The sequence below is a fragment of the Tolypothrix tenuis PCC 7101 genome, assembly GCF_963874875.1.
In the GTDB taxonomy this organism is placed as follows: domain Bacteria; phylum Cyanobacteriota; class Cyanobacteriia; order Cyanobacteriales; family Nostocaceae; genus Aulosira; species Aulosira tenue.
In genome coordinates, this window is sequence record NZ_CAWNJS010000001.1 from 8,431,094 (window position 1) to 8,488,764 (window position 57,671).

46 protein-coding genes and 1 pseudogene (1 of these 47 cut by a window edge) are annotated in these 57,671 nt (G+C 42.5%); 17 read left to right on the forward strand and 30 right to left on the reverse strand.

Annotation, left to right across the window (positions count from 1 at the left end):
* Together AACU25_RS33195 and AACU25_RS33200 are read right to left on the reverse strand one after the other, a co-directional pair.
* The coding region (locus AACU25_RS33195; protein ID WP_479688186.1) for an ATP-binding protein at positions 1-1,849 on the reverse strand (1,849 nt) is incomplete at its 3' end.
* A gap of 279 nt (positions 1,850-2,128) precedes the next feature.
* The gene (locus tag AACU25_RS33200; protein ID WP_096583004.1) at positions 2,129-3,481 is read right to left on the reverse strand and encodes a P-loop NTPase fold protein; all 1,353 of its coding nucleotides are present in this window, start codon (positions 3,479-3,481) and stop codon (positions 2,129-2,131) included.
* Between the two features lie 311 nt (positions 3,482-3,792).
* Between AACU25_RS33200 and leuC the strand changes: the two genes are divergently transcribed.
* Together leuC and leuD are read left to right on the forward strand one after the other, a co-directional pair.
* Positions 3,793-5,196 (forward strand): 3-isopropylmalate dehydratase large subunit, encoded by a 1,404-nt coding sequence (gene leuC / locus AACU25_RS33205; RefSeq protein WP_096584397.1) that lies wholly within the window; start codon positions 3,793-3,795, stop codon positions 5,194-5,196.
* A 204-nt stretch (positions 5,197-5,400) separates the two neighbouring features.
* Positions 5,401-5,997 (forward strand): 3-isopropylmalate dehydratase small subunit, encoded by a 597-nt coding sequence (gene leuD, locus AACU25_RS33210; protein WP_096583006.1) that lies wholly within the window; start codon positions 5,401-5,403, stop codon positions 5,995-5,997.
* A gap of 113 nt (positions 5,998-6,110) precedes the next feature.
* Here the strand turns inward: leuD and radC are convergent, their stop codons facing one another.
* The 3 genes from radC to AACU25_RS33225 all read right to left on the reverse strand — a co-directional run bounded on the left by radC (position 6,111) and on the right by AACU25_RS33225 (position 8,729).
* Positions 6,111-6,839, reverse strand: a complete 729-nt coding sequence (radC, locus tag AACU25_RS33215; protein WP_096583008.1) for a RadC family protein — start codon at positions 6,837-6,839, stop codon at positions 6,111-6,113.
* 219 nt (positions 6,840-7,058) lie between these two features.
* Positions 7,059-7,823, reverse strand: a complete 765-nt coding sequence (locus AACU25_RS33220) for a tRNA(His) guanylyltransferase Thg1 family protein (protein WP_096583010.1) — start codon at positions 7,821-7,823, stop codon at positions 7,059-7,061.
* A gap of 315 nt (positions 7,824-8,138) precedes the next feature.
* On the reverse strand, positions 8,139-8,729 hold the full coding sequence (locus AACU25_RS33225) for a thioredoxin family protein (protein WP_096583012.1): 591 nt from the start codon (positions 8,727-8,729) through the stop codon (positions 8,139-8,141).
* Between the two features lie 264 nt (positions 8,730-8,993).
* Between AACU25_RS33225 and AACU25_RS33230 the strand changes: the two genes are divergently transcribed.
* Positions 8,994-9,398 carry an NIL domain-containing protein gene (locus tag AACU25_RS33230; RefSeq protein ID WP_096584400.1) on the forward strand — a complete coding sequence of 135 codons (405 nt, stop codon included), beginning with the start codon at positions 8,994-8,996 and terminating at the stop codon, positions 9,396-9,398.
* Between the two features lie 97 nt (positions 9,399-9,495).
* Here AACU25_RS33230 and AACU25_RS33235 read toward each other — a convergent pair whose 3' ends face one another.
* Positions 9,496-10,572: a DUF3616 domain-containing protein gene (locus tag AACU25_RS33235; RefSeq protein ID WP_096583014.1), complete on the reverse strand. Its 1,077-nt coding sequence runs from the start codon at positions 10,570-10,572 to the stop codon at positions 9,496-9,498.
* Between the two features lie 292 nt (positions 10,573-10,864).
* On the opposite strand from AACU25_RS33235, the gene AACU25_RS33240 reads away from it, so the two are divergent.
* The gene (locus AACU25_RS33240; RefSeq protein WP_096583016.1) at positions 10,865-11,881 is read left to right on the forward strand and encodes a CHAD domain-containing protein; all 1,017 of its coding nucleotides are present in this window, start codon (positions 10,865-10,867) and stop codon (positions 11,879-11,881) included.
* Here the strand turns inward: AACU25_RS33240 and AACU25_RS33245 are convergent.
* On the reverse strand, positions 11,859-12,512 hold the full coding sequence (locus AACU25_RS33245; protein WP_096583018.1) for a hypothetical protein: 654 nt from the start codon (positions 12,510-12,512) through the stop codon (positions 11,859-11,861). The genes AACU25_RS33240 and AACU25_RS33245 overlap by 23 nt on opposite strands.
* A 256-nt stretch (positions 12,513-12,768) precedes the next feature.
* Between AACU25_RS33245 and AACU25_RS33250 the strand changes: the two genes are divergently transcribed.
* A complete protein-coding gene (locus AACU25_RS33250) occupies positions 12,769-13,968 on the forward strand; it encodes a hypothetical protein (RefSeq protein WP_096583020.1) in 1,200 nt (399 codons plus the stop codon).
* On the opposite strand, the gene AACU25_RS33255 is transcribed toward AACU25_RS33250, so the two are convergent.
* The 3 genes from AACU25_RS33255 to AACU25_RS33265 all read right to left on the reverse strand — a co-directional run bounded on the left by AACU25_RS33255 (position 13,963) and on the right by AACU25_RS33265 (position 17,329).
* Complete coding sequence (locus AACU25_RS33255; protein ID WP_096583022.1) at positions 13,963-15,288, reverse strand: DNA cytosine methyltransferase; 1,326 nt, start codon at positions 15,286-15,288, stop codon at positions 13,963-13,965. The two genes, AACU25_RS33250 and AACU25_RS33255, sit on opposite strands and share 6 nt — an antisense overlap.
* A 239-nt stretch (positions 15,289-15,527) precedes the next feature.
* Positions 15,528-15,773: a hypothetical protein gene (locus tag AACU25_RS33260; RefSeq protein WP_096583024.1), complete on the reverse strand. Its 246-nt coding sequence runs from the start codon at positions 15,771-15,773 to the stop codon at positions 15,528-15,530.
* Positions 15,774-15,880: 107 nt separating this feature from the next.
* On the reverse strand, positions 15,881-17,329 hold the full coding sequence (locus tag AACU25_RS33265; RefSeq protein ID WP_096583026.1) for an MFS transporter: 1,449 nt from the start codon (positions 17,327-17,329) through the stop codon (positions 15,881-15,883).
* Positions 17,330-17,989: 660 nt separating this feature from the next.
* On the opposite strand from AACU25_RS33265, the gene AACU25_RS33270 reads away from it, so the two are divergent.
* Entirely contained in the window at positions 17,990-20,137 is a 2,148-nt protein-coding gene (locus AACU25_RS33270; protein ID WP_096583028.1) for a single-stranded-DNA-specific exonuclease RecJ, read from the forward strand.
* Between the two features lie 107 nt (positions 20,138-20,244).
* On the opposite strand, the gene psb30 is transcribed toward AACU25_RS33270, so the two are convergent.
* The gene (psb30, locus tag AACU25_RS33275; RefSeq protein WP_096583030.1) at positions 20,245-20,367 is read right to left on the reverse strand and encodes a photosystem II reaction center protein Ycf12/Psb30; all 123 of its coding nucleotides are present in this window, start codon (positions 20,365-20,367) and stop codon (positions 20,245-20,247) included.
* A 261-nt stretch (positions 20,368-20,628) separates the two neighbouring features.
* Between psb30 and AACU25_RS33280 the strand changes: the two genes are divergently transcribed.
* The 5 genes from AACU25_RS33280 (at position 20,629) to AACU25_RS33300 (ending at position 26,794) form a co-directional block, all read left to right on the forward strand.
* Positions 20,629-20,979 (forward strand): YkgJ family cysteine cluster protein, encoded by a 351-nt coding sequence (locus AACU25_RS33280; RefSeq protein WP_096583032.1) that lies wholly within the window; start codon positions 20,629-20,631, stop codon positions 20,977-20,979.
* 260 nt (positions 20,980-21,239) lie between these two features.
* Positions 21,240-24,287 (forward strand): TnsA endonuclease N-terminal domain-containing protein, encoded by a 3,048-nt coding sequence (locus tag AACU25_RS33285; protein ID WP_096583034.1) that lies wholly within the window; start codon positions 21,240-21,242, stop codon positions 24,285-24,287.
* Entirely contained in the window at positions 24,277-25,194 is a 918-nt protein-coding gene (locus tag AACU25_RS33290; RefSeq protein WP_339382096.1) for a TniQ family protein, read from the forward strand. The genes AACU25_RS33285 and AACU25_RS33290 overlap by 11 nt, the downstream gene beginning before the upstream one ends.
* 257 nt (positions 25,195-25,451) lie before the next feature.
* On the forward strand, positions 25,452-26,108 hold the full coding sequence (locus tag AACU25_RS33295) for a hypothetical protein (RefSeq protein WP_096583038.1): 657 nt from the start codon (positions 25,452-25,454) through the stop codon (positions 26,106-26,108).
* Between the two features lie 404 nt (positions 26,109-26,512).
* Positions 26,513-26,794, forward strand: coding sequence for a hypothetical protein (locus AACU25_RS33300; protein ID WP_096583040.1), 282 nt, complete (start codon positions 26,513-26,515; stop codon positions 26,792-26,794).
* Between the two features lie 157 nt (positions 26,795-26,951).
* Here the strand turns inward: AACU25_RS33300 and AACU25_RS33305 are convergent.
* From AACU25_RS33305 to AACU25_RS33340, 8 genes and pseudogenes are all read right to left on the reverse strand, one after another.
* Positions 26,952-27,164, reverse strand: a pseudogene (locus AACU25_RS33305) (IS701 family transposase); the annotation flags it as partial.
* A gap of 403 nt (positions 27,165-27,567) precedes the next feature.
* On the reverse strand, positions 27,568-28,404 hold the full coding sequence (locus AACU25_RS33310) for an alpha/beta fold hydrolase (protein WP_096583044.1): 837 nt from the start codon (positions 28,402-28,404) through the stop codon (positions 27,568-27,570).
* 53 nt (positions 28,405-28,457) lie between these two features.
* The gene (locus tag AACU25_RS33315) at positions 28,458-28,994 is read right to left on the reverse strand and encodes an alpha/beta fold hydrolase (protein WP_096583046.1); all 537 of its coding nucleotides are present in this window, start codon (positions 28,992-28,994) and stop codon (positions 28,458-28,460) included.
* Positions 28,995-29,040: 46 nt separating this feature from the next.
* Positions 29,041-30,612, reverse strand: coding sequence for a GMC family oxidoreductase (locus tag AACU25_RS33320; protein ID WP_199347535.1), 1,572 nt, complete (start codon positions 30,610-30,612; stop codon positions 29,041-29,043).
* A gap of 50 nt (positions 30,613-30,662) precedes the next feature.
* Positions 30,663-31,499 carry an SDR family oxidoreductase gene (locus AACU25_RS33325; protein WP_321206909.1) on the reverse strand — a complete coding sequence of 279 codons (837 nt, stop codon included), beginning with the start codon at positions 31,497-31,499 and terminating at the stop codon, positions 30,663-30,665.
* A 69-nt stretch (positions 31,500-31,568) separates the two neighbouring features.
* Positions 31,569-32,150: a DsbA family protein gene (locus tag AACU25_RS33330; protein ID WP_096583052.1), complete on the reverse strand. Its 582-nt coding sequence runs from the start codon at positions 32,148-32,150 to the stop codon at positions 31,569-31,571.
* A 312-nt stretch (positions 32,151-32,462) separates the two neighbouring features.
* Positions 32,463-33,092: a response regulator gene (locus AACU25_RS33335; protein ID WP_096583054.1), complete on the reverse strand. Its 630-nt coding sequence runs from the start codon at positions 33,090-33,092 to the stop codon at positions 32,463-32,465.
* Positions 33,089-39,136 (reverse strand): AAA family ATPase, encoded by a 6,048-nt coding sequence (locus AACU25_RS33340; protein ID WP_096583056.1) that lies wholly within the window; start codon positions 39,134-39,136, stop codon positions 33,089-33,091. The genes AACU25_RS33335 and AACU25_RS33340 overlap by 4 nt, the downstream gene beginning before the upstream one ends.
* A gap of 188 nt (positions 39,137-39,324) precedes the next feature.
* Between AACU25_RS33340 and AACU25_RS33345 the strand changes: the two genes are divergently transcribed.
* Positions 39,325-40,191: an SDR family oxidoreductase gene (locus tag AACU25_RS33345; RefSeq protein ID WP_199347536.1), complete on the forward strand. Its 867-nt coding sequence runs from the start codon at positions 39,325-39,327 to the stop codon at positions 40,189-40,191.
* On the opposite strand, the gene AACU25_RS33350 is transcribed toward AACU25_RS33345, so the two are convergent.
* From AACU25_RS33350 to AACU25_RS33375, 6 genes are all read right to left on the reverse strand, one after another.
* Complete coding sequence (locus AACU25_RS33350; RefSeq protein WP_339382097.1) at positions 40,188-40,361, reverse strand: hypothetical protein; 174 nt, start codon at positions 40,359-40,361, stop codon at positions 40,188-40,190. The two genes, AACU25_RS33345 and AACU25_RS33350, sit on opposite strands and share 4 nt — an antisense overlap.
* A gap of 58 nt (positions 40,362-40,419) precedes the next feature.
* Positions 40,420-41,724, reverse strand: a complete 1,305-nt coding sequence (locus tag AACU25_RS33355) for an NF041680 family putative transposase (RefSeq protein ID WP_096579305.1) — start codon at positions 41,722-41,724, stop codon at positions 40,420-40,422.
* Positions 41,725-41,943: 219 nt separating this feature from the next.
* Entirely contained in the window at positions 41,944-43,056 is a 1,113-nt protein-coding gene (locus tag AACU25_RS33360; RefSeq protein WP_321206921.1) for a ParB/RepB/Spo0J family partition protein, read from the reverse strand.
* 2 nt (positions 43,057-43,058) lie between these two features.
* Positions 43,059-43,865 carry a ParA family protein gene (locus tag AACU25_RS33365; protein WP_096583060.1) on the reverse strand — a complete coding sequence of 269 codons (807 nt, stop codon included), beginning with the start codon at positions 43,863-43,865 and terminating at the stop codon, positions 43,059-43,061.
* 367 nt (positions 43,866-44,232) lie between these two features.
* The gene (locus AACU25_RS33370; protein ID WP_339382120.1) at positions 44,233-44,634 is read right to left on the reverse strand and encodes a Zn-binding domain-containing protein; all 402 of its coding nucleotides are present in this window, start codon (positions 44,632-44,634) and stop codon (positions 44,233-44,235) included.
* Positions 44,635-45,080: 446 nt separating this feature from the next.
* Positions 45,081-45,872: an IS5 family transposase gene (locus AACU25_RS33375; protein WP_096583062.1), complete on the reverse strand. Its 792-nt coding sequence runs from the start codon at positions 45,870-45,872 to the stop codon at positions 45,081-45,083.
* 112 nt (positions 45,873-45,984) lie between these two features.
* Here AACU25_RS33375 and AACU25_RS33380 point away from each other — a divergent pair, with 112 nt between their 5' ends.
* Positions 45,985-46,200, forward strand: a complete 216-nt coding sequence (locus tag AACU25_RS33380; RefSeq protein WP_321206920.1) for an IS1096 element passenger TnpR family protein — start codon at positions 45,985-45,987, stop codon at positions 46,198-46,200.
* Between the two features lie 266 nt (positions 46,201-46,466).
* On the opposite strand, the gene AACU25_RS33385 is transcribed toward AACU25_RS33380, so the two are convergent.
* Together AACU25_RS33385 and zwf are read right to left on the reverse strand one after the other, a co-directional pair.
* Positions 46,467-46,706 (reverse strand): hypothetical protein, encoded by a 240-nt coding sequence (locus tag AACU25_RS33385; protein WP_096583066.1) that lies wholly within the window; start codon positions 46,704-46,706, stop codon positions 46,467-46,469.
* A 330-nt stretch (positions 46,707-47,036) separates the two neighbouring features.
* Positions 47,037-48,416, reverse strand: a complete 1,380-nt coding sequence (gene zwf / locus AACU25_RS33390) for a glucose-6-phosphate dehydrogenase (protein WP_096583068.1) — start codon at positions 48,414-48,416, stop codon at positions 47,037-47,039.
* Positions 48,417-48,717: 301 nt separating this feature from the next.
* Here zwf and AACU25_RS33395 point away from each other — a divergent pair, with 301 nt between their 5' ends.
* Positions 48,718-49,512, forward strand: a complete 795-nt coding sequence (locus AACU25_RS33395) for an SDR family NAD(P)-dependent oxidoreductase (protein ID WP_096583070.1) — start codon at positions 48,718-48,720, stop codon at positions 49,510-49,512.
* A 368-nt stretch (positions 49,513-49,880) separates the two neighbouring features.
* On the opposite strand, the gene AACU25_RS33400 is transcribed toward AACU25_RS33395, so the two are convergent.
* Positions 49,881-51,185: an NF041680 family putative transposase gene (locus tag AACU25_RS33400; RefSeq protein WP_096579305.1), complete on the reverse strand. Its 1,305-nt coding sequence runs from the start codon at positions 51,183-51,185 to the stop codon at positions 49,881-49,883.
* A gap of 267 nt (positions 51,186-51,452) precedes the next feature.
* Positions 51,453-53,216, reverse strand: coding sequence for a Rieske (2Fe-2S) protein (locus AACU25_RS33405; protein WP_096583072.1), 1,764 nt, complete (start codon positions 53,214-53,216; stop codon positions 51,453-51,455).
* A gap of 755 nt (positions 53,217-53,971) precedes the next feature.
* Here AACU25_RS33405 and AACU25_RS33410 point away from each other — a divergent pair.
* Positions 53,972-54,481, forward strand: coding sequence for an ERICH6/C3orf20 family protein (locus AACU25_RS33410; protein ID WP_190446002.1), 510 nt, complete (start codon positions 53,972-53,974; stop codon positions 54,479-54,481).
* A gap of 162 nt (positions 54,482-54,643) precedes the next feature.
* On the opposite strand, the gene AACU25_RS33415 is transcribed toward AACU25_RS33410, so the two are convergent.
* Positions 54,644-55,510 carry an alpha/beta fold hydrolase gene (locus AACU25_RS33415; RefSeq protein WP_096583076.1) on the reverse strand — a complete coding sequence of 289 codons (867 nt, stop codon included), beginning with the start codon at positions 55,508-55,510 and terminating at the stop codon, positions 54,644-54,646.
* A 29-nt stretch (positions 55,511-55,539) separates the two neighbouring features.
* On the opposite strand from AACU25_RS33415, the gene AACU25_RS33420 reads away from it, so the two are divergent.
* Both AACU25_RS33420 and AACU25_RS33425 read left to right on the forward strand, forming a co-directional pair.
* Positions 55,540-56,637, forward strand: coding sequence for an alpha/beta hydrolase (locus AACU25_RS33420; protein WP_096583078.1), 1,098 nt, complete (start codon positions 55,540-55,542; stop codon positions 56,635-56,637).
* Between the two features lie 547 nt (positions 56,638-57,184).
* Positions 57,185-57,671, forward strand: the start of a protein-coding gene (locus AACU25_RS33425; RefSeq protein ID WP_096583080.1) for a reverse transcriptase domain-containing protein. Its footprint extends 1,079 nt past the window's final position; only the first 487 of its 1,566 coding nucleotides appear in the window; the start codon lies at positions 57,185-57,187; the stop codon falls past the right edge of the window.

Genomic DNA, 57,671 nt, shown 5'->3' on the forward strand with positions numbered 1-57,671 from the left:
TGCCCCCTGCTCCCTGCCCCCTGCCCCCTGCCCCCTGCTCTCTACTCCCTTCCCCCTGCCCCTCACCCAGCAACTCCCGCGCCAACTCTTCCAGCCAATTGGTATACACGCGGATGGCGACAACTAAATTATCTTGCACACCAATGGCTTTCTGTTTCAAAGCTGGGATGAGTCCCGCATTAACTAAGGAACTTTTACCAACACCCGATTGCCCATGAATGACGATTAATTTATAATCTGGGCGACCAATGCGTTCTATTACCCGTTCTACATCCAATTGGCGACCAGATGCGGCGATTTCTGGGGCGATATTATCTTGATTATTGGCGGGTACTGCTGTTAAAACTTGGGTATCTAATTGTTTTGTGGCTTGTAATCTACCTGCACCAACAAACGCCCGCAAACCAAATTGCTGCTCGATAGAACGCGCTTCTTGCTTGGCATTAAATGCATCGAGATATTGCTTTTGTTGAAAATATAGCTGTTGTAAGTTCTCCAGAATCCTCAGATAAAGCTGGGGGTCGTTGTCTGTAATTCCTAATTTTCTAGCTGCTGCTAAATTATTAATTGCTGTTGGGGTTTCATCTAAATTATGTTGTGCTTGCGCCAGTATTAATAATAATTCTTGCCGATGAGTAGTGATATTAATCCGCGATACTTCTTGTGAATCAGGCTGATTTTCTGTGGCTAAATATGTTAAAGCTTTTTGTGCTAATTCTTTTGCCAGTTGCCAGTCATTCTCTGCTAATGCAATTTCAGCTAAAAAGCCATTATCTTGAGATATTTTAATACTATTATTATCCGCTTCATGAATAATTAAAGCCTGTGCTGCTAAGGTTTTGAGTTGTTGCCAATCTTGTAAACAACGGAGAACAATCCCAAATTTATCTAGAGAGTTGGCGATTAAATCATGGCGTTGAGCAGCCTCAAATGCGGCAATACTTTGTTGAAGATAATTTTTAATTGTCTCCCGATTTACAACCTGCGCCCCAGCAGGTACAGCTACACTATCAAATGCTATATCTCCTGCCTCATGATTTGTAGCTGTTGCGGAAAAGCTTTGTTCTGCTTGCTCCTGTTTTGTAGATGGCGGCAGATTTCTTGCAGTTTCTCTATATTTCTCGTAATAACAAATAGTAATTTGTGTAAGTATCTTGCCTTGACGCTCAAAGTTATTATTAGTCTGCCAATAATCTAAGCTTTGGTTGTAATAACTAATCGCACTATCTAAATTTTTATTAATATATGCAACTAAACCCAATAAAAAAGCACAATTGGCTTTTAATTCAGGTGCTAAATCTTGTCCTTGATGTTGTAGCGTTTGGTAAGCAGATTGAATTTCCGTGATAATTTCTAAATTGATATCTAAAATATCATCGAATAATTGTGCTGCTGTATTTTCGATAAACTTAGTTATTTCATCAATGGTGATATCAAAGTTTTTCGTGGTTGCCCAACTCTCTAAATCGGGGGCTAGTTGCATTAATTGCTTATAAATTTCATCGTTAATCCACAACAATATGGGGAAGGAGAAACTTTTGCGAAACTCTTCCCGCACCTGATTAGCTGCAATCAACATTTGGGGTAAATCGTGCAATTTATCTAACCCCACAATCATCAAAGCTTGGACATTACCCCCAAATTCCTCACGAATGGCGGTGTACAGTGTCCTTTGCGATGGTTTAAGAGTTAAAACGCTAATCTTGACAGCAGAGATTTCCTGTAACCTAGCAATTAAGCGATCGCGCTGTTGAAGATAATTACACCTTGCCAAAATTAATTTAAACTGCCCTACAGAAGCTTGGATGGCCCAAGCTAGTTGTTCTAGAGAGCGATTATTGTTTGTCATGGGGCATTGGGCATGGGGCATGGGGCATTGGTCATGGGGCATTGGTGTCAACTTAAGCTAAAAGCTATATAGGGCGGGCGTTGTACAAATACCTCGCGCCCTCATCCCCTAACCCCTTCTCCCCCTGGAGAAGGGGAATTAAATTTCTTGCTCCCTTCTCCCTGTGGGAGAGGGGCTGGGGGAGAGGGCAAAACCTTGCAACCAAGCGGGTTTCACGTGAAGTTGACACCAATGGATATTGCCCACCAAAAACATGATACAGTGGGCAATGCTTACGGGTTAGGAGGTTAATTCCCTGGCTTCAATCAAGATGGGGTTAACATCAAACCAAGACTCGCCGCGATCGCGATATTCAAAGACAAAGCGGCTGCGAATCAGTTTTTGATATCCTTGGTCGTCGCTGACTTTCTTTCTTTGCTTGACGTGACGTAATAATTGCCATTCTTCATCAGAAATTGGCATGGTCATTTCGTTACGCCGCGAACGAATTACCTGTTCTAAGGTGTCGCGGGATAGGGGAATGGTCATTTCTTCCATAATCCAGGTGTTCAGCAACCGCAATAAGTCGCGCACATGACCACCACTCATGTAACATAAGCGGTCTAAGGTGCTAGCACTGTCAAATATCTCTGTAATATGATTGAGGCGTTCTGCTGCTGGTACGTCAGGAAAGGCTCTAGCTAACACCATCTGCTGCAAGAGTGTCATTCCCTGTTCGTGAACTTTACCATCAGGCCACTGTACGGGAACCATTGGCAAAACTTTCGGGTCTTCGGGGAAGCGCTGGGTTAAAGTGCCATAATCATTGGAAAATTTCAGCGATAGGGGCATTGTATAAACTAAATGACAATTTAGCTTGGTCAAAAATTCCCCTTGATCCACAAATAAATATTCTTGTTGCGGACGACCCCAAGATTTGACGCGGTTATCGATGCGGTCGAGGTTATCGACAATTACCACTAAACCTTTTTTACCTTGCTGCTTGAGTTTAGCGATCGCAGGTTCTAAGAGTTCGCGGTTAATGGCTTCGAGTAATTGGGTTTTCTGTGGCCCTAAATATTGATTGAGTTTTTCCCGCAGGTTGGGGTCGTTCCTAGTTTTGGTGGTAATTTCGCCAATGCCAAAAGCTAAGGAAACTTTTTCTTTTTCCGCCGAGTAACCGACATCGCCAAGATTGGGAACTTTGAGCTTAACTCCCGTCACTTCGGAGTTTAAGACCTTCCAAGCACCTTGCAGCAATTCATTGAGTTTGCTGGTTTCCGCCAAGGTAATTTTATCCAGACTTTGACTCACACGGCGCGCGATCGCTAATAGTACATCAGCAATATCGACATCGGTCATTTCCAAGTCTTCGCTAGACTCAAAATACACCACATGAAAGCCTTGCTTTTCTAGTTCCGCCTGTAACCTTAATAACTCTGTTGATTTACCGCAACCAATATGTCCGGTAAATAAAGTACAGGTCGGTTCATTCGGTTTAAAAAATGTAATCTTCTGTTGCAGTCGGTTAATAATATCACCACCCCGCACTTCAGAAAAGTCTATATAATACTTGGCATCAACTGCATTATTGATAAACAAAGTGCGGCTGGGGTCGGTAGCTTGAAAGAAACTTAGTAAATCTATGGCCATAAAACTAGTACAAAAAGGCAAAAGTAAAAAGTAAAAAGTAAAAAGAAAGAATACTTATACCGCAAGGTTTTTACCTATTTCAAATGGTAGGTTTATTTTCGCCGTACTGTACTAGTATTCTATTTATCTTGTTATGTGCCAGATATCCTTGTTAGCAAGAATACAGTTATTTACAGTAATTTAAGCTGATATTTCGGAGATTTTTAGTTTCGCTGTAAAGATTGCTTAAAGAAAGTCAAGCAAGTTACACAGCAAAAGCCCGACAATTTTTTGATACGATAAAAATTCTGACTCGTGAACTAACAATTTATATGAGTAAAGGTACCCTGTTCGATAAAGTTTGGGACTTACACACTGTTGGGACGCTACCTTCTGGGCTAACGCAACTATTTATCGGGCTTCACCTCATCCATGAAGTCACCAGTCCCCAGGCCTTTGCAATGTTACGGGAACGAGGTTTAAAAGTATTATTTAGCGATCGCACTGTTGCCACAGTAGATCATATAGTACCTACTGATAATCAAGCTCGTCCCTTTGTCGATACGATGGCAGAGGAAATGATTAAGGCACTAGAGCAAAATTGTCAAGAAAATAACATTAGATTTTACAATATTGGTTCTGGCAGTCAAGGTATTGTCCATGTCATCGCCCCAGAACAAGGACTAACACAGCCAGGAATGACCATCGCTTGCGGCGATAGCCATACATCTAGTCATGGTGCATTTGGTGCGATCGCCTTTGGTATTGGTACTAGCCAAGTCCGTGATGTTTTGGCTTCTCAAACCCTCGCCCTCTCCAAATTAAAAGTCCGCAAAATCGAAGTTAACGGTACTCTCAACCCTGGTGTTTACGCCAAAGATGTAATTTTGCACATCATTCGCACCCTCGGCGTGAAAGGTGGTGTTGGTTACGCCTACGAATACGCAGGTACAACCTTTGCGCAAATGAACATGGAAGAGAGGATGACCGTCTGCAACATGGCGATCGAAGGCGGGGCCCGTTGTGGTTACGTCAACCCCGATCAAGTCACCTACGATTACCTCAAAGGTAGAGACTTCGCCCCCAAAGGTGCCGATTGGGACAAAGCCGTTGCTTGGTGGGAATCCATCAAGAGTGATGCTGATGCCGAATACGACGATGTTGTAGTCTTCAACGCCGCCGATATTCCCCCCACAGTTACCTGGGGAATTACCCCTGGTCAAGGTATCGGCGTTAACCAACTTATCCCCAAACCAGAAGAACTACTGGAAGAAGACAGATTTATTGCCGAAGAAGCTTACAGCTACATGGATTTATTTCCTGGTCAACCTATCAAAGGCACTAAAGTAGATGTCTGCTTTATTGGTAGTTGCACCAACGGCAGAATCAGCGACTTACGAGAAGCCGCAAAAATTGCCCAAGGTCGCCATGTAGCAGAGGGAGTAAAAGCTTTCGTCGTCCCAGGTTCCGAAAGAGTCAAAAAAGAAGCTGAAGCCGAAGGATTAGACAAAATCTTCGAGGAAGCCGGCTTTGAATGGCGCGAACCAGGCTGTTCTATGTGCCTAGCCATGAACCCAGACAAACTACAGGGAAGACAAATCAGCGCCTCCTCCTCCAACCGCAACTTTAAAGGTAGACAAGGTTCCGCCTCCGGTCGCACATTACTCATGAGTCCTGCAATGGTGGCGACTGCGGCAATTAAAGGCGAAGTCGCCGACGTGCGCGAGTTGCTATAACTTACTCTGCGTTCTCTGCGTTCTCTGCGGTGCAAAAAATGTTTGTTTTAACCACAGAGACACAGAGAACGCAGAGAATAAAAGCTAGTAAAAATCCTGGATGGTGCGTTAGCCTGCGGCGTAACACACCCTACAGCAAAACTCTCTCTCAATTCTTCCTTTGCGTTCTTTGTGTCCTTCGTGGTTCGTTTTTCCTAAAAATTTATGGTTAGTGAAGTAAAACAAGTCTCCGGTTGCGGCGTACCTTTAATAGGTAATGATATAGATACCGATCGCATCATTCCCGCCCGCTATTTAAAAGCCATCACCTTTGATGGCTTAGGTGAAGGCGCGTTTATCGATGACCGCACAGCACTTAAAGGTGAGCATCCCTTTGATTTACCACAATATCAAGGGGCAAACATTTTAATAGTTAACCGCAACTTTGGCTGTGGTTCCTCACGAGAACACGCACCCCAAGCTTTAGCAAAATGGGGCATTAAAGCCTTAATTGGTGAAAGCTTCGCAGAAATCTTTTTTGGTAACTGCGTCGCGATGGGTATACCTTGTGTAACTGCTGATAGCGCCACCATCAAAAAGCTGCAAGAACTAGTAACAACCAATCCTCAAGCCTCTGTCACCGTCAATCTAGAAACCTTGCAAGTCCAAGTTGACGATTACACAACTCCAGTATCTATCGGTGAAGGTACAAGAAGCACCTTCGTCTCCGGAACTTGGGATGCTTGCGGTCAATTAGTAGCCAATGCCGATCAAGTCCGCGCCACTGCGGCAAAATTACCCTATGTAGCTTGGGGTTATTAAGAGGTAAGGGGGCAGAGGAAGCAGAGGAAGCAGAGGAAGCAGAGGGGACAAGGAGAGAGGTATTACCAATTACCAATGCCCAATGCCCAATGCCCAATGCCCCATGCCCAATCCTAATCCCCCTGCGGATACTCATCCCATAAAGTTGTAATTTCTCGCAAACTTTGGTGGTTACCATTGCCTAAAATGAGATGATCCAGCAGGGGAATGCCTAAAAAATTTGCTCCTGCTAATAATTGGCGCGTTAATTCGATATCTTCTTGGCTGGGTTCCAGGCTACCAGAGGGGTGATTATGTGCCACAATTACCCGCGTTGCACCTTGGCGAATCACTTCTCGAAAAATTTCACGGGGGGAAGCTAAGGTTTCTGTCGCGGTACCAATCGTAATGACTTGCGTTCCCAGCAAGCGATTCTTAACATCTAATAGCAACACTGCAAACCGTTCTTGCGATTGCCACATTAAATTCTGACTCAAAGCGGCGGCTGCGGCTAATGGACTATCAATAGTTTCCCCTTCTGGTCGAGTTTGAAAGGCGCGTTTCCCTAATTCAATCGCCGCTAAAATAGTAGTCGCTTTGGCTGGCCCCACCCCAGGAATTTGCATTAACTCTGCTGGGGTAACTTCTCTTAGAACTGCCAAAGGGTCACGCTGATGTTTGCCTAATTCGCTCAAAATATATTGTCCCAAACCCACAGCCGATAATTTTCCTGGCCCTTGACCAGTACCTAACAAAATTGCAATCAATTCAGCAGTAGCTAAAACTTTGGGGCCATGAGCCATTAAACGTTCACGCGGACGTTCAGTCTCAGGCATATCAGCAATTCTGAGGCAATAGGTCATATAATAGCTGCCGGAAGATTCACCTTAGTTGGAACTATCTTTATTTATCCCTTGTTTGCTTCACAATTCATCTTTATTTGAGAAATTCTTTATTCTTGCCTCAGAATATGGATTCACCGAGGAGGCGATCGCCTATCAATCCCATCAGATGCGATACTGTTCTTAGTGATGCACCTTTAGCAAAATTCTCTATGTAACTGAGGGTGCGATCGCTTGTTTTTATGACACGGCACTAACTAACTTGGCAATAAATTGGCTATATTCATCCTTCATCGGTAAATCTAAATCTCGCCGGATGCGTCGCCGTAATGCAGGTACAATTTCCCCTTTCATGGGGTTATATCCTTGCTTTTCATATTTTTCCCAATACAGCCCTACACCGCGTTTTTGCCAGTTAGGAATTTGATTAAAATTAATTCCATGTTGAAATAACATCTCGTTTTTTTCAGCAACAGATAAACCTTTCATCATGCTGGTTGCTTGAGTTGCATTTTGCCCTTCTCGACGCAAACACCAATAGCAATGAGCATTCAGCGCGTTTCTATGAGCGTCCTCACTCCGCCACCGAAAATAATTCACTACTTCTTCTTGATTGGGAAGCTGAGAAATTCGGCAATCAAAGCAAGCTAAAGCACTCAGTGATAAAGAAAATTTAGCGCTAGCTTCACTGGCTAAAACTGAATTTAGTTTTCTTAATTTCCGGTTGAATGTATTTTCATTCAGGGCAAAAAGTAGTGATATTTCATCACTTTGGGTATAACCATAGATGATATCAATACCGCAATTCATCAAATGTTCGACAGTATCAACCATCAAATCCCGAAAGTAATTATCAAAGGGAGCCTCAAATTGATGTACTTCTTTTGTCAGGCGAGTAAAGCCACGTCCATCTAATCGAGCAACGATATAAATTCCGGGTAGCACACAATGATCGTGTGCTGTCTCAAACACCCGCATCCTGTGATCAAGTTCATCAAATTTCAAGAGACAACTCCTAAATAATTAATAATTCGTAATTCGTAGTTCGTAATTAAGAGTTAAGAAAATAACGGGTAAAGACAAATTTTTAATTATTATCTTTCTCAAATTAAATTTGTGATTATTGTGAGGTTACAACATTGTTGTGACCCCACAAAGGTATATATAAATAACTTTAGAGTCACAGCATCGAGAATTTATATGTAATATAGAAAACTTAACTATGCCTTGCCACTATGAAATTATTAAATAAAAAAATTCGTAATTAAGTTGAGCAGATTTCACCCCATACCTTAATTACGAATTACGAATTACTAATTACTAATTTACTACCTGGCTACCATGACTACGCGGATCATCTTGGCTAGCCTTTGGTGCAACTGGTGCGGAGAATTTAGAAACCTGTCCGCTAAGTTGGGCATAAGGTAGAGATGAATCAGTTGCTAAAGCCTCTAAATTGCTAGCCATAACAGCGCGTGGTTGATCTCCAATTGCTTGGGCTATGGTTTCACCATTCTTACCCAAAAATACAAAATGGGGAATGCCATCTACCCGATATTTCAGCATTTCAGGTAGCCATTTGGTGTTATCCACATTCAGCATGACAAAGTTTAGTTTGTCAGTATATTGCTGTTTTAACTCAGTCATATCTGGTGCCATTTTTTGACAAACAGTACACCAATCAGCGTAAAACTCGACCAGTGAAGGCTTACCGTTGCTGATAGCTACTTCTAGGGGTGTAGAGGCTTCATCTAACTTACTCAAAGAAGCGGAAGTTGTTTCACTTCGCAATCCTACAACTAAAGCAACGCTGAGTGCGATCGCTACTAAGGCTATTAAAAAATTTCTTACCCGCGCCGCTGCTGTAGATTCCGGCTTTGCTGGAGTATTCACTGGTGAATCTTTAGTCATAACAAAATTATTAAATCTTATTAAGCATTATCATCTTAAGTTTAACTGAAGGCTGGGGATTGGGGACTGGGGACAAATCAATTCAAAATTCAAAATTCAAAATTCAAAATTCAAAATGAAAGAACTCCTGGGGACAAGGGGAAATAACAAACACCCAATTACCAATTACCGATTACCGATTACCAATTACCGATTACCCATTACCCATGCCCAATGCCCAAAATTAAAGATACCCTAGAACAGACAAGAGTCTCTGCCAAGCCTGTGAAAAAACGAGTTACTCTCACTTTTCCCAAACGTGCTATACAAATGCCGGTTACCTATAGACTGGCTAAAGAGTTTAATGTTGCGGCTAATATTATCCGTGCCCAAGTTGCCCCAAATCAAATTGGTAAGCTGGTTGTGGAATTACTGGGAGATATCGATCAGTTAGATGCGGCGATTGAGTGGATGCGATCGCAAAATATTAATGTGTCGCATACATTGGGCGAAATTGTCATTGATGAGGATACCTGTGTTCATTGCGGTTTATGTACCGGGGTTTGTCCCACTGAAGCCTTGAGTCTCCACCCAGAAACATATAAGCTGACATTCACGCGATCGCGTTGCATTGTCTGCGAACAGTGTATCCCTACCTGCCCGGTGCAAGCAATTTCTACTAATCTTTAGGGACTGGGAGATGAGGTATATGAGGAAGATGAGGAAGATGAGGGAGAAGTTACTATTACCCATTACTCATTACTCATTACTCATTACTCATTACTCATTACCCATTACCCATTACCAAACTCAACAAATCTGCTATTACTCCACTTTCCCCTATTAACCGACTCTTAGCTGGGGAGTCATAAACTATCAGCAATGAAGGTTTACCAGTCACATCATTTAATAGCGTCATCCCTTCAGCATGATCCTCGCGATTACCATAGGGAATATCTTTTATAAGTTCTGGGTAGCTTAAAATATTTTCGGCTACATTTACGCCACCTTGCCAGCGATAAAGTTGCACTGGGCCGTCTAAATCCATTGTCGGCCCGGCTAATATCAATAAGTCTTCCCCATCTAAAGCTAAATCCCGAATTCCTAAACCATTCAACCACAGAAAATGTTTTTTATACTTTTGTTGATAACCTATTGGTTTTAATGTCATCAATCCTGGGGTAGATTTTTCTAATTCAATTTCTAAAATTACAGCCCAACCTCGTAATACTGGCCCTCGTAAGCCTAGAAAAATTCGATTTTGATAAATGCTGATTCCTTCAATATCAAAACCATTGTCTTTACCGGGAACAGCTGCTTGAATATATAAGCCTAAATGAGGATCGTCTGCTAAGGCTGTCATCAGCAAATTACTCTGGTTAATACACTCTAGTTTGGCAGCACTTAACTGTACATCTGGGTTTTGTGGATGTGGACAAGATGAGAATAATTTTCCATCTACAAGCGGAATTCTGCCGAGAATATAACGATTAGGTTCTGATGTCACGGTTGCTAATCTTTGAATATTTTTGACATCGGTATTTTTGGTTTTTGTTTTTTTACGTTTGTAGCTATGGGAACCAACTAGCCATAAGTAATAATCGGCATAAGCTAGCCCTTCAATATCAATTTCCTCGCTTTCTGGCGCAGGTAAATTGATAAATTCTGCCACACGAAATTGTTGATGGTTACCAAAGTTATTACCATCAATTAAAGAAAGTCTTTCCAAGGTCGAGCTTTCATCAGATCCAAGCCAGAGATATTTGTCAGGAGTTAATAGTAATGCTGAAAGGTCTGTTCTGTGTTCTTGGAAATTTTCTGTAAATGTCAAAAATATTGGTTCTATTAAATTGCAGTTATGCATATTACAGTTTGCCTAAGTATTGTACGAATTGACATTAATTGATTAATGTTATAATCAATACTAGTTTTGTATTTATATTGATAACTGAGAATTATGATTTAAAAATGAGCGATCGCAAGCATAATCATTGTGCTATTGCCAGCAAAAATTTTGAGCAGATAAGCAAAATTTTTTAATTATCTTGGTGTTTTATATAAAGAATTGCTTAAAAAAATATCAAAAGTTATATAAGCAAATTTTTAACTGATGCTATCATGCAATAATCCGCATCGGTATCTTATTGGTTGAACTTATGGAAGTAGATACAAATACCACAATCCAAACGCTAGGAGATTATGCTTATCAGGCGATTGAAAAACATTATAAGAAAACAATCAAGTGGGAAAAATCAGTTAAGAAAGATGAAGATCCAGAGGCTTTGCATCAAATGCGAGTAGGAATGCGTCGCCTACGCACCTCTGTCAGTAGATTTGCGATCGCCTTAGATTTATCTAAGCCAATTAGTGATAAAAATATCGGCAAACTTGCTCGTCGCCTGGGTAATCTCCGAGATTTAGATGTACTCAAAGAAACTCTAGAAAAAGATTATAAACCACAGTTATCTTCTAAAGATCAGAAGCATTTAAATACAGCTTTTGATGCTTTAGCTAAACAACGTGAACACGCTCTAGATACTGTACAAACAACATTAAAAGATGATTCCTATAAGTCTTTAAAACAGGCTTTAGAAGATTGGTTAGAAAAACCCAGTTATCAAGAATTAGCCTCGATTACTATTCAGCAAGTTTTACCAGATTTACTGTTACCAGAAGTGAGCCAGTTTTTATTGCATCCTGGTTGGCTAGTGGGTACAGAAGTTGTGGAATCGCAATTCAAAGTCCGCACCGATTGGGGAGCAAAAAAAGTAGAACAACACTTAGCTAATGAAGGAGAAAAACTTCATAGCTTACGCAAACAAGCCAAACGTGTACGCTACCAAATGGATTTGTTTGCAGATTTATACAGTGAATCCTATGCAGCTTACATTGCAGATGTGAAAAAGATCCAAGATATTTTGGGTGCAATGCAAGATAGTGTGGTGTTAACTGAATGGCTTGAGGATGTCTTTAAGTCAGATATGGATTCTCATGTGCATGGACTGAATAAATTACTCACTGAAAATCGCTATAAATTATGGCAACAGTGGCAACCATTACAAGAGCGTTATCTGACAACTGAAACAAGACATGGTTTTCATTTAACAATTTTACATCCCAAAGACTCTGGCTTTGTGAATGAAGATGAGACTAGCGCCCAGACAATTGGATAGGGGCTTCTAGAGATAAAACGTAAACACTGCTTTGGGGAATCTGCACAATCCGAGTATTTTCTGCGGAACGCAAACCTGTAACTAATCCAATAGCGCTTCCTAACATTGCACCTCGGTCAAACTGTTCAGGATCTCCATTGCTGATAAAGCCCAAGGTACTGCCAGTCAGTCTACCCCAAACAGAACCATTTTCTACAGCTTTATCATTAGCGCGCTTTTGAGTAATAGTAGTGCCAGGAATCATCTGACTTGATGCTTTAATCGAGACGATGCGCCCATTAATTACCAAAGATTGGGCAACAATTTTAGCGCCTCCATCAGTAGGTTTCAGCACAATGGTAACGGGAGTATTTTCTGGTGCGACAACATTACCTTGAGCATCTTTAATTGCACTAGCCAAGGGAAGTGTCAAAGGATAATCCTTCTTTTGCCCAACATCTACGGTAACAGATGCAGGAAAGGAAACAATAATTGCTGTATCTTGAGGGATGGTTAAATCTTGGCTAGCTGCTTGCGGCTGTAGCGTTGGTTGAGGCGATGGATTTGTAGTTGGTTGCGCGCTAGCTGGAACTGTGACAGCACCTAACAAAGATAGAGAACAAGCAAGACTTAACAGCATTTGAGTTTTCATAATCGTTTTCCTTTTGATGTGAGTGGTGTTTGCGAGGTTTCAACCCCTTCACTTCATCAATAGGTTAGCGATCGCAATTTTATGCAGCCTTGAGTAAACAACTTACTAAATTTTTTGGATCTTGTCTTCTATCAAGGGTTGTACGTCTTCAGTGCTATCCGCTGGGATGTCTGCGACGGGCTACGCCTAGGCAATTGGCAACATCTCTTGAATTGGTATAATCTGGGTTAATTATTTTTTGCTATAAATAACCCAAATGAATGCTGTAATTAGCTTTTTATTTTTTGTTATTCCACTTTTGACTAGTATTTATATAGCCCAAGTTTCTAACCCTTTATCTTCTTATCAGCCGCTTCATGTAATAGATGGTGCAGGGTTATATAAAAAAGAATTAACCAATGCTAATACAGCATATTTACAAATAATTGACCTCAGAAAAATGCGGATAGACCAAGTTATTGGTGAGGTTGATAATATGGGTAATGCTCAAGGTAAATACTATAAAGGAGAAGGAGGAAGTTATAGCCCTTATTTTAAAAACAAATTATTTTCGCAAGTAAATGATGAATATAAAAAACTTTATGGGAATGATGTATTTTCCATGATTAATTGTTCGTTTTTCGAGCAATACCAATCAAGTACACAATTATCTTTCCCCATTAAATTTAATGGTGTAGTGATTACCGGAGGTCATAGTCCATACGGGCCAGTTAAGAAACCAGAGTCTGAATTTTATCGCACAATTCGCTTAAAAGCGTTAGTTTGGGATAAAAAGCAAGCATATATTACAGATTATGACCCAGCTAGCGGTGCGCCTCTCAATCAAACAGCAGTAAAAAATGCGATCGTTAGTTATCAATATAGCGACCATCCAGCAAAAGTATTAGCTAACAATCAAGTAAATAGATATCAAGTTATCGGTACTTTAAATAAAGATAACCGTCAGGGTAATGAGCAACTGTTAATTATGACAGTGAATCAAACAACTCTAGATGAAGCTGCTAAATTATTACGCCAGTTAGGTGTTAAAGGAGATATCATAACCGTTGACGGTGGCAGATCTACTTATTTGTTTAATTCTAAAGTGGGAGATATTATCTTACCGCAACTGTCTAATCCTCAAGAAAATCCCACATTTCGAGATTTACCCCATTACCTAGGAGTTCGCAAGGTTGGAACTCAAAAGGTTGTACCGCAAATATTAATCGATCAGCCAGTTGGTAAAGTACAAGTTGAACAAAATCGACCTTATTTAATCTTGTGGCGAGACAATATCAACAGCGATGTGTCGATTAAATTATCCGATCGCAACAACAAAACTATCCAAAATATTTCTACCCATACTGCTAGCGATGGGGTTTATGAATGGACACCGAATATTGCTGTTAAAGAGGGTTATACAATTCGTGTAACTAGCCGAGAAAACCAAAAGATTTTCGGAAATTTAAAATTATAAGTTTGCTGTATCGGTGATGATTTCCATGACTTTGGGATTAACACCATAATTTTTAGCTGCTTCCAACATTTTAAAATGCAATAAACTTTCATCACCAAGTTCTTGAATGATGTTTGGTTGAGATGGCGATATACCCAACACATTGATAATTTCTGATGCAATAGACTTAGCTAAATAAGGAGGTACAGAGTTACCAACTTGGCGAAATCCGTGCCATTTTGTAATATGAAATCTAAACCAATCGGGGTAAGAATGTAGCCTTGCTGCTTCCCTTACTGTGATACATCTAGGTGTAAAAGGATGAATTGGCCTAGGAGAAGTAAAAGAGCCACGATACATATCTGTACCTGCTCTTAATGTGTTGCAAACACCAGCCGGATGTAATTTATGAAAACGACTAATAGGTTCTCTTTCTCCTTGCATTGTAGCTGCAAAGCGTTCCCTAGTAGCATCTGAATGTTTGGTGCGGAAACTGGAAGAGAGAATTTGAGAATTAAATTTACGTGGATATGAATAATTATTTGCTAAATTTTCAATACAGCGAAGTTGGCGAGCATAATTACTAGGTTTAGCATATTCTGCTAATACTGAATCTTGTGAAAGTAACTCATCATAATTTTCTACTTCTGGTATATCACCAATTGCATCCCACACGGTTGGACTCATTGGCAATGATGATGAATTTGGTTTTGCAGAATTATGGTGCTTTACTATTTGAGTAATAGGCTGAGGATATTTTGGTAAAGCTATATCTTCCCTTGCACCTAACAAAAATAATCTTTCCCGTGCCTGTGGTACACCATAATGAGCAGCATTAAGAATTCGGTAATTTTCTTCTACTTGATAGCCTTTACTTTGAAACTCACTAATCAAAGTTTGCAAAATTTGTTTATGTTCGCCAATTGTGATGCCTCGGACATTTTCCATCACAAAAAACTTTGGTTGCAACTCTAAAACTAGGCGCTGAAAGTGAAATACTAAAGAGTTGCGGGGGTCATCAACAGCGCGTTTACCAATTAGAGAGAAGCCTTGGCAAGGACTACCCGAAATTACCACATCTATTTCGCGATCGCCAATTTGCGATCGCTTTCTAATCTCTTCCCCTGTAGTGTCTACAACACTTTGGCATAATACTGTCCAAAAAGGAAAATTAAATTCATGGATGGCACAGTGAATCGGGTCGATTTCCACAGATGCCAGCACATCAAAGCCAGCTTGTTCAAACCCAAGAGTCATACCGCCTGCACCAGCAAACAAGTCAACTGCAATTGGTCTTTGATGAACAGTGCTGAGTTCTAAGTTATCAGTTCTGAGTCTCATTTGTGATTCAGACGTTGACCTATGGACTCTGATGCAGGTACGTGAACCAGCGATTACACGAACTATAATAATAAAAATTTAAAGCAATACATTTTACCCTAAAAATAAGATTTGTCCAAGTAGTAGTTGATTATATTAAGTTTGCTATGTTGCAAGATCCCCGACTTCTTGAAGAAGTCGGGGATCTGACCGCTCGCAACAATTTAAAACTAACTTGCATTTTGCATTATCTCAAAGCGCTATTGTGCATTCAACTGATTTGAAATATGAGAGATGATGCGTTTAATTATTACGTCATTTCGTAAATCAAACATTCCATAAAACTTAGTTAAAGCTTCCACAATTACAGAAACATCATTTAAAGAAATTTCTGCTTGTAAATAATCATCAAGTTGTTCCATGAATACTCTTATTTTGCTTGTACCATCTGGGAATTTTTGATTAGCATCAGATTTGTTTTCGGAATCAGTTGTTGTTTCCAGCATTAGCCTTTCCCCTCAACTATCTCGCATGATGCTGTATAAAAAAAAGAAATCCTTCCCTCTTAAGTAAGGAAGGATTAGCTAATGAAGGTTAATGCTGAGTAATTTATTTAAGCAGCAATTTTCTCGGTGGAAACAAGCTCTGATTTTGGTTTCCCAGGTAAGATTTTTTCCAGCAAATCACTAAAGGATTTACTGCGCGGTTCTCTAACAAATATTAGAGGTAACAGCGCTATCAATCGGATAATAGCTGAAAGCGCAAATAGTCCAGGTAAGCCACCAATGATATCTAGCTGGGCTAAGAAGCCTCCTATTGTGGAACCTAAACCACCAGTAACACCAATAACCGCAGCTGCGATCGCAAAATATTGCGAAGGAGACTCTAATGGTGCCATTTCCATCTGAATATTACTGTTGCACAAGTCGATCGCAGCACCAAAGCCACCCCATACTATATGTATAAGTGGTAGCCAAACCCACACAGAAATGAAGTCATTCCCAGTCCCTAGCCAAAATAAAGGTGTGACTGCAATTAAAAAGCCGACTAACAATAGTATGGGACGATTGCCTATCTTGTCAGCCAACTTACCCCACAATACCAGCATGACTAAGTTCGCCCCAGCAATCAAACTACTATAAAGTGTGACTGTACTGAGGTCTAAACCTAAATTTTGCAGCATATAAAGGTTAAAAAATGGGGCGCTGAGGTTGACTGCAAATGTCCACAGCCCAAAATAAACCAGAAATTTGAGAAAATTGAAATCTTTGAGGATGCTAAATGTATTTAGTTTTGGAGTTTCAGCATTTTCTGCATTTTGGCGCGCAGTTTTACTAAAGCGGTAAACTTGGGGATTGACATCCACCATCCAAAATTGACAAGCCAAACTGATCAGGCCGATGACTACTCCTAGTAATAAAAGTACGCCGAAACCTTGAATTCCTCCACCAGGCCAAGCGGAAACCGCAAATCCCAACAGAGGTACAGATAACAAATTAGCCAAGCTAGCAGCACTATTGCGAAAACCAAAATAACGCCCTCGCAAGCGTGGGGGAACCAAAGCCGCCATCCAGCTAAACCAGGCGCAACCACCCAAACCTCCGAGAATATTGGTAACTACAACTATTCCCAGTGTCCAAATTACTAACTGGTGAGGTGGGGTGTGATTGTAACAAAACCATGCAATTCCCGCTACTAAAATTAGCCACAGCAGCCGCGAAGGGCCAAAAATTGCCAAGGTATACCAATGGCGGCTAGTAGTGCGATCGGCAAAATATGCTCCCACTGGTTGCAGGAAATTTGCCAGCATAGGAATGGAAGACAGCAAGCCTATTTCTACTGGGGTAGCGCCTAACTGAAGCAAAAAGTTAATCAGTATTACGCCGCTGGTAATGTTAGAAAAAATTGTGGCAAATACGCCATCTATAGTGGATGCTTTTAGGCTAGTTCGAGTTGCTTGGGGAGAAATTTTTGGCGGTGAGTCTGTAGTCAGAGATGTCAGCAGTTCGTTAGAAGGTACGGGTTCTACAAGTTCTTCAGTAGAGGCAGATAGAGTCTTCACTAGCGGAAAATCAATATATAGATGAGTGAGTGAGAGCAGTCAGAAGCAGCCTACTTAAGTCGGTGGTTATAACCTGACAATAAGCTGGCTAGTACAATTGCGTAACAACCAGAAGAATGATAATTTTTTAAATCTTTTGAAATAAAAATTCAAGTATTCAAGTTCTACTTGAAAATTCAGGCTACCAATATTTGCGATTAGTTCAGATTTCTGGAGCGTTAAGCAGTGCGAATTCTTTAATACATAATTTGGTTATTTTGTCAATACTTATTTTTTGATAGAAATATGAAAAAATACCACTCACGCATTCTTATCATAAGAAAATTTATCAAAATTTTTAATAACTATAGATTAAGTATATAAATATTTTTTGAAATTACGCGTGTAGGGTGTGTTGTTGCGTAGCGCAACGCACCAAAGCCTAGAATAAGATAGCACTTACTTAAGTATATATTGTTGCTCAGATCGCCGACTTTTTCAAAAAGTCGGCGATCTAAAACCTGCTAAAGTAAGTGACATTCCACCCTACACATACTGAGATTTTTTCAATAATCAAATCGGATTCCTATAGTCTTTTACATTTGTTTATGAATCATCTGAAAAAAAGCAATCACTTTACGCTATGAGTTATGAGTTAGAGAAAAACTTGTAACTTTGATTGTGCTAGACATTGCTCCCTCGGAAACATCAAAACCTCGCAGGCGCTTACCAAATCAGCGTTGGCAAATTTACCCACAAAAGGCTGAATTTGCTCAAAAGTTGGCTATATCCAACCATATTTCACCAATTGTCAGCCAGCTTTTGATTAACCGGGGTATTGAAACCCTAAAAGCAGCACAAGCCTTTTTAGAGCCAGAATCGTTAATTTTACCTGCACCATTAGAAGAATTTCCCGATTTAGCGCTGAGTGTAGAGTTACTGCAAAATGCGATCGCTTCATCAGAAAAAATTGCCATCTGCGGTGATTATGATGCTGATGGAATGACTAGCACGGCTTTACTATTGCGGAGTCTCCGCGCTTTGGGTGCAAAAGTTGATTACGCTATCCCCAGCCGGATGCATGATGGTTATGGCATTAATAAACGAATTGTCGAAGAATTCCACAGCGAAGGCGTGGGGTTAATTCTCACTGTGGATAATGGGATTTCCGCAGTTGAACCTATCGCCAGAGCCAGAGAACTAGGATTAAAGGTAATTGTCACCGACCATCACGACATTCCGCAACAATTACCACCAGCTAACGCGATTCTCAACCCGAAATTAATCGCTGAATCTTCACCCTATCGCAGTGTTGCGGGTGTAGGTGTCGCCTATATCTTGGCGGTATCTCTCGCACAACAGCTAGGCGAGACAAGAGGCTTAATTCAGCCAATGCTAGCACTGTTTACCTTAGGAACGATCGCAGATTTAGCACCGTTAATCGGCGTAAACCGTCGCTGGGTAAAACGCGGTTTACAACTCTTACCCAAATCCCATTTACCAGGGATACAAGCGTTAATTCAGATGGCTGGAGTTCAAGCGAGGGAACAAGGGGACAAGGGGACAAGGGGACAAGGGGAAGGGGGACAAGGAGTATATTCTTCCTCATCTCCCTTATCCTCCTCATCTCCCTCATCTCCTCCCAATACAAAATCCCTCAAGCCGGAGGATATTGGCTTTAAGCTAGGGCCGAGAATTAATGCTATCGGTAGAATTGGTGATCCGCAGATTGTGATTGATTTGCTGACTACAGATGATATGGGGATAGCGCTGGAAAGAGCAATGCAGTGCGAATCTGTGAACCAACAGCGCCAGGAAATGTGCGAGCAAATTGAACAAGAAGCGATCGCTTATGTAGAAACTGAATTTATCACATCACTCCCGCAAGACCGAGTATTAGTTGTTGTGCAACCAAACTGGCATCATGGTGTAATTGGGATTGTCGCTTCTCGTTTGGTGGAACGCTACGGTGTACCAGTATTTATTGGTACTTATGAAGATGACACCCATATTCGCGGTTCCGCCAGAGGAATTCCCGAATTTAATGTATTTGAAGCATTACAAGCTTGTCACGATTTACTAGGTAAATATGGTGGACACAAAGCCGCTGGGGGATTTTCTTTACCAGCGCCAAATTTAGCAAAATTGCGATCGCGTTTAATTGAGTTTGCTAATCAATGTTTGGAACCCCAGCACCTCAAGCCACTACTAAAAATTGATACCCAAGTCAATTTTAGTGAAATCAATCACCAGCTTTATCAGCAGCTTAATACTCTGCATCCCTGCGGTATCGATAACCCCGATCCCGTCTTCTGGACTCCTAATGTACAAGTAGTTGAGCAACAAATAGTAGGGAAGGGTCATATTAAACTCACACTAGCCCAAACTATCGAGCAGCAACAGTATAAAATTAAGGCGATCGCTTGGCGTTGGCGCGACTACTATCCCCTACCGTCGCGGGTGGATGTTGCTTATAAACTGCGAGAAAATCATTTTAACGGCAATACTGCTATTGAGATGGAACTAATAGGTGTGCGGCTACCAACGCAATCTCACCTCTTTTTCCGTTCCTCAACTCGTCCGTTAACAACCACCTTTGAGTACAAACAGCGCCATTACACTTGTGGTATCTTTCAACAAAATTCCTTACCAGAATTAAGAATTAAAAATTCTGAAGGCAAAGTTCTAGTTATGCAACCAGGGCATACAATCGGTTTGCTAGGTAACAGTCGTGAAGATGCCAAAGAGGTTGATGTCTGTGAACCACAATATGACAACATCATCCAAGCTGCGCTTCAGGCTTTGTCTGTACTGAGTTCCAAGTCCTGAGTCCTGAGTTTTTGGTTACTGAAGTTAGAGTTGGTAATTCTACAATTTTCTACAACTCAAAACTTTTCACACAATACTCAGCACTTGTAACTCAGCAATCAGCAGTTTTACAGGTCGCCGTTGCGAAATGCTAAAACAAAAATTACCGCAGGCCCAGCAAGTACAATCAACGCCACAAACAGTAGTTGAAAAATCACTTCCCAATTGATATTGGCTATAGCTTCAAACATCTTTTCCTCCGATTGTCTTAAAAAATTCAATAACTGCAATTGCAAAACCCGGTATTGATCATATCCGGCGAAGGAGCGCCAGATTTAATTTACTTAACAAAATTATAAAAAAAGAAATAAAAATGTAAGATGGGGGGCTGGGGATTGGGGACTGGGAAAAAGCAGGGGGGCAGGGAGCAGGGAGCAGGGGGAAAAATAACAAACACCAATTACCCATTACCCAATGACAAATAACAAATAACAAAGGACAAACAACAAATCATGGCAACTTGGCAGTGTATAAAACAATGTGGAGCCTGCTGTAATCTTGATCCAGCAGATCGTCCAGATATAGAAGAGTATCTTTCACCCGCAGAATTGGAACTTTACATGAGCATGGTAGGTGAAGGTGGATGGTGTGTTAATTTTGACCATATCACCCGAGAATGTCGGATTTACGCCAATCGTCCGCGTTTCTGTCGTGTGGAAGCAGAGATATTTCAAGATATGTATGGTATTGAGCCAGAAGAGTTAAACGATTTTGCGATTGACTGCTGTCGTCAACAAATAGAAGGAGTATATGGCGATCGCAGCTTGGAACTCATTCGTTTCAACAAAGCTGTCGGTTTTTAGGCGAAATTGTCACTGAAATCATAAGATGAGCAACTCTGAAAGCATAAGATGGGCAACAGATTGCTGGAAACAGTATTAATTTGGTCAAGAGTAACAAGCAAATATAGGGGTATTGAAAGTATAAGTTGAGCAAAAATATGATTGAGAAAGTATAAGTTGAGCAAACATTTTCAACACTTCGTTCATAAATATACAGCATTGTGCTGAGATCAACATTAGGAGAGACATTGGCAGGCAACACACTCTCCTAACCTAAAATTATGCTTGACAAGCAAGAATTTAATAATTGGTGCCGTCAACAAAACCTCAGTCAAGCAGCGCAGGCAATAATTGAGGAGATTCGCAGCACTAACCCATCTCGTCGAGTAACTGGAGCAAGGAAAAACGTTTGTGGCAGTTACCCCTCAAGAAAAATGGGAGTGACTATTCAATTCGAGAGCCATCATAACGAATTAGCACGTATTTATGAACTCGAACATGACCCATCCGTACTCGAATATTACGACCAACCGCCAGCAATAGAATTAGTCTATCAAAGCAAAAACGGGCGAAAAAACAGACACCAATATACACCCGATTTCTTTATAATTCGGGCAGATTCAGCTTTTTGGGAGGAATGCAAAACCGAACTAGAACTAAACAAGCTGACTCAATTGAATCCGAATCGCTATTGCAAAAACTTAGATAGCAAGTGGCATTGTCCCCCAGGTGAAGAATACGCTCATCGTCATGGTTTGGACTTTCACGTATGGTCAGATGCTCTAGTTAATTGGAAGTTTCAACAAAATCTAATTTGGCTATCAGATTATTTCGGATACTCATCAGGAATTCTCGACGAAACCGAGCAAAGTTTAATTTTAGACACAGTAAAAAATCATCTAGGAATAACCCTGGCAGAACTGTTACAAATTGAAGAAATAAATCCCGATGTAATTTATTGGTTAATTGCCAACGATAAACTTTACGTAGAACTGAATCAAGTCAAACTCTCACAACCAGAAACCGTACTCGTATTTATTAACTCATATGTTGCTTTATCTTATGAGCAACTTAAATCAATAGAGTCAAAAACTCAAGATAGTAATCAAATATTACTCCAAATAACAGTAGGTACTAATATTTCTTGGGATGGAGAGTCATGGGAAATAGTAAATACTGGGACGACTGCTACTGGATTATTACGTGCAGATGGCAAACTTATAGAACTACCAAATGTAGCATTCACAGCATTGATTGATACAGGTAAAATTGTAGGAGTTGAGACAAAACAAACCGCAAATATTCAAGCAGTGGCGGCGGAAATTATTCAAAGAGCAACTTGTGAAGATATTATTGAAGCCAACCGTCGCTACAATTTAATACAACCATACTTAGGAGATAATCCCAGAGCATATCCAAGCAGCACAATCCGTCGTTGGCGTACTCAATACCAAAAAGCTTTACTCATCTACGGTCATGGATACCTGGGATTACTGCCCAAGCATAAAAGTAAAGGCAATCGTACTCCCAAAATTGATTCTCAAACCCAAGAATTTATGCTCGAATTTATCATAGAGCATTATGAAACACCCAAACAACGCAGAAAATTACGGGTCTACGAGGCATTTGTCTTAGCGTGCCAAAACCATGAACCCCCATTGAAACCACCATCGAGAATCACGTTTTGCCAAGCGATTAAACAGCGAAGCGGGCACAATCAAACCAGAAAACGTCTTGGTAATCGAGCAGCTATTGCCGAAGAACCATTTTATTGGGAATTAGAGCAGACTACTCCACAACATGGTAGTCGTCCCTTCGAGATTGTCCATATTGACCATACTCAAATTGACATTGAATTAGTCAGTTCCCTGGAATCTCTAACTAATTGTTATGTTGCTACAAACAACTCAATTCATCACAATTTAGGTCGTCCTTGGGCAACCTTGATGGTTGATGCATATAGTCGCAGAATTTTATCAGTTTATCTGACCTTCGATGAGCCGAGCTACCGTGATTGTATGATGGCAATTCGCATATGCGTTGCTAGATTTGGACGGTTTCCACAAAATATTGTTGTCGATAACGGACGAGAATTCCACAGCCACTATTTTGAACAATTATTGGCATCTTATACTTGCACGCTGAAGTATCGACCACCAGCACATGCGCGGTTTGGTTCAATAGTTGAAAGACTATTTGGTACAGCGAACACACAGTTTATTCATGAGTTGCAAGGTAACACCCAAATCAAACGCCTTCAACGTAAAGTCACTAAATCTGTCAGTCCCGAAAGATTAGCAATTTGGACATTAGAACAACTATACTCTGCCTTTTGCGAATGGGCATATTCGGTTTATGACCAACGATTGCATCCGGCATTAGGTACTAGTCCCCATGATGCTTTTGTCGCTGGGCTAGCAACAGGTGGAAGTCGCTTACACCGAAGAGTGGCAGATGACGAATTATTCCAAATTCTGACTCTACCAGCACCAGACCAACGAAAGCGTAAAGTTCAGCCAGGAAAGGGTGTCAAAATACACAATATTTATTACTGGGCAGATGTATTCCGTGACCCAGAAATCGAGAAATCAATGCTGTGGGTTCGTTACGACCCTTGGAATGCAGGAATTGCCTATGCCCTAGCACAAGGACAATGGGTAAAATGCATTTCTTCTTACTATCAATACTTCCAAGGACGTTCCGAAAAAGAAATCCGGCTTGTCAGTGCAGAACTTAATCAGCGCCAACGCAATTATGGGCGCAAGTTAACAATAACTGATAGAGAACTTGTAGAATTTTTAAACTCAAAACATGCTCAAGAAGGTGCCCAGTTATGCAGACGCAGCTTGGATATTCATTTTGAACGCTACAAAGCTGAGAATGAAGAAGATTTAAAAGCTTTCAGAGGTGTTGTTCAAACTTTCCAACGTCATTTACCTTTTGAAGAAGAGCCTGATTTACTTCAATACTGGGACTTTTGCTACGAACGAAGTTTCGGTTGTGTCGGTATTCTCAAAGATTGGTTATCTCAAGCATTGGCAACGGCGTTACACCAGGGAGCTAAAACTCTCACTTTGTCGCATTTAAAATCTTCTGCTTACTCTTATGAACAATGTATGATTATCGTCAATGAAACAAGATTAGGAGAAAAGCAACTTGAGTTTACCCCAGATAGTTCGGCTTTGAGAATTGCTTTAGGTTTAGAATCTCATCATGGGTCGGTTACACATAGCACTTCCCAGACAACCAAAACTCAATCTCGTCGTTCTTCTACTGGTAACACTAAACCTCAACGTCGTCCTGTTGGAGGTGGTGAAAATGTCGGTTGAAAGTTTGGCTAATTATGAGTCTTGGGACTTAACAATGAACCAACTTCCAAAACGCAGCCATCTTTATTCTCTTCAACCAATAGGTTTTGGTACACCCACAGTTGAAAGTTTTACTAGTTACTTACAGCGCTTGGCTGCTGCACATAGTGTCTCGATTGCTAGTTTAATTCGCTATAAAATTACACCGTTATTTATCCAGAACAATCAACCACCGGATCTCTTGAAAGCTGATGATGCTATCAAAATGCTCATCACTGCTTGGCATCGAGAGCCTGCACTTTTACAACAGCAGTCTGCTAAATTTTGGTTAGACCGAACGCAACATGTCTTCAAAGTGGTTTCCATCGTTGAGAAATTAACTGCTAGACGGGATCTGAGTTTTCTGACTTTACTTCAATGGCATTCCTGGCGACTTAACTTCAATCATATTTTCCATACTGAACAACGTTGGTGTCCTGGTTGCTATCAAGACTGGCGTGAAGCGGGAAAACCTATCTATATCCCTTTGTTGTGGACAATAGAAGCTGTCAGTGTTTGTCCAGTTCACCAACGTTACCTGCAACTGCGATGCTTATACTGTGGTTGTTTTCAACCATTTCTCAATTTGGAGTGCCATTGTCTTGGCTATTGTTGTGCGTGTAATGCATGGCTCGGTCGGTTTTTCGACAATACTGCTAAATCTCAGGGGTCTCGCTTTGATTGGGAAAAGTGGGCTGCTCAATCTATCGGCCAGATTTTCGCCGCTATGCCAACACTTAGTGAGAGTTCTTTTTCTCCAGAACCCCAAAAGTTCAAATATCAGCGAAAACCTACTCTCACTAAGTTTTTAAGGTGGTGTTACAAGCTAGGAATTAACCCACATGAGGGTTTGCAAATTCTCTCGATTATACCAAGTGTACTCAGTTGAACCCAGACCAGAGTTACTTGACGCTGCTTCCCTTATCTAAGTAAGCATAAATTGAGCAACCCGGTTTGAAACCATAAAGTGAGCAATTTGCTCATCTTATGCTTACAGTGACAATACAAAACCTCCCGCTAAACACAAAATAAGAATTCATTATCTTTTATCCGATATTAAATACGATTAATACCTTATGTTTTGATATACTCCTTGTTCTAGCTTTTTAGATAAAATATAATAGCTAGAACAAAGTAATAATAATTATGCCTCAAAAGATATGTGGACTCGGCTTTGATTGTGCTTCAATGATGTTACAACCGGGACTTGACCCTTCTGAATGCCTAAATTATAAAACCTGTGGAGCAGCCACTAAGCTGACTCCAGATGAAGAAATCGAACTAATTCGTGTGCGGCAGATTGCGGCTCAAGAAAGGCAACAAGAGTGGGAACGCATCCAGGAAACCTTTAGAACTACGCGCCGCGAAGCGGCAGTGATGATGCTAATGTCGAGAGGATGTCCTCAAAGTGCTGAATCGCTGGGTGTTGCTGCACAAATGGCCGCGATCGCCGCATCTGTTGCACAATTGCATCAAAATTTAAATAATATAGAAGGATTATACATTGCTCCTAGCGGCTGTGAAGTACATCATTATAATGTGAAGCGCCCAAGTGGAGTTTACGGATACAACAAACTCACAGCGGATGAGCCGATATTTGAACCATCCGAAAAACAGGAAAAAGTGAGAGTTATTCATTTAAGCCATGATGACGATCCGCGCAACACCGAAGCAAGACTAGGTATTGAGCGCCGAAATCAGTTAACTTGTGTACGAACGCTCCTGGCAAAGGCTGTGGAATTGCTACAAGAAGCAGCCAATACTATTAGTGAACAGTCTTCTGATGAAGAGCGCTCAGTTTGAGGTGTCTTCTTTGCCAAACGCTAATACCCGTAACCTAAGTTATATAATGACTAGATACTGTAAAATGTTAGTTTTCGTATCAAATGGTATATGAAGCTATCACCTCGCTTTGAGTGGGGACTGCATTGTATTATTAAGGGGCAGTAATCATTGAGAGTCAAGTATAATTGATTTACTCAAGGAAGATTTAAAGCACTCTAAAAGTCTTCAGAATAGAATAGGATATCAGAAATAGGAAAGGTATTTGGCAATAAACTTTACTGGAGTGTTGCTGTGGATATTAAGCTTTATATTCTATTCTTTTTAAAGATTTTATGTGGTTTGATTATTTAGTATATAAAAACGCTTTTAACAGATATTTTGATATCTTTAAGTAAGATTTATGCAGAGGAATAGTATCAAAGATGAAAGATGCCTTAATGGAAAAACTGTTTAATCAAGCAGTAGAGCAAATCTTTCAAGCCAACAATTTAACTAAATATTCAGCACTCAAACAAAGAGAAGATGAATTTAAATCGTTGTTTAATATTGAATTAGCAGAATATGTTGATTCTAAGAGAGGATTTAACTTTTCTCTGTTTATACGTGACTTTTTGGGTGAAGATAGCTTGCCATATAAAGATGCTGTTACGAAAAAATATGGAGAGCGAGCAGCAGCTTTAATTGGGGAATTAATTTGTATTTGAAAGCTAAAGCTACGTGAGAACGGGCATAGACTTAGTAAACAGAACTACATCTGTGTTCGATGCAACGTGCGTTCCGCTCCACTAACGCCAATTTGTTGAATTATATTTAACCCTCTTCTGGCACTTTCCGGAATAACCAATTAGTAAAGAAGCTAAATCATCCAGAAGCATAACAGGGTTTAAATTGATTCATTGCAGCAATTAAATGATTGAATCCTAGTAACAAATGTGAATTAGGGAAAATAATTAACCAGGGATAAATTAACCAAAATAATAAAAGTGGTTGGATAATGAGACGCAGATTATTTAAAGTATTCTTCCATCCAGATTCATGGTTCCATTGCGGATGCTTAAAAAAATCCACCTTACTATACCAGGAAATGTAAGCCGTAATTCAAGCAGGGACATGGATTTAACCGAGGTAAGACGAACGAGTGGAACAGAGATTGCTGTTACCAGGCAGAACAATACGGCTGAAAGGGTTTCGATCAGTGCGACATACTGGATTTGGGTTGTGTAATACCAGTATTGTTACCAGAGAATGCCAGCAATTTTGACCAGCATGATCGCAAAAGACAAAGCAGCGAATAACGATAGGATGCCAACTGCACACAGACGGAATACCAGAGCGGCAGCATCGACATGATAGAGAACTAGCCGTTGAATTGCACGGGATGTATTTGCAGGCATATACACAAACACACCCGGCAAACTTAGAATTCCGTCGTCATGTTGTCCATATCAAAATCTTTTGGTTTACGCTTTTTTGTGGCTTAATTTTCTTTGAGAAAATCCAGCAGCACAGGGTTGACCTGATCAGCATGAGTCCAGTTGATGGCGTGTGGTCCGCCAGGAATGACCACAAGTTGACTGTTTTTAATCAGCTTCGGGAGTCTTGCTGCGGTAGACTCAAGCGGCAACAGGCGATCGGCATCGCCATGAATAATCAGCGTTGGTACATCAATGCGGGGTAGATCGTCGCGGAAGTCAGTTAGCCAAGACGGTACACAATCCAGTGTTGCTTTAGCAGAAGCTCCTGCTGCCACATTCCAACTCATCTGGATAGCCTCGTTACTGATGCGATCGCCGAGAAACACATCCACGTTGAAGAAGTCTTTGAGGAATGTGGATAGATAGGCTGGACGGTCTTCAGCAATTGCTTTCATAATGCCATCAAAAATATCCTGAGGAACTCCCTCTGGGTTATCATTGGTCTTCAGCAGAAAGGGTGGCACTGGACCCATTAGCACTGCTTTACTGACACGCTCTGAACCGTATTTACCAAGATAGCGAGTTACTTCACCTGTTCCCATTGAAAAGCCGATCAGGACGGCATTACGCAAATCAAGTTTTGTCATCAGCGTGTCTAAATCCGACGCAAAGGTATCGTAGTCGTAGCCAAACGAAGGCTGACTGGAATCACCAAATCCTCGGCGATCGTAAGTGATGACTCGGTAGCCTTCTTTTAGTAACACTCCAACCTGTTTTTCCCAGGAATGACCACTGAGCGGAAACCCATGAATCAAAACCACAGGTTGACCCACTCCGAAATCTTCGTAGTAAATATCAATGCTGGCAGAATTTTCTTGACCGACAGTAACGTAAGGCATGAGAGTCTCCTCTTTGTGAATTGGTTTATTGTTTGATTTCGATCAGCACAATCTCAGTCTTTATAAAAACTGGTTGCACGGCCGGTTTCGACATCCCGTAAGAAACGTTCGAGTACCGGAGTGAATTCTTCCTGCGCTTCCCAGAAAGGGGCGTGCCCCAGTCCGCTCAGGCGATTACAGCGTCCTTCCCACAAATTGGCATACGCGACAGTATCGAAGTAATCAAGATTGACTAAGCTATCCGCGCCACCATTCACCACTGCGAGCGGAACAGGACTGCTTTCCACGATCAGACGCTGGTTCACGCCTTCTCCGGCACGTGCGGCCTCAAACAGCCTCTTGCGAAAACGGCCATCTGCACGCGCGACAGCATCCCGGAGGAATGGCTCAGCCGATTTACCGATGGTGGCTTCAACGAAGGCGTTGATCTCTGCTTCAGATAACTCCTGCTTGCTTGCGATGCCCAGATGCGGTGACGCGTTGAACCCTTGCGACATCTGATTGTGTCTCACAGGTGGGGCACCGCAAATCATCAGCCCTCGCATCCCCAGAAAACGCGGGATCATCTGCTGTTGGGTTGAGAGACTCATGCGGCTATTCTTCCATGACACTTTTCATCTCCTTACAGTGGGCGGTTCAGCCAGCCACTTTCACCGCCTGGTAGGATGTCATCCGGTGTGCCTGCTTGATGATGTCTGCTGCTCGTTCGCCGATGACGACGCAGGGTGCCATCGTATTTCCACTTGTGATCTCAGGCATGATGGAAGCATCCGCCACGCGCAGCTTATTGATGCCATAGACCTTCAGATTACCATCGACTACGGACATGGAATCTTGCCCCATCTTGGCAGTACACGACTGATGCCAGTATGTAACTGCTGCGTTGCGGGCGAAGTTCTCCATTTCGCTTCGACCTAGTTTGCCTGGCAGCGCTTCACGTTTCACCAGCTTCTCGAAGACACTACTATTGCCAAGGTCACGGCAAAGTTCGATGTTGCTGAATGCAGCTTTCAGGTCATCGGGGTGCGACAGCGTGTTTGCATTGATTAGCACCGGATCGTTTACGTCAGGGCCGGAAAGCCGCACCGTACCCCGGCTTTTAGGGTGCGACAGACCCGCAAACATCGTCCAACCGTGCTCTGGAACCCCAAGGTGAGCCGTATCCGCACTGGGTACCGGAAACTCAACCTGGCAGTGAAACATATCGGGCTGCTTGAGGTTGGGATCACTCGTCCAGTACAGAGTAGCTTCCGAGCCGCCATTGCTAATCTTCTGAGGCTCACGGTATTCAAAGATGCAGCCAAACGAAACGTGGTCCTGATGATTCTGTCCAACACCAGGAAGGTGCTGAACAACTGGTATTCCGTGCCTGCGAAGTTCCTCTTCCGGTCCGATTCCAGATTGAAGGAGAACCTTCGGCGTATTGATTGCGCCGAGAGAGAGAATGACTTCCTCCGAAGCGTAGTAATGATTGCGCCTGCCATCCTGGATCACCTCAACTCCGATGACAGACTTGCCATCAAAGATCAGCTTGCTGACAATAGTGTGAGTTAAGACCGATAAGTTAGGCTGATTCAGGAGAGGATAGACATACGACCGAAAGATGGAAGAGCGACGTCCGTTCCGGATAATTAGATCGTTTATAGCAGCGCCTCCGCGCCCTTCCATCATTTCGCCGTTGGGACTCTCGAAACGTGGAATACCCATGCTGTTTGCAGCCTCAACCATGGACTGTGCAATGGGCTGGGGATTTGCTGCGGATTCCACATAAACAGGGCCGCCTGTTCCCCGACGCACAGGGTCACTCGCTCCCTGCCAGTTTTCGATCCGGCGATAGATCTCCAGAACGGATTCATACCCCCACGCCGGATCGCCGGAAGCCTCAGCGAAGTAGTTCCAATCATTCTTGTGTCCTCGTGCCCACACCATGACGTTAATACTTGAGCCGCCCCCAAGTACCTTGCCCATATTCAGTGGAATTGAGCGTCCATTCAGATGCGCGTTGGGCTGTGCAACAAAAGCCCAGTCACGTTCTGATCCAAGATTCAGCGGCCATTGTGCCGGAGTCATCACCTCTGGCACTTCATCCGTTCCACCTGCTTCGATTAGCAGCACATTAACTTGTTTGTCTTCGGCAAGCCTTGCCGCTATTACTGAACCCGCAGGGCCTGCGCCGCAGACGATGAAATCGTAGTGTTCGTTCATCATGAAAGAAGTACCTCCAAATTTCGTAATGTTGATTTGTTCTCGTTTGGGCATCAGACGGTCGGGATTGTACCTCCGTCAATGACATATTCAGCACCTGTGATGTAAGAGGCGCGATCGGACACCAGAAAAGCGACAAGCTCCGCGACCTCTTGGGGGCGACCCGGTCGTTCCATCGGGATTCCTCCGAGTGAGTCCATCAGCCCTTGGCGTTGAGTATCAAGGTCTGTGCCCGACTGCTGAGCTAATCTCTCGATGAGTCTCTCAGCCGCCTTCGTTTCGATGAAACCGGGTGCAACGGCGTTGACACGCACTCCCTGGGGCGCAACTTCGTTTGACAACCCTTTGCTGTAGTTTGCCAGCGCCGCTTTTGCCGCCGCATACGCTAATGTCGCGTCGTAAAGCGGAAGCCGACTCTGGATCGACGAGATATGGATGATAACACCCGACTTGTGTTCAAGCATCCGGGGCAGAAATGCCCGATCCAAACGGACGGCAGCGAATAAATTGTCATTAATTGCCTGCTGCCAATCCCCATCTGTCAGAGCAAGCGCGCCACCGCTTGGCGCAGAAGAGCCGCCGACATTGTTAATTAGGATGTCCACACTGCCGAAACGAGCGAATACTTCCTGCACAAGTTTGTTTACCCCATCGGGCGTGCTGAGGTCAGTCCCTATGAACAAGTCAGGCGATTGAAGGTTTTCAGGAATTGAACGAGCGGTAGTTATGACCGTTGCACCGGCTTGCCTCAGTCGTGTAGCGATAGCTTCACCTATGCCTTTTGTCCCGCCTGTTACCAAGACTTTTTTGCCGAGTAGTTCGGTGGAATCAATTTGTATGTTGGTAATTGTATTTGTGTTCATGTTGAATGTGTTTGTATTTGTGTTCATGTTGAAATCATCGAGCAGTGGTAACAGGCTGAAAATAATTGGGAGTTAATTTGCTGAGTCGCTAACAATTTAATGAATGACAGCAACAATAGCTGCCATTATTTGTTCCACAGTCCAGCGATGCCTGCGGCGGGCTACGCCTACGCTATAGCGAATCCCATTAATAAACAGTGCTGGGGTAGCTGTTACTCCACTTTGATATCCACTCTCGATATTTTGATTGATGCGACCAATGTGAGCTTGTGTCGATATATCTTGCAGGAACTTAGAAATATCAAGTCCTAAACTATCGGCATACTCCACAAGAAAGCCGTTTTCCAGGGCGTGTTGATGCGTAAATAGTAGGTCGTGCATTTGCCAAAACTGACCCTGTGCGGCGGCGGCCTCTACAGCTTCCGCTACCTTTTGCGCGCGGGGATGGAGTGTATTCTCAATGAAATGACGAAATACTACACAAATCCGATTCTCCTCAGGAAAATTAGAAGTGAAATGCTGTTGAATGACCTTAATTAATTGATGCAGTTCTCCGCATTGAGAACATTCGTAGTTTCCATATTCCACAAGTACAACTGGGGCATTGAGCGTTCCCTGGTAGTGGTCACGCTGGGAAGGTGGAACAAGGAGTTGGTTAGAATAGCTATCTTGGTTCATCGGACATTTTGACAAAAGAGTTTCTCATGACATGAGTGACTGCCATGACTATTTATGATTCCTCCTACAATCGTTGAACCTTCCAATACATCCTGATCAAGGAGAAAAGAGAAAAAAGAATGAAAAGCAATTTGTTTTATCTTTACCCTTTGTCCTTTCCCAAAATATTGGAATTTCGCTCCTTCATTTCAATAGCTTTAGCTTACAGAGTTGACAATACTTTGTCGCCAACTCAAAGTTGAGTCTTGAAAAGAACGAAAGGATAGGCGTAATCTATCTCTGCGGCTAATCAGCAACCGAACTTAAGTTCAGTCACAACTTAGCAAGCCCTCGTTTCAATGCTGTAACTACCGCCTGAGTGCGATCGCTCACGCCTAATTTGCTCAAAATGCGATTGACGTGAAATTTTACCGTACTTTCAGTAATATTCAAAGCCACACCAATGTCATGATTGCTTAAACCATCGACCATGAGATGAATGACTTCTCGCTCGCGATCGCTCAACTCTGGATTGTTCATGCGTTGCACCAGCTTGGCAGCAACTTCGGAAGGGATATATTGTTGCCCGCTATGAACGATATGGATGGCATTGAGGAGCGCTTCGGGTTCAGCATCCTTAAGTAGATAGCCTTTAGCGCCAGCGCGTAATGCACGATAAATATCTTCATCACCATCGTAAGTGGTTAGCACAATAATCGGGGCATGGGTAAATTCAGCGCAGATGGCGATGGTCGCATCTACACCGCTCATGTGGGGCATACGTAAGTCCATTAAGGTGATATCGGGTTGTAGCTGTTGATAACAGGCGATCGCCTCCTGCCCATCGCCTGCTTGTCCCACCACGGTCATATCTGGCTCATTCTCAATCATGGCGGCGAGTCCCTGGCGGACGATCGCGTGATCATCAACAAGTAAAACGCGAATGGTTGCGGACTGGCTCATACTGCTGCCTCCCAGTTCACCGTGACAAGCACTTCTGTTCCCTGCCCCAGTTGACTTTCAATTGAGAGCTGTGCCCCAATGTGTTCGGCTCGTTCAGTTATTCCCAGTAGGCCAAATCCTTGTCTGAGCGTGGTAGTGGTGACTTCAAACCCCTGTCCATTGTCTTTTATTCGTAAAAAGCATAAGGTTGGCTCATAAACCAACTCAACTCGAATTTCGCTTGCATGAGCGTACTTGATTGCATTTGTAAAGGCTTCCTGCCCAATTCTCAGGAGATGATTCTCAGTTTCGGGTGGTAGCACATAGGGTGTGCCAATAATGTCGTAAATCAGGTGGGTTTCGGTTAAGGATGACATGGTGGATATAAATCGATCCAGTGCCGTCCACAGGTAGCCATCTTCTAGTAATTGGGGACGCAGTGCCGCAACCGATCGTCGAGCCTCTGTTAGCCCACTACGAGCCAGATCCCGAACCGTATCGATATGCGTCTGCACAGCATCTGGGTTGGTTGCGATTAATCGAGAGACGGCTCCCATGTGAACCAGAATCCCTGTAAAGGCTTGCGCTAAGGTATCGTGAATTTCCCGCGCCATGCGGTTGCGTTCCTCTAAAATGGAGGCTGCTTCGGCACGTTTGCGTTCTTGCAGTGCAGCGTTTCGCTGTTCGCTAATGTCGAAAGATACACCCAACATTCGCACAGGCTGTCCGGCTTCGTTATAGATTCCTCGACCTCGACTAACAAGCCAGTGAATACTACCATCTGGGTAAATTATTCGATATTCACCTTCATAATCAGTATGAGTTGCCAGAGCGGTTGTAAGCGCTTGCTCAACTCGATCGACATCTTCTGGATGAACCCGATCCCACCACACCCGATAGCTAACCTCAACTTCACCAGGCTCTACCCCCAGCAATCGAGTGTTGTTATCATCCCAATGCACTGTATTGTCTAAGATGTTCCAATTCCAACTGCCGATGTAGGCGAAATTCATTGTCAGCCTACGTTGCTCTTCACTTTGGCGCAGGGCGTTTTCAACTTGCTGACGCTGTTCAATCTCTTGTGAAAGCAGCAACGTTCGCTCAGTGACTTGTTGTTCTAACGTTTGGTTGTAGTCGGCTAGCAGTTTTTCTGATTGCTTACGCTCGGTAATGTCTTGAAAGGCGACGATCGCATAAGCCACCTTACCCTGTTCGTCAAAAACTGGAGTGCCCCATCCTTCAACGGGAATAATTGCGTTGTTTTGGTGAATCTCTACGTCGTCAACCCTGGTGCATTCGCCGCTCAACGCTCGGATAATTGGCAGTCTCTCACTCGGATAAATTTGATCGGTTCCCGTTACATAAAATTGATAAACCTCTGAAAGTTGCTCCACTGTGGCGGCAGGATCAACGCCTTTACCCATCAGATCAATGCCGCGCTGATTGACATAGTAAGGGCGACCCATCGCGTCAACAATACCAATGCCTACGGGAATCGCTTCGAGAAATTGAGCCATCTGACTTTCGCTAGCGCGGAGCTTTGAGTAGAGTTTAGCATTTTCGATCGCGATCGCTGCCTGCGTAGAGAGTAGATTCAGAACTTGGGTTCGATCGGGTGTAAAAACTCCTGCCGCTAATTGATTTTCTAGATACAACACACCAACAAGCTTGCTCTGATTCAGCAGCGGCAAACAGAGAAGCGATTGAGTTTGATTATTCTGAATATAGGGATCATGGATGAAATGACCTTCACGCGTTGCGTCATTTAAGAGGACGGTTTCATGGGTTCGGATCACATATTGAATGATTGATTCAGGTAAGCGATTCGTGATTGGCGTCGATTGGAGTACTTGGGTTGTGCGGACACTTTCACCTTCAACCAGATCACAAGCAGCGTCGATTCTCCATTCGCCTGCGTTTTCTAAAAGCAAACATCCGGTTTGCGCCCCAGCATTCTCGATCAGGATCTGCATTAACGAACTAAGCAACCGCTTCAGTTCAATCTCGCTTGAAATTGCCTGAGCTGCTTTCATTACTGTTGCTAAATCGAAAGCAACCTGCGAGGTATTAGAGGTAGTTCCAATTGTGGTGAGGATTAAAGGAGCATTTACACGCGATGATTGGGCAAAGAACTGGGGATAGCGCGTTTCCAAATCCTTGACTTTTGCGGTTGCCCCCCAGCGTTTGTAGCAATAATGAGCTTCTTTCATATAGAGTTGAGCAATCTTCTCTCGCCCTCGCCCTAGATAGAACTTGGCAGCCAATTCATAGGCTAACGCTTCTTCTTGAATATATGCGTTTTCTCTAGCCTCTTGAATTGCTTGTTCATAGAACTCCTCTGCCTCAAACAACTGACCTAAGACTCGTGCTTTTTCTGCTTCAACCAAATGATATTTATGCAAATAATTCATGGGTGCATAATGTGCCCATTGCTTCATCTTTTCCTGACTAACTACAACTTTTTTGAGAATTTCCTCATGCACCTCAGTACTGCTATCAAGATAGGTTGCGAGTCTTGCTAGAGAATCATAGAGATAGTACAAAGGCTGAAGGAAGGCACCTGTTAGTCGGATTAGATGAGTTTCTGCCAGGGCTGCATTTTTAACAGCTTGAGCATATTCACAAAAGAGGTAGCATAGGCAAAGTTTGTTGAAATGTACAGTAAAGATAGTACTTCCATCACTTGCCGCTTCATATTTTGGCAGTTCATTCTCCTCGTTGTAGAATTCGCCGATGAGTTGAGTTGGGCTAGTCGAACGTCCCATTAAGTTGACAACGACCTGCCGAAAGATTTGATTCCAAGTTAGTGCCGTTTCCTGTTTGATTTGATGGATTGCTTCACCATAAATCGCCATCTCGCGTTCAACCTCTGCGAGTTCTTTTCCATTGGCGTAGGATTGAAAACAGTGGGTATAAGCGCAGTAGGCAGCAGACTCTAAATCTCCAGTTTCTAGCCCAATGTGATAGCCTTCCAGTAATGGCTTCAATAATTCTCTAGCATGTTCTTTCCAATGGATGATGAAGTTATTAACGGACAGCAATGTTCTAGCTCTGAGTGTGTGGGTACGAGACTGTGACAACAGCCGTAGAGCAAGCTGTCCAAATTGGTAGCCAGCCTCGATGTTTCCGATCATTCCACAAAGAATTAACCCAAAGGTGGCATAGGCAAAGGGAGATATAGCAGCATTACCGTACTGAATTGATAAGCTGACTTGTTTAGTCACAAGCAGAGGCATTAAATTAGGAACCGCAACATAGGCGGCGATCGTAATGCTTGATAGAATTTTCATCGCTGCTAGCTTGTCCAGTTCAGTCATCTCTGGCAAATCGATCAAGCTCTCAACTTCTTTCTCATGGAAGAGACTGGTGATTGTTTCTAGTTCAAGGTGAATATCTGATTGACTAAGCGTTTTTGGGAAATTAATTTTCAATTGTTGCAAAACTTGCAATGCTGTATTGATTGCTTTTAGGGGTTGGTTCTGTGCAACATCGGTTTGAATTTTGACTTCGTAGGTTTTCACGCTATCAAGAATCGTTTTAGCTTCTTGTAAAACGATCGCTGCCCAGTATTCCACCTGTTCAAAATCGCCACACAGGTACGCGACTTCTGTTGTTTCTTGATATAATTCTAAGGTCAAGTCATAGTATGTTTGCCAGCTAGAAGCGGTTAACCATGCCCTGCCTGTAGCTAGATAGTTTTGCGCCGTACTGTAGGCGATTGCCCCTTTTGCTTTCTGACCTGCCAATAAATTTAGTTTGGCAATTTCATTTCGTTCTGGTTGATCTGTGACAAGCTCAATTCCATGATTAAGATGATCGACAATTTCAAACAGTCGGTCTGATAGTATCTCTGGCAAAATTTTTCTCAGGAGATTACGACCAATTTGTAAATGAACAATTTGTTTTTGCGACTCATCTATTAAGGTGTATGAGGCTTGCTGCACACGATCGTGTAAAAACTTATACTCTTGCATTAACAAATTTTCATCTAATTCAGATAGTGGTTGAATTAATCCAACTTGTATGGCTGTTAGTAAATCTTGAAAAATCGTTTCAGATGGTTGATCACAAACAATCGATAGAGTATCTAAATTAAACTCAGCGCCGACGCAAGCAGCTAACCGGAGAATTTGCTGTGTATTCTCTGGCAGTTTCTTCAACGTGTGAAGCATCAACTCCACAACATTATCAGTGATATCTTGGGCTTGGATCTGAGCTATGTTCCACTGCCAATTTAAGTCTTCAGCATCAAAGGTCAATAAATTTTCGCTATGCAGCATTCTCAAAAATTCACTGACAAAGAAGGGATTGCCCTCAGTTTTACGCAACACCAACTCAGCTAATGGACGAACTGTGTCTGCATTTTGATGTAGTGTCTCGGCAATTAACTGACTCAACGGCTTAAGCGTTAATGGTGTTAGGATAATTTCCTGAAGCACTGCCCCTTGTTTTCGCAGTCTCTCTAGCATTAATGCTAATGGATGCGTTGGATTTACTTCGTTATCTCGATAAGCTCCAATCAAAAATAGTGATTTGGTTTGCTCATCCAGTAGCATCAACTCGATTAATTTCAGCGTTGCTGAGTCTATCCACTGCAAATCATCTAAGAAGATCACAAGGGGATGTGATTCTGAACAAAACACTCGCACAAACTGCCCAAAGATGCGATGAAATCGATTTTTAGCTTCAGTTGCTCCAACTTCTGGTACAGGCGACTGCTTGCCAATAATTAATTCAACTTGCGGGATGATATCAATGATAATTTGTCCGTTGCTTCCCAACGCCGTTAGCAGGCGCGATCGCCACTGTTGCACTTGTTCGTCTGGTTCACTGAGCAATTGCTGCACCAATTTTTGCAGAGAAGAAGCGATCGCGCTGTAGGGAATATTGCGCTGGAATTGATCAAATTTCCCCCAGATAAAATAGCCGCGCCTTTGGGTGATTGGTTTATAGATTTCCTGCACTAACGCAGATTTCCCTACTCCCGCATAGCCAGATACCAACATCATTTCGACTTGGGATTTTGGATTGCCCGCTTGTTCCCTTTGAGAAGTCGTTTGTGAATTGTTTGGTAAAGCCGCGACGCAATTTGACTCTGGACACGCTACGCGATCAAACGCCGCCAGTAACATTGCAACTTCCTTGTCCCGTCCATAGAGTTTTTGGGGAATTTGAAATTGCCCCCAAACGTCTTGAAGCGCCAGTTGAATCCTAGAGATTTGACCGATTTGTGCTAATTGTTCAGCACAAATTTCTAAATCCGCTTTGATTCCCCAGGCACTTTGATAGCGATCTTCAGCATTTTTCGCCATCAGTTTGAGAATGATATCTGAAACTGGCTTAGGAATCGTTGTATTTATTTCATGAGGCGGAATAGGCTGTTTAGCTATATGACAATGGACTAGCTCAAGCACATCTGTGGTGGAAAATGGTAGTTGTCCAGTGAGCAGTTCGTAAAATGTCACACCAAGCGAGTAGAAATCGGTGCGGTAATCGAGCAAACGGTTCATCCGCCCGGTTTGCTCTGGAGATAAATATGCAAGTGTGCCTTCTAAAACATGAGGACTTTTGAAAGTCGGATTTGTGCGGTTAAATTGGGTGGCAATTCCAAAGTCAATAATTTTGACAACACCAGTATCCAGATTGAGAACTATGTTTCCAGGGTTTATATCTTTATGAATTACATTGGCTGCATGGATTCTGCCCAGAATGTCAGAGAGGGCGATCGCAAGACCAACAAAAGTCGATAAAGGCATCGGGCAGAAAATATCCGGACGCTTGTGCATCCATTGCTCTAAGGACTCTCCCCCAAAATCTTCTAAGAGAATCACCAGAGTTCGTTGATAATCCTGCTGGTTGTATGCCTTGATAACTCCTTCCAAGTTGAGGGAACGGGTAATTTTATATTCCTGTCTGTAGCGGGTTAGTTCTTGGAAAGTGGGATAATTAAGCTTTAGCATTTTAACTATGATTCCTACCCCATCGTTTCTTATACCTCGATACACAAGAGTATTAGAACTTTCGTATATCTTGTCTTGGATGGCGATACCAGGTAGAGCAATCATAAAGCAACGCTTGAGAGTATTGTCTGGCATACCTCAAACTATACAGCAATTCTAATTATAATGCCGTTGACAATTTACGAGGGTTCAAAGCCTGTAAAAACATCATTATTCTGCTAAAAGGGTGAGGAATCGTTCTCCTCAATCTTTGATACTTAAGTCTGGAATTGCAAAAACTACCAAAACAAGCAATGAAAGACGATCGATTAGAGATGCAAGACCCCCGGCAGCAATATCCCGCTCCGCCCTTTCCCGAACAACCGCAGCCCGTACCAGGACTTGCTCAAAAGATGCAGCCCCAACCGGATCACGGTGAGCAAAGCTACATTGGATGTGGAAAGCTTGCAGGTCGCAAGGCATTGATCACGGGAGCCGATTCTGGGATCGGGCGCGCTGTGGCGATCGCATTTGCGCGAGAAGGTGCTGATGTCGCGATCGCCTATCTTAAAAGCGAGGAGGCTGATGCTCAAGAGGTCATCCAATTGATTGAACAATCAGGGCGTAAAGCGGTTGCGCTTCCCGGTGACATCACCGACGAGCATTTTTGCCAAAAGCTGGTGACAGATGCAGTGCAATCTTTGAACGGTTTAGATATTCTTGTGAACAATGCTGGCGCACAGACATCTTACCCCTCAATTAGCGATATCACGACTGAGCATTTCGATAAAGTGATGAAGACAAACCTCTACGCGCTATTTTGGATTACCAAAGCAGCCGTTCCACATCTGTTACCCGGAGCATCGATTATTAACACCACTTCGATTCAGGCATATCAACCTTCAGCGAGTCTGCTTGACTATGCGATGACGAAAGCGGGCATTGAGAATTTCAGCAAATCTCTCGCAAAACAGATGATCAACAAGGGAGTGCGCGTTAATGCAGTCGCACCCGGCCCATTATGGACACCGCTACAGCCGAGTGGTGGTCAGACCCAGGACAAAATCGAGAAATTTGGTTCTGAAGTTCCCCTCGGAAGACCTGGTCAGCCTGTGGAAATTGCTCATACAGCCAAATTCAGTATTTATCTTTTTCTACAGAGAGCGAGCGCTAAGTTCTAAATAGTGCCGAAAGTAACACCCTGTTGTTTGAGCCACTTACGGTATGCAATAGAATAGCGATCGCTCGGTAAATGTACTTCTGCTTGCAAATCCAAAGGTAAGCGTCGGGGTTGCTGGGATTCGACAATGGCAATATCCTGACAACTGGAGTTTAGACTAAAGCATGACAAAATGACCCAGCAGCAGTGAGTTGACAAGTTACACATCTCAAAGCAAAAAAACTCAATGTCAAGCGGACTGTGGTTGTTCTTTTTTCGGCTTGGCAGTACTTTTTTTAACTGTAGGATAACGAATTCTACGCAGGCGAACTTTGCCAGCAGGCCAGCCTTGAGACTTTCCACGGGGTTTGGGTGAAACAGACGGTGTACCAATGGCGGCGAAAACTGCTGCCATTGCTTGAGCGACCCGTCCAGGGGACAATCTGGACTGTTTTTTCTGCCAAGGTAAAGGATTGTCATGTACAATCCCATGTGCAAGCCAAAGTTGCCAAGTCATCAGGGGTAAAAGGTCACTCCACCGCTGACACTGTTCTGGGGTACTCAATTGCGGCAGAGTCCAATGCAAGCGCCCTTTGGCAAAACGATACCAGTGGTCAATGGCAAATCGACGGCAGTAAAGCTGCCAGAATGAGGATAAAGCAGGCATAGATAGTCCCACCCACACCAACCATAAAGCCTTGTTTTTTGGCACACCAAATTCATCTAAGCGCTGAATTTGAATCAAATTCATGGAATGATCTTTGGACTGTTGAAAATGAAGATTACACCATAAGCGGATAGATAAACGCCCCATTTTTGGGTCGTTGACTTCAATGATTTGGTCAGGTGTCCACCATGTAGACGAATCGTTGAGTTTAAATTTATCACCGTGGATACGGGGACGACCAGTGCCGCCATAAGGTGGGGGCGCACCATACAGCAGTCGATTGGAGCGCAAACGCATTAATTTGTCTGCGGCAATATCGCTTGTTTGTTTCACGAAACTAGCACACCCGTATTCTGCATCCCACAAGCTAATGGGGCTTGTTGGCAGGTTTGAGCATACTAGTTTTAGTTGTGCGGCAGCTTTTTGAATTGGGTTCTCAAAACTGGTGATGCGTTCATGTAATAGGGGTAATGCCCAACTGCCCTCTGTTTCCGGCACAACTGCAATGGTGCTGTAGCCTTGTCCCAAGGTTACGGGTTTTGCCCCTGACATGGGTTGAACTTGATGCTCATAGGTTCGGTCTTTCAATGTTGGGGCATGTAATCTTGCCCAAGCTGTATGGTCTCCTGCTAAGATGATTTTTTCTGTGGGATTGAGTTGTTTTATATACAACTTCATCAGTTCGGTTCGGGGCGGATTTCCGTCTTGTATTGCCTCGTATACACTCGACCATTGCCTGCGAAACACGGGAGACACTGATAGTTCTGCAAATGAATTAATACTACGTGTTACTAACACTGCATCCATCAAGTCGAATAAGGCATCTTTGGCTTTACCCAGGATAGTGTACACACCTGTGCGAAATTGTTTAAGCTTTTCTAATGTCATGGTCAAGCTGTTAATTTTTTTCCTTTTATCAGCATTGACCAATTTGCGGTTAGTTCAACATCGCTGACCGCTTTTTTTGTTCGCGGATTTTTCTCCTGTTCAGCTATGTCCTTTTTTTGACTATTTTTCTCTCAGTGTTATTTTCCCCGCCAACCCTATTTAGTCTAAAGTCCAGTAATTAGCAAAATTCCGTTGGTTTTCAAAGTAGCAAAGTTAAATTCAAGCATTGAGAACTTTAGAGAGCGCTACTAACTTTTGTTCTAGTAGTGTTCGTAACTGTTGAAGCTGTTCATGGCTAGCTCCCTGTAGCGAATCCTCAGATAGTTCCTTAATTTTTTGAATTACAGCTTTCACTTCTTTCGATTCAGATTTTTTGTTCTTTAAATATTTATCCTTAATTGCTTTAATCAGTTCACGGGTTTCTGGGACTGTCAGGTTTTCGTTTAATACTTTATTTGTGGCGGCAATTCGCTCAGAGGTTGCTTGTTCTTCCTTTATGTCAAGTACTTTTGCTGAAAGTGTTGCCAATGCTAAAGCATGAGCGCCCTTCAAGCCTCTTTGCCTAATTGCATCTTTCAAATCTTGAGGTAAGAATAGCATTGGCATAAGATTAGTTTTTACAGAACTTGGATTTAAGCCTAGTTCTAACAGTGCTAAAAGTAGACTTTGCTCTGTATCTATAACTCCTAACTGTTCTAAACCTTGTTGCTGCTTTTCAGTACTAACATTGATGAGATGTGTTAGTTCTTTACTATTACCATCTCTTTCTATTCGTTTAAGTACTGTTCCTAAGAGCGTAAATATTTCATCTATTGTTAAATCTGTAGACTTAGTTACTTCTTTAAATACCGCCTCTGCCTTATCTAAAGGGTTTAAATCCTCAAAACCAAGAAAAGTAATAAGTGCAGATTGGGTTAAGTCTCTAGGCATTGGAACCACTACAGCGCGAATGGTTTTCCATCCTAGAACCCTTGCACCCTCAGTACGCAGTTGACCATCAAGCAGCATATAGCGTCCGTTTTCCTGAAGTACCAGAATAACTGAAGAAATTTGCCCATGCTTTTTGAGTAAACGTGCTTTCGCTTGAATTGATTCTGATGTAATTGTCTGCCGAGGTTGGTTGGGGTTGGGATCAATCAGATCTAAGTCAATTTCGACTTCTCCTGATTGATTTTGTAACTGTTCTCGAAGTTTTTGCAGTTCTATTTCTAAATCTGGGGATTGGGTAGCTCTTAGGCGCTCGACTTCTGCCTGAAGCTCGGTAATCTTTTGTTCTTGATCTGTTTTTTGAATTGCACCACTGAACCTGTCAGCAATTCTTGGTAAGGCCACGGTTATTTTTTCTCCTTTCTATCTTTGATTAAAGCTGCTAAATCGTCTGCTATTGGTTTGAAATCTTTACAAGCAGGGTGCTTGGGACGGTAGACTTGTAAAGGCAAGCCGTGAGCGCTAGCATTTTTGAATTCATTCGAGTTACGAACTTTGGGGTAAAGCTTCAAGTGTAACTGTTTGGCAATTTCTGGCAATTGCTCCAAATATTGTCGATGCATTGCTACGGATTCATCATACATACTGGGTACAAAACCTAGAATTGGTGGTCTAGGGTCAAGATGTAATTCTTCTGCTGTGGAAATACACCATTCTACTAATTCAGCTGAACCTGAAATAGCTTTCATTTCTAATTGCACTGGTACCAAAATATGTGTTGACGCTGCCAAAGCATTGACATTGAGCATCCCCAAGGTGGCTGGACAATCCAAAATTATTAAGTTATGGGGTAATGGAAAACTCTTGAGGCGATCGCTTAGTGCGTACTCTCCTCGTTTCCTAATTACCAATTCGTTCGCTATCTCAGCTAATAGTGGATGTCCTTGACAAACTTCTACATTGACATTGAAATCTTTCCAGACTGGAGCAAGAGACCAATTTCCTTTGAAATCCTTCGATAAAACTTCTACTAAAGTCTTGGATGGTTCTGCTGGAGCTAGACCACAAAATACATCTAAAGAACGCTGTGGATCTAGATCTATCATTGCTACTGAAAAGCCACGTCGGCTCATTTCATAAGCAAGATGTACACTAAGCGTAGTTTTCCCTACACCACCTGCATTTGCCAAAAGTGAGATAACTATCTGCTTCATAAGATTACTTTTTGTCGAATTTTAAAATTCGACATCACTCTATTAAATATTTACTTTTAAAGATGTTTCTGGTGAAAACGCCCTTAATTGAGACAATTGTCTTTAGAACTAAGATAGGCAGTTGTGTCTGCTACCATATCATGTCTTGCTAGAAGTGCATAGCTACTATTTTGACACTCTAAGAATTGTCAAAGTAATCCCAACATATTAAAAAGCTACAACATTTGATTAGAATAAATGCTGGCAAAATCAATATTATAACTACCACTGAAACTTTTTCTGATGTCGTATTTTAAAATACGACATCTTAGAAATCTTAAATTTACTCATCTTATTAGAATTGTTCTTGGGATTGCTTGTTAGCGTTCTACGCTACTTGGCTTATGGTATCCAACAAAAACAAACCTAAATCTTTATGCAGTGCTTTATTATGTTGCGGACAACCAGTTGAATGTAGACATTTTGGACAACCAGCTTCACAATCACATTCAGATGCTAGCGCATATGCTTTAGCAGCGAAATTGGTCAAGTCAGAAAAGATAGCTTCTGCTGCTCCATTACCACCTTCACAAGTGTCAAAAAAATAGCCAATTGTTCTAGTTTCTTTTTGCGTAACTATTCCATCCACATCTAGGCTAGAGGACAAAACTACAAGGGGTACAGCTTTTACTATCTGGTGTTGGATGCTATGGACTGCTGTAAAATCAGCACTACTAGTCCATAGTGTTTGGTATTGTTCAGGAACTTCACCTCCTGTGGAGGTTATAATTTGTTGTTTGTATTTGTTGACTTGTACTTATATCACTTTTTGCAGGGGTTCATTTATTTCTACCAGTACGCAGGGCGCTTGGTATTTTGTAACATATGGCTCCTCAAATGCTACTTCTGACTGAAGTTTTGTTACTTCAGCTGCTCCTAGAGGATGCCTACACAAGGAACAAGTTTTCCCTTCAAGCGGTTTTTTGTAGTTACCACAACGCTGATTTTTACAAGTCATCCCGTAAGTGCGTTTCATCAACCGATAACCTGTAACAGAATTAGTAATTTCTCCCCAAACAAGGGTTAATCTAACCCTTGCATCTTTGATTTTGGTGGGGATAATTTTGGACTCTGCCTGTGTAGAAAGTGGTTGAATATCTAATTCTGATTCGGCTTCAGTAAATAAATCTGTATCTTTACCTAGAGGATGTTTTAAAAGTAAGAGAGAGCTAAAAATTATGCTAGCCGTCGAACCATAAGACGAATCATAGCAACATAAATGAATGTTTCGGAAGTTTGAGGTAGTCTTTCATAATCTTTGCTTAAACGCCGACACCAATTTAGCCAGCCAAAAGTACGTTCAACGACCCATCGTTTAGGTAAATGGACAAAGCCCTTTTGCTCTAATGGTCGTAGAACAATTGTCACAATCCAGCGAAACATATCCATTACCCAACGCATAAATTCGTCTCCTCGGTATCCGCCATCCATCCAAATGGTATTTAACCGTTGTACGTGATTACCTGTATTGTGAACTCGGTTGAGGACTTTTTTGGCTCCTTCCCGTTCTGGAAGACTGGCAGAAGTGACCAAAACCCTCAAAACTAGCCCTAACATATCCACTGTCAGATGCCGCTTACGTCCATGTATCTTTTTAGCTGCATCATAACCGACATCTTGGGAAATCATCGTTGCTGTTTCTACTGACTGGCTATCAACTGCGGCCTCTGATGGACTCGGTTCTCGTCCTGCTGCCACCCTAACCCACTTGTAAAGTTTGTCGTGAATTTTTAACCATGTACCATCTTTGCTCCATCGCCAAAAATAACCATACACTGTTTGCCAAGGTGGAAAATCTCCTGGCAAGCCTCTCCATGTACATCCTTCACAAAGCACATACACAATTGCATTCACTATCGAATATAAAGCTACTGTTCTTGGACGACCTCCTGATTTAGCTGATGGAAACTCAAGTGCTATCAATTCCCACTGTTCCCATGTCAGGTCACTAGGATATGCTTTAGTCATTCGCTCACAAGGTGCTGTTATCTACAAATCTCAGCATAAACTTTGTGAGCTTTCTTACAATAGCCCACCTCTTTTAAAACATCCTCTGAAACAAGCATTTTCCAGTTCTGGTTTGACACCAACGCCTACAGGCGATGTTTCTAGTACTTCAATTGCTGATCTAAGCTTATCAATTGATGAGGCTTTTGGTTACTGGTTCGATTTTGGGGATGATTGGTGGCACCAGATTAACGTCACAAACATCTTAGACAAGGCCCCTGCGGGCAAATATCCCAGAATTAGCAAGCGCATTGGAGTTAGCCCTCCTCAATACGCGGATTTTGATTAGTATGTCTCTTCAAATGTACGGAGTTGTTTTAGAAATCAACACTAGTACTCTGGCAAGTCAACTTTGCTGGGTGAAAAAACGAACCACGAAGGCACGAAGTACTCAAAGAAAGAGGAAAAGAAGAGAACTAGAAAATTTAATGCACCTAGCATAGTTCCCTTGTCAGACCACTAGTCCTATATTGCAACTATACAAAAGTACAATAGTTATTGCAACTAACCATAGAGAAAATATCAATCACAAAAATTATCAATACGTAAATCTCGCTAGATGTCAGAAACCTGCCAACCAGTGTTACCTACAGACTGGAGAACTGGAGCGTCTTGCACCGGAGCGTAGACGTGAATATATTCTCTTGATTGGCTTTCTACCTCCAAGTCTGGCTGCGGCTCAATGATAGGTTCATCAGCAGAGACTGTCTCGATAGGCGCAACTTCCTCAATTGCTGGCTGTGAAGTAACAGACTTTTTGACAATCAGTAGTTCCGGTTTTTTAATAGGTTTCATGTTTATCTCGGTGCCAAAAGCTTGATAGCAGAAAAACAGATGTAGCTAAAAATTGTGTTAATGCCTCATTTATAGTGAGTGATTGAATAGTCTTTAACAAGTAGTGAAAACAAGGTAATCTGTTCGGTCTCAATTGAGTATGAACAGACAACAATTAAAGTGCAATTCGCTCCTAGAGTACTGCTAGCGATTGTAACTGTACTCTTGCAAGTAGTACGTCATCTGTAAAATCTGCAGTTGAACACTCACGTTTTCCACCTAGCAAAACTAAGCTGGAGATGAAGATTCACCGGGAGCCACTCATCTACAGGCATAGCTGGGCAATATGTACTACTCCCTCGGCAAGGGATTGTACCAGCGATCGCTCGGCAAGAGTAGTTTATCTGACTCAGGTGGGCCCCATGTATTTGGCTCATATTCGTAAACGGGTGTGACGCTATCGAGAATTGACTGGACAATCCGCCATTCCTCTTCCACCGTATCTTCGCGAACAAATAAGGTGGGATCGCCCCGCATGGCATCGCCTAATAGACGTTCATAGGGTTCCATCTCGTCCCCGCCTCCGTAAAAGGCCAAAAGTTCAACCGCAGAGCCGATCATGTCTTCGCCTGGGATTTTAGTGCGCGCACCCAGCCCAACGATTACCTCTGGATCTAGTAGAAACCGAACATAATGAGTGTTTTCTTTTCCCCCTTCTTTGAACACATCTAAAGGTGGACACTTGAGCTTGACCATCACTTCAGTTGTCTTCACAGGCAATTTCTTCCCAGCGCGGATGTAGATGGGAACTCCTGACCACCGCCAGGTATTAATAAATAGCCGCACTGCCACAAAAGTTTCTACTTGGGATTGGGGAGAAACACCTTCTTCGTCGCGGTAACCGCGAAATTGACCGCGAATAATGTCATTAGCTTGCAGTGAAGGTATAGCTTTGAGAATACGCTCTTTTTCATCCCGGATGGCATCAGGAGCATTACTAGCGGGTGCATCCATGCAAACTGAAGCTAATACTTGCAGCATATGGTTTTCCACCACATCCCGAATTGCACCAGTCTCCTCATAGAAGTGCCCCCGTCCTTGAATGCCAAAATTTTCTGCCATGACAATCTGGATGCTTTCAACATAGTTACGATTCCAGATTGGTTCGAGAAATGAGTTAGCAAACCGAAAATAGAGTAAATTTAGCAGTGGTTCTTTGCCCAGATAATGGTCGATGCGATAGATAGAAGTTTCGGGAAACACCGATGCCAGAATTTGGTTTAACTCACGTGCTGATTGCAAATCCCGGCCAAATGGTTTTTCAATGACTACGCGGGCATTTTTCGCACAACCTGATTTGCCCAATCCTTCTACTACTGGGGCAAACAGGCTAGGCGGAATTGCTAGATAGTAGAGAGGACTTTTGGCATCACCCAGGGCTTGACGTAATTTTTCGTAAGTTTCTGGTTTGTTGTAGTCACCAGAGACATACTCAAGCCATGAGGAAAGTTGATCAAATGCTGCTTGATCTACACCGCCATGATGTTCTAGGCTATCACGTGCCCTTTCCCTAAGTTGATCCGTCGTCCAAGGTCGTCCGGCAACACCAATCACTGGCACATTGAGATTACCTCGCTTCACCATTGACTGAAGGCTCTTAAAGATTTTCTTGTATGCCAGGTCACCTGTTGCCCCGAAAAATACCAGTGCGTCTGAATGAAGAGTTTCCATGACGAACCTCTTGAGGAATTAGCTTTTTCATGATGGCTGACAACAGCTTATCAGCAAAATCTTGCTTTACTACGGCAGCTAAAGTAAGCAAACAATACTGGACTTAACACAGGAGCCGATACAGATTTGTTGCTCCTCGCGATCGCTCACTGCCACCAAACCTGAAACCAATAAACAAGTTATCATTTTTGCATGGACAAGCACGATCTCTATTCTCATGATCGTGTTGGGCATCACTGCTCCCAGCGCAGCCCACTGCAGGCATTGCACTTCCTTTAAACTATGAAAGAGAAAAACACTTATGGATCTCCAACTATCAAATAAGGTTGCACTGGTGAGCGGTTCAAGTGCCGGAATTGGACTGGCAATAGCTACTACACTTGCTCAAGAAGGAGCGACGGTCATTGTCAATGGCAGAACGCAAGAGCGAGTAAACCAAGCCCTTGATCAGATTCGGCGCATTGTGCCAAATGCTAAACTTCAAGGAATTGCTGCCGATCTGGGAACCCAAGCAGGAGCTGAATTGTTGTTTCAACAGGTGCCATTAGTCAACATTTTGGTGAACAACTTGGGAATTTATGGCTCCAAAGCATTTGAAGATATCTCCGATGAAGAGTGGATGAACATTCTGGAAGTGAATGTGATGAGTGGTGTTCGGCTCTCACGTCATTACTTACCGCTGATGCTGAAGCAAGATTGGGGACGCATTATTTTCATCTCTAGTGAGTCTGCCTTGAATATTCCCGCCGAGATGATTCACTATGGGGTGAGCAAGACTGCACAGGTGGCGTTGGCTCGTGGTTTAGCTGAAACAACCGCAGGCAGTAATGTCACAGTCAATTCAGTATTGCCTGGGCCAACCCGTTCCGAAGGAGTGGAAATTTTTATCCAGGGACTTGCCAAAGATCAAAGTATTTCACCCGAACAAGTTGAGAAAGAGTTTTTTAGTAAAACTCGCCCATCTTCACTAATTCAGCGATTTGCTTCAACGTCTGAAGTTGCTGTATTGGTGGCGTTTGTTGCTAGTCCCTTAGCCTCTGCGATTAATGGTGCGGCTCTGCGAGTCGAGGGCGGATTGGTGCGATCAATTATTTAACACAACGAACGTGAAAATCCGGTTAGTACCATAGCATTGAACTTCTGCAAACAAGGTATGCAAAACACAAAGCGTTTGAGAAGCAAAATTTTGGTTGAAGAATACATCCGTCAGAATCAATAAGTCGGGGATTCAGACCAGCGACTTATTGAACGCGAGTGCGTCTCCCCTTGGGAGAAGACCACCAAATCTACGATTTGGTGGGGGTGCAAAAACGTCGGTTATTCATCCCTGGAGTTTAGACTAAAGCATGACAAAATGACCCAGCAGCAGTGAGTTGACAACTGGAGTTTAGACTAAAGCATGACAAAATGACCCAGCAGCAGTGAGTTGACAAGTTACACATCTCAAAGCAAAAAAACTCAATGTCAAGCGGACTGTGGTTGTTCTTTTTTCGGCTTGGCAGTACTTTTTTTAACTGTAGGATAACGAATTCTACGCAGGCGAACTTTGCCAGCAGGCCAGCCTTGAGACTTTCCACGGGGTTTGGGTGAAACAGACGGTGTACCAATGGCGGCGAAAACTGCTGCCATTGCTTGAGCGACCCGTCCAGGGGACAATCTGGACTGTTTTTTCTGCCAAGGTAAAGGATTGTCATGTACAATCCCATGTGCAAGCCAAAGTTGCCAAGTCATCAGGGGTAAAAGGTCACTCCACCGCTGACACTGTTCTGGGGTACTCAATTGCGGCAGAGTCCAATGCAAGCGCCCTTTGGCAAAACGATACCAGTGGTCAATGGCAAATCGACGGCAGTAAAGCTGCCAGAATGAGGATAAAGCAGGCATAGATAGTCCCACCCACACCAACCATAAAGCCTTGTTTTTTGGCACACCAAATTCATCTAAGCGCTGAATTTGAATCAAATTCATGGAATGATCTTTGGACTGTTGAAAATGAAGATTACACCATAAGCGGATAGATAAACGCCCCATTTTTGGGTCGTTGACTTCAATGATTTGGTCAGGTGTCCACCATGTAGACGAATCGTTGAGTTTAAATTTATCACCGTGGATACGGGGACGACCAGTGCCGCCATAAGGTGGGGGCGCACCATACAGCAGTCGATTGGAGCGCAAACGCATTAATTTGTCTGCGGCAATATCGCTTGTTTGTTTCACGAAACTAGCACACCCGTATTCTGCATCCCACAAGCTAATGGGGCTTGTTGGCAGGTTTGAGCATACTAGTTTTAGTTGTGCGGCAGCTTTTTGAATTGGGTTCTCAAAACTGGTGATGCGTTCATGTAATAGGGGTAATGCCCAACTGCCCTCTGTTTCCGGCACAACTGCAATGGTGCTGTAGCCTTGTCCCAAGGTTACGGGTTTTGCCCCTGACATGGGTTGAACTTGATGCTCATAGGTTCGGTCTTTCAATGTTGGGGCATGTAATCTTGCCCAAGCTGTATGGTCTCCTGCTAAGATGATTTTTTCTGTGGGATTGAGTTGTTTTATATACAACTTCATCAGTTCGGTTCGGGGCGGATTTCCGTCTTGTATTGCCTCGTATACACTCGACCATTGCCTGCGAAACACGGGAGACACTGATAGTTCTGCAAATGAATTAATACTACGTGTTACTAACACTGCATCCATCAAGTCGAATAAGGCATCTTTGGCTTTACCCAGGATAGTGTACACACCTGTGCGAAATTGTTTAAGCTTTTCTAATGTCATGGTCAAGCTGTTAATTTTTTTCCTTTTATCAGCATTGACCAATTTGCGGTTAGTTCAACATCGCTGACCGCTTTTTTTGTTCGCGGATTTTTCTCCTGTTCAGCTATGTCCTTTTTTTGACTATTTTTCTCTCAGTGTTATTTTCCCCGCCAACCCTATTTAGTCTAAAGTCCAGTCATCCGTCACTCGCACAGAATACAAGCAAGAGAATTCTGGCTCCTGACTCCTGAATTCTGTTTGATAATCTGAATAAATCACTCTGACAACTCAAGATTCTTCAAATAGGCGATCGCCCCGATGTAATCGTTCTGCAATTTGATAAGTTTGACCTTGAGAACGCATAGTGGGCGAATGAGCTGCTAAATACCGAGATGCAGCAACTAATATATGAATCCCTGCCGGAGTTTTACCTAGGAGTGAGTACTGGCGAAAAGCAGCCTCTATTTCTTGAATAACATGAAAATCACGATTTTCACGCAACATCATTTTACCCAGCATAGCCATCAGTTTTTCTGGCGAACCGCCGCTATATAAATAATTAGCTACTAATTGACCTGTTTGGTTGACTTGCTGCTGACGGTTTAATAAATCTGGTAGCTGTTGGAGTAATTCTTCAGGATTTTCTGTGGTATCTTTTGGTTCTGGTAGCCGTGCTGGTGGTACATTCAAAAAGCGATTTAAATACACACTCATCGCCGCATCAAAAACTCCTTTGAGTAATTCAATTGTTGGTACTCTTCGCAATGCTTGGTGAACAGCATTAGCAAAGGTAAATGGATGATGGGCGGAGTTCCAATCGCCAAAATCATTATTGGTGTGGAAACGAGCGACTCGCAATGCTGCTGCATAAGTAACGATGCTGGCTAATTGTTCTGCTCTACAACCTGCTTGCAGTGCATCTAATAGCGAATCGGCAATCGCTTGTGGGTCTTCACCCAATAAAATTGGTAATAATTCCTCTTGCTTTGACCAAGTTCCTTGTCGAGATTTACCTAGACTTAATGCTTTAGGTAATTGCTCACTAGCCGATTCCAAAATGGCGATTAAATCCACAGGGTAGCGCCAGGAATTAGATTCTTCCATCCTATCGGCATTAGCTAAACCCGGAACTAAGCTAGCCAAAGTTGACTCAGCAGCTTGCCAACCCACCGCATCAAGTGCCTCTAACGCTTTGTTGATAAAATCAAGGGTATGCCCAACGTCAAGATAACGATGATCGCAAGCAGCACAGAATAGCATATCTGCTATTTGTTGTGAATTTGCTCCCGAAGCGAGCGCAGATACTAAACATCTCTGCGCTGCTTCAGTATCCCGTACCTGAATAAATTGGCGGAACCAGCTTTTGAGAGTTGCAACATCAACTGTAGAGTTAGGTAAAGGATGGACAACAAACTCTGGTGGCGAACCTGCACTATCATTCGCTACGGCTGACAATCCATGAAATAAAGCACGGGGTTTATCTTCTGCATCTAGATAAGGTAGGAGATTCATCATGCTTGTGTGGATAGTTAACCCTGTACTCCAACCTGCTTTGTTATAGCGAGTGCCAAATTCTAGCCCCATGAGAAATGGTTCAGCCGGATTGACCCCCATATCTAAAAGTGCGATCGCACTTTTAGCAATCACTAAAGAAATGTTTTGCTCTAAACCATCTTGTAAACGTTGGCGGTGGTGGGTATGAAGGTTATCTGGTGGCGCTAAATTTACCCACACTTCACCATCACGGATTTCTACAGGGAAACAAGGAACATCATCTGCCCAAGAGTCAAAAGTGCCACCACTAGCAAGGTCAAAACGGGCATAATGCCAAGGACAGGTAACAATACCATCCTTGCAGGTGCTGCCTTTGAGAGGAAAGCCCATGTGGGGACAACGGTTGTCAATTGCATAAACTTGATCGTTGGCGTAAAACAAAGCAAGAGTCTGCTTTTGTTGATGCACTAGTAAACTGCCTGCTGCTTGAACATCTTTAAGTTGAGCAACAAGGATATAATTATCTGTTTCGGTTGCACCTTCAAATATTTGAGTCATTGAATTGCACACTATTGATATCCATACTTCCACTGTGTCGAAGTTTTTCTCTTTTGAGCTTGTGTGCAATTATAATTTTTGTTAACTATCGCAATAGTACTTGACGCTTCCTTCTCACAGGAATTAAAAGATAAAGCAGAAGTATTTAAGAGTAAGTTAGCTTTTAAGCGCCAAAGAACTTCTAACTAACAGATGAAGGGAACGAATCAGCCGAAAGTTGTTCCCAAAAAACTTGACCCAATAGAAACCAGTCCAGCAGCAATGATAGAAAAGCCTAAACTAAAAACTAAAAGTTAGGCTCATTTAGCAACGCATCTCAACAGATTAGCAGTTTTTCAAAGTTTGGGTGAGATGCGTCGATGAGCTCAATCCATTTGAACACAGAATTATGCTTGCTTAATAGAAAAGCGTGAATAATTATTAAGTATACATTCTTCGCAATTATTAACCGTCTAAATGCGGGATAATATGCCTGAGCCTTGAGACACAAGTTCTACCATTGGTGCATATTTATCAAAGGAAGAGCCAGTCGCTTCGCTCCAATTCAAAATTATGAATTCAAAATTCAAAATTATTACAAGCCCACGGCTTTAGCCATGAGCTTGTGATAAGGATGCCGCATTTCTTGCACTACGTGCCTCGCAATACATCTTTGTTTTAAAGTGGACTTGTGCCCCACAACTAAAGTTTTTAAGTAGTTTTACATTTTTGAATTTTGAATTTTGAATTTTGAATTTTGAATTGTTTTGTCATTAATGGCTAAAAATTCTTTTTGGAGTCGTCGGGCAATTTTGAAAGGCATGGGTATTGCCAGCATTGGTACTTTAGCTGCTTTACCCACACTAAGTATGGCTAAAGAAAGCTACGCAAGTATCCCTTCAAAAGGACGAAATAAACAAAAAGGAGCGGTAGGCTCATGGTCATTTATTATAAGTTTTGCCAATGGTTCACAAGATAGATCACTGGGGGCTTTCACCTCTAATGGTATTACCATCATTACAAATGAGCGTACTAAATCCACAGGATTTGGAGTTTGGGAAAGTACTGGTTCTAATACATTTACCTATAAATTCCGCGAACCAATATATGAGCCAAATGGTAATTTAGCTGGGGAAGTTTATGTGGTTCAAGACGCAAACTTGAATGAAATAATTGATGAATTTAATAGTACAGGGAAAGGAACTGTATATGATTTAAAGGGCAATATCATAGCAGTTGAAAATACTACAGCCCAAGCAACCCGTATTAGAAACGAAAATTTTTAACTACTTCCAATTTATTATGTGTAAGTTGGAAACTTAGTTAATAGCTGTAAATATTTAATTATAAAAAAGCCACTTCTGGTTGATTAAACAGTCCATCCATCCATAAATATAATTCATTTCCATATGAAGGGGTTTATCTAAGGCTTTAGATTAGTCAATTGGTTAAAAGTTGTGATGACTTAGAAACTGCAAAATATGTTGAAATGTTATTTCTGGTTGTTCAATCTGAGGTGCATGACCGCAATTTTTCAGCTTGATTAGCTTAGAGTTGGCAATATTTTGCTGAAATTTTTCTGCATCTTTAGATGGGAGCATATCATCAGCCTCTCCCCATAAAATCAGTGTTGGTTTGTCAACTTGGGCAATTTTATTCGCCAAGTTACTATAACCACCAGTTTTGACATAAGAAATCATGGCATCATGCCAAAGCGGCATTTCTTGATGTAGCATCGCACACTGAATAGCCAAAGGTATTTCTGGAGCTAAATTAGCTACAATACTGCTTATATTTAATGCCAAAATATGCCGTTGACGTAGGTATTCTACAGCAAAAAAATCAAAAGGAGGAAACAAGTATTTGCTAAAAGTGGGAGCGCCAGTATAACCCAAACTATTAATCAATACTAGTGATTTCACAACTTCAGGATAAGTGAGCGTAAAGTCAATTGCCGTTGCACCACCCATTGATGCACCTACTAGTACGATAGGTTGATTAATTAAAGTTGTCCAAAATTCGTAAAGGTGAATTTTGATGGTATCTGGACTGTATTTGATTTGTTTTTGCCTTTGTGTAAAACCAAAGCCTAACAAATCTACTGCCCATGTTTCATTTTGAGTCGCAAGTAATGGCAACAGGAAACGGAACTCTAGGATGGAACTGTCGAAGCCATGCAACAACAGAATCGGTGTTCCTCCCGCTCCTTTGTGAATGTAGGTTGTCAGGATTGGCTGTTGACTGAGGGAAGTTACAAGGGCGATTGTTTCAATACTATTGATGAAAGCGATCGCTTTTGGATCTGTTATAGGCATGATCTAATAATCAATTACTTTGAACTTTAATGACTAAGAAGCGTTTGCTAGTGCTAATTTTTGCACTGTTGCTGATTGCCCTTTCTTGGTGGAGTGTGGTATCGGCACGGGCTGGTTTAGTAGTGCGTCAACTGCAGCGAGAAGGAGTACCACTATTGTACGTAGCGCCAGAGAATGCATTAAAAGTACCTGGTGTTCTGGTAGCACATGGCTATGCAGGTTCTAAGCAGTTGATGCTTGGCTATGCATACGTCTTGGCTCATGCAGGTTACGCGGTAATGCTGTGGGATTTTGATGGGCATGGATCTAATGCCTTGCCTTTGCAGACAAATTCGCTGCAAAAAAATCTGGATATTGCCTATGCAGCACTGGTGGCACAACCGGAGGTGGATGCATTGCGTTTAGCGACTTTAGGTCATTCAATGGGGAGTGGTGCAGTGATGGCGGCGGCTATTGGCAATGTCAATCGCTATGCTGCGACTGTGGCAGTTTCGCCTACAGGCGCTTCAATTACAAACAATGTACCTCAAAACCTTTTATTACAAGCAGGGAGTTGGGAAAATAGATTTGTTGCCAATGCAGAGCGTTTACTGAGGGCTGGTGGTGGTGAAAATCACCAATTTGCTCAGGGCCAAGCTAGAAAACTCGTGATTATCCCCAATGCCGAACATATTACAATTTTGTTTCGCCATGATAGTCATCAGGCAGCTAAAGATTGGCTCAATAGCACCTTTAGGCTCAACAGCCAGAGTAACTATGTTGATTACCGTATGCTATGGTATTTTTTGCACTTGCTGGCATGGTTAACTCTACTTGCAGCAGTTTCTCCCGTTTTAGCTACTTCTTCTATTATTGACAGAGCAGGACAGTTAAAAAGCTGGATGGGTTTATTAGTAGCACCTTTGGTAGCCACTGGCACACTGATGTTAATTAACCGTTTAGGGAATATTGATAACTTGGGTGGAGTATTAGTCGGTGGAGCAGTTAGTATTTGGTTTGGGGTAGCAGGTATAAGTTGGTTGATTGCTATGGCAAAGCTACAACTGCCATCACCCAGAGCTTTAGTCATTGGCATCACCTTGTTTATCATGTGCGGCTCGTTTCTAGCAAGAACCTCTAGCAACTAGAGGGGTATGGCTAGAGTACAAATCTAAAGTCAACTTTAGAAACTGTATAACTGTTCTTTTGATGTGGGTGATACCAAGTACCCTAGAAAGGTAAAGTCCCACCCTTGAAGAGACAAGTGACTCCCTATCTGCCCACAGTGACCATACTCGGAATTATGGAGGCTGAAGCTGGGAACAGGGCGCAACCAGTTGTAAAACAAGCAGGTAACAACACTGGCGCTAACGGGGGGATGGCACGGGTAAATAAGTCCTATAAAAGTGTCTTAACGAGAAGCTGCAACCTGGAAAACAAAATGTAGACTACATCCTCTACACTCTCACGGCATTCTGTGATAAATAGCCGTAATCTCTGAGAGGAGGATAGGCAAAGTGGACTGCCCTAAACCATCAATCAATCGAGAGAACGGAACGAGTAAAAACGGTATAAGGGTCTGGGGAAAGGTCGAAAACCCCGGTAGGTAAGACGAGATACGGAACTCCCTTGTATCGGGTAGGACAGAGCGTAACTGCTCTGAGGTATTCAGAAAACATTCAAAGGAGTCAGAGCATGATTAGGCACAGTAAAGAACTTACTAGTGAATCTTGGAAATCATTACCTTGGAAGAAATTCCGAGCGAACCTTTTCCGCCTACAAATGAGAGTGTTCAAAGCTGTTCGAGTTGGAGACAAGCGCAAAGCTAGGTCACTACAAAAGCTGATTCTGAAATCCAAAGCAGCTAGGTTTCTGGCGATTCGTCAAGTAACACAGTTAAATGCTGGTAAAAAGACTGCGGGTATTGATGGAAAACTTGCCCTAACCTATGAGGAAAGATTCAACTTAGAATTGACCCTCAGACAACCCTACTGGTATCACAACAAATTAAGACAGATACCAATTCCCAAAAAAGACGGTTCCCTAAGATACCTCAAAGTACCCACTATCGCGGATAGAGCTTGGCAATGCCTAGCGAAATACGCACTAGAACCAGCACACGAAGCAACTTTTCATGAACATAGCTATGGATTTAGAACGGGGCGCTCTGCCCACGATGCCC

Excerpts from the sequence above, each read along its gene's own strand:
- AACU25_RS33200 (WP_096583004.1), bottom strand. The coding sequence starts at position 3,481 with ATGGCCATAGATTTACTAAGTTTCTTTCAAGCTACCGACCCCAGCCGC.
- leuC (WP_096584397.1), top strand. The coding sequence starts at position 3,793 with ATGAGTAAAGGTACCCTGTTCGATAAAGTTTGGGACTTACACACTGTT.
- leuD (WP_096583006.1), top strand. The coding sequence starts at position 5,401 with ATGGTTAGTGAAGTAAAACAAGTCTCCGGTTGCGGCGTACCTTTAATA.
- radC (WP_096583008.1), bottom strand. The coding sequence starts at position 6,839 with ATGACCTATTGCCTCAGAATTGCTGATATGCCTGAGACTGAACGTCCG.
- AACU25_RS33225 (WP_096583012.1), bottom strand. The coding sequence starts at position 8,729 with ATGACTAAAGATTCACCAGTGAATACTCCAGCAAAGCCGGAATCTACA.
- AACU25_RS33235 (WP_096583014.1), bottom strand. The coding sequence starts at position 10,572 with ATGCATAACTGCAATTTAATAGAACCAATATTTTTGACATTTACAGAA.
- AACU25_RS33240 (WP_096583016.1), top strand. The coding sequence starts at position 10,865 with ATGGAAGTAGATACAAATACCACAATCCAAACGCTAGGAGATTATGCT.
- AACU25_RS33245 (WP_096583018.1), bottom strand. The coding sequence starts at position 12,512 with ATGAAAACTCAAATGCTGTTAAGTCTTGCTTGTTCTCTATCTTTGTTA.
- AACU25_RS33250 (WP_096583020.1), top strand. The coding sequence starts at position 12,769 with ATGAATGCTGTAATTAGCTTTTTATTTTTTGTTATTCCACTTTTGACT.
- AACU25_RS33255 (WP_096583022.1), bottom strand. The coding sequence starts at position 15,288 with ATGAGACTCAGAACTGATAACTTAGAACTCAGCACTGTTCATCAAAGA.
- AACU25_RS33260 (WP_096583024.1), bottom strand. The coding sequence starts at position 15,773 with ATGCTGGAAACAACAACTGATTCCGAAAACAAATCTGATGCTAATCAA.
- psb30 (WP_096583030.1), bottom strand. The coding sequence starts at position 20,367 with ATGTTTGAAGCTATAGCCAATATCAATTGGGAAGTGATTTTTCAACTA.
- AACU25_RS33280 (WP_096583032.1), top strand. The coding sequence starts at position 20,629 with ATGGCAACTTGGCAGTGTATAAAACAATGTGGAGCCTGCTGTAATCTT.
- AACU25_RS33285 (WP_096583034.1), top strand. The coding sequence starts at position 21,240 with ATGCTTGACAAGCAAGAATTTAATAATTGGTGCCGTCAACAAAACCTC.
- AACU25_RS33290 (WP_339382096.1), top strand. The coding sequence starts at position 24,277 with ATGTCGGTTGAAAGTTTGGCTAATTATGAGTCTTGGGACTTAACAATG.
- AACU25_RS33295 (WP_096583038.1), top strand. The coding sequence starts at position 25,452 with ATGCCTCAAAAGATATGTGGACTCGGCTTTGATTGTGCTTCAATGATG.
- AACU25_RS33300 (WP_096583040.1), top strand. The coding sequence starts at position 26,513 with ATGAAAGATGCCTTAATGGAAAAACTGTTTAATCAAGCAGTAGAGCAA.
- AACU25_RS33310 (WP_096583044.1), bottom strand. The coding sequence starts at position 28,404 with ATGCCTTACGTTACTGTCGGTCAAGAAAATTCTGCCAGCATTGATATT.
- AACU25_RS33315 (WP_096583046.1), bottom strand. The coding sequence starts at position 28,994 with ATGAGTCTCTCAACCCAACAGCAGATGATCCCGCGTTTTCTGGGGATG.
- AACU25_RS33320 (WP_199347535.1), bottom strand. The coding sequence starts at position 30,612 with ATGATGAACGAACACTACGATTTCATCGTCTGCGGCGCAGGCCCTGCG.
- AACU25_RS33325 (WP_321206909.1), bottom strand. The coding sequence starts at position 31,499 with ATGAACACAAATACAAACACATTCAACATGAACACAAATACAATTACC.
- AACU25_RS33330 (WP_096583052.1), bottom strand. The coding sequence starts at position 32,150 with ATGAACCAAGATAGCTATTCTAACCAACTCCTTGTTCCACCTTCCCAG.
- AACU25_RS33335 (WP_096583054.1), bottom strand. The coding sequence starts at position 33,092 with ATGAGCCAGTCCGCAACCATTCGCGTTTTACTTGTTGATGATCACGCG.
- AACU25_RS33340 (WP_096583056.1), bottom strand. The coding sequence starts at position 39,136 with ATGATTGCTCTACCTGGTATCGCCATCCAAGACAAGATATACGAAAGT.
- AACU25_RS33345 (WP_199347536.1), top strand. The coding sequence starts at position 39,325 with ATGAAAGACGATCGATTAGAGATGCAAGACCCCCGGCAGCAATATCCC.
- AACU25_RS33355 (WP_096579305.1), bottom strand. The coding sequence starts at position 41,724 with ATGACATTAGAAAAGCTTAAACAATTTCGCACAGGTGTGTACACTATC.
- AACU25_RS33365 (WP_096583060.1), bottom strand. The coding sequence starts at position 43,865 with ATGAAGCAGATAGTTATCTCACTTTTGGCAAATGCAGGTGGTGTAGGG.
- AACU25_RS33375 (WP_096583062.1), bottom strand. The coding sequence starts at position 45,872 with ATGACTAAAGCATATCCTAGTGACCTGACATGGGAACAGTGGGAATTG.
- AACU25_RS33385 (WP_096583066.1), bottom strand. The coding sequence starts at position 46,706 with ATGAAACCTATTAAAAAACCGGAACTACTGATTGTCAAAAAGTCTGTT.
- zwf (WP_096583068.1), bottom strand. The coding sequence starts at position 48,416 with ATGGAAACTCTTCATTCAGACGCACTGGTATTTTTCGGGGCAACAGGT.
- AACU25_RS33395 (WP_096583070.1), top strand. The coding sequence starts at position 48,718 with ATGGATCTCCAACTATCAAATAAGGTTGCACTGGTGAGCGGTTCAAGT.
- AACU25_RS33400 (WP_096579305.1), bottom strand. The coding sequence starts at position 51,185 with ATGACATTAGAAAAGCTTAAACAATTTCGCACAGGTGTGTACACTATC.
- AACU25_RS33405 (WP_096583072.1), bottom strand. The coding sequence starts at position 53,216 with ATGACTCAAATATTTGAAGGTGCAACCGAAACAGATAATTATATCCTT.
- AACU25_RS33410 (WP_190446002.1), top strand. The coding sequence starts at position 53,972 with ATGGCTAAAAATTCTTTTTGGAGTCGTCGGGCAATTTTGAAAGGCATG.
- AACU25_RS33415 (WP_096583076.1), bottom strand. The coding sequence starts at position 55,510 with ATGCCTATAACAGATCCAAAAGCGATCGCTTTCATCAATAGTATTGAA.
- AACU25_RS33420 (WP_096583078.1), top strand. The coding sequence starts at position 55,540 with ATGACTAAGAAGCGTTTGCTAGTGCTAATTTTTGCACTGTTGCTGATT.